Annotated in this window: 60 protein-coding genes (2 of these 60 cut by a window edge); 24 read left to right on the top strand and 36 right to left on the bottom strand. The window is 66.8% G+C overall.

Annotated elements, in window-relative coordinates:
• Together ACT53K_RS12200 and ACT53K_RS12205 are read right to left on the bottom strand one after the other, a co-directional pair.
• Positions 1 to 173 carry the 5' portion of a rod-binding protein gene (locus ACT53K_RS12200; RefSeq protein ID WP_476228927.1) on the bottom strand. Its footprint begins 142 nt before the window's first position, so the window shows 173 of its 315 coding nt (coding positions 1-173); it begins with the start codon at positions 171 to 173; its stop codon lies off the left edge, out of view.
• A complete protein-coding gene (locus ACT53K_RS12205) occupies positions 173 to 1,261 on the bottom strand; it encodes a flagellar basal body P-ring protein FlgI (protein ID WP_476228928.1) in 1,089 nt (362 codons plus the stop codon). The genes ACT53K_RS12200 and ACT53K_RS12205 overlap by 1 nt, the downstream gene beginning before the upstream one ends.
• A gap of 97 nt (positions 1,262 to 1,358) precedes the next feature.
• Between ACT53K_RS12205 and ACT53K_RS12210 the strand changes: the two genes are divergently transcribed.
• Positions 1,359 to 1,775, top strand: coding sequence for a flagellar assembly protein FliX (locus ACT53K_RS12210; RefSeq protein WP_476228929.1), 417 nt, complete (start codon positions 1,359 to 1,361; stop codon positions 1,773 to 1,775).
• Positions 1,776 to 1,790: 15 nt separating this feature from the next.
• Here the strand turns inward: ACT53K_RS12210 and ACT53K_RS12215 are convergent, their stop codons facing one another.
• The 9 genes from ACT53K_RS12215 to flgC form a co-directional block, all read right to left on the bottom strand.
• On the bottom strand, positions 1,791 to 2,105 hold the full coding sequence (locus ACT53K_RS12215) for a DUF3325 family protein (RefSeq protein ID WP_476228930.1): 315 nt from the start codon (positions 2,103 to 2,105) through the stop codon (positions 1,791 to 1,793).
• Positions 2,102 to 3,589, bottom strand: coding sequence for a PepSY-associated TM helix domain-containing protein (locus tag ACT53K_RS12220; RefSeq protein ID WP_476228931.1), 1,488 nt, complete (start codon positions 3,587 to 3,589; stop codon positions 2,102 to 2,104). Before ACT53K_RS12220 ends, ACT53K_RS12215 begins: the two co-directional genes overlap by 4 nt.
• The gene (locus tag ACT53K_RS12225; RefSeq protein WP_476228932.1) at positions 3,586 to 3,882 is read right to left on the bottom strand and encodes a ketohydroxyglutarate aldolase; all 297 of its coding nucleotides are present in this window, start codon (positions 3,880 to 3,882) and stop codon (positions 3,586 to 3,588) included. Before ACT53K_RS12225 ends, ACT53K_RS12220 begins: the two co-directional genes overlap by 4 nt.
• A gap of 9 nt (positions 3,883 to 3,891) precedes the next feature.
• On the bottom strand, positions 3,892 to 5,985 hold the full coding sequence (locus ACT53K_RS12230) for a TonB-dependent siderophore receptor (protein WP_476228933.1): 2,094 nt from the start codon (positions 5,983 to 5,985) through the stop codon (positions 3,892 to 3,894).
• A gap of 113 nt (positions 5,986 to 6,098) precedes the next feature.
• Positions 6,099 to 7,169 (bottom strand): flagellar biosynthesis protein FlhB, encoded by a 1,071-nt coding sequence (gene flhB, locus ACT53K_RS12235; RefSeq protein WP_476228934.1) that lies wholly within the window; start codon positions 7,167 to 7,169, stop codon positions 6,099 to 6,101.
• Positions 7,169 to 7,927, bottom strand: coding sequence for a flagellar biosynthetic protein FliR (gene fliR / locus ACT53K_RS12240; RefSeq protein WP_476228935.1), 759 nt, complete (start codon positions 7,925 to 7,927; stop codon positions 7,169 to 7,171). The genes flhB and fliR overlap by 1 nt, the downstream gene beginning before the upstream one ends.
• A complete protein-coding gene (locus ACT53K_RS12245) occupies positions 7,924 to 8,187 on the bottom strand; it encodes a flagellar biosynthetic protein FliQ (protein WP_476228936.1) in 264 nt (87 codons plus the stop codon). The genes fliR and ACT53K_RS12245 overlap by 4 nt, the downstream gene beginning before the upstream one ends.
• Positions 8,187 to 8,507, bottom strand: a complete 321-nt coding sequence (fliE, locus tag ACT53K_RS12250) for a flagellar hook-basal body complex protein FliE (RefSeq protein ID WP_476228937.1) — start codon at positions 8,505 to 8,507, stop codon at positions 8,187 to 8,189. The genes ACT53K_RS12245 and fliE overlap by 1 nt, the downstream gene beginning before the upstream one ends.
• Before the next feature lie 14 nt (positions 8,508 to 8,521).
• A complete protein-coding gene (gene flgC / locus ACT53K_RS12255) occupies positions 8,522 to 8,929 on the bottom strand; it encodes a flagellar basal body rod protein FlgC (protein ID WP_476228938.1) in 408 nt (135 codons plus the stop codon).
• Positions 8,930 to 9,043: 114 nt separating this feature from the next.
• Here flgC and ACT53K_RS12260 point away from each other — a divergent pair, with 114 nt between their 5' ends.
• The 3 genes from ACT53K_RS12260 to fliP are packed head-to-tail and all read left to right on the top strand — an operon-like array spanning position 9,044 to position 10,618.
• Entirely contained in the window at positions 9,044 to 9,280 is a 237-nt protein-coding gene (locus ACT53K_RS12260; protein WP_476228939.1) for a FliM/FliN family flagellar motor switch protein, read from the top strand.
• On the top strand, positions 9,280 to 9,879 hold the full coding sequence (locus ACT53K_RS12265) for a flagellar biosynthetic protein FliO (RefSeq protein ID WP_476228940.1): 600 nt from the start codon (positions 9,280 to 9,282) through the stop codon (positions 9,877 to 9,879). The genes ACT53K_RS12260 and ACT53K_RS12265 overlap by 1 nt, the downstream gene beginning before the upstream one ends.
• Positions 9,872 to 10,618 carry a flagellar type III secretion system pore protein FliP gene (gene fliP, locus ACT53K_RS12270; RefSeq protein ID WP_476228941.1) on the top strand — a complete coding sequence of 249 codons (747 nt, stop codon included), beginning with the start codon at positions 9,872 to 9,874 and terminating at the stop codon, positions 10,616 to 10,618. The genes ACT53K_RS12265 and fliP overlap by 8 nt, the downstream gene beginning before the upstream one ends.
• Before the next feature lie 375 nt (positions 10,619 to 10,993).
• Here the strand turns inward: fliP and ACT53K_RS12275 are convergent, their stop codons facing one another.
• The 15 genes from ACT53K_RS12275 to ACT53K_RS12345 form a co-directional block, all read right to left on the bottom strand.
• The gene (locus ACT53K_RS12275; protein WP_476228942.1) at positions 10,994 to 11,632 is read right to left on the bottom strand and encodes a PilZ domain-containing protein; all 639 of its coding nucleotides are present in this window, start codon (positions 11,630 to 11,632) and stop codon (positions 10,994 to 10,996) included.
• Positions 11,633 to 11,729: 97 nt separating this feature from the next.
• Positions 11,730 to 12,185: a hypothetical protein gene (locus ACT53K_RS12280; RefSeq protein WP_476228943.1), complete on the bottom strand. Its 456-nt coding sequence runs from the start codon at positions 12,183 to 12,185 to the stop codon at positions 11,730 to 11,732.
• A gap of 7 nt (positions 12,186 to 12,192) precedes the next feature.
• Complete coding sequence (locus tag ACT53K_RS12285; RefSeq protein WP_476228944.1) at positions 12,193 to 13,041, bottom strand: flagellar motor protein MotB; 849 nt, start codon at positions 13,039 to 13,041, stop codon at positions 12,193 to 12,195.
• Position 13,042: 1 nt separating this feature from the next.
• The gene (locus tag ACT53K_RS12290; RefSeq protein WP_476228945.1) at positions 13,043 to 13,378 is read right to left on the bottom strand and encodes a hypothetical protein; all 336 of its coding nucleotides are present in this window, start codon (positions 13,376 to 13,378) and stop codon (positions 13,043 to 13,045) included.
• Complete coding sequence (locus tag ACT53K_RS12295; protein WP_476228946.1) at positions 13,378 to 13,902, bottom strand: chemotaxis protein CheD; 525 nt, start codon at positions 13,900 to 13,902, stop codon at positions 13,378 to 13,380. The genes ACT53K_RS12290 and ACT53K_RS12295 overlap by 1 nt, the downstream gene beginning before the upstream one ends.
• Positions 13,902 to 14,291 (bottom strand): response regulator, encoded by a 390-nt coding sequence (locus ACT53K_RS12300; RefSeq protein ID WP_476228947.1) that lies wholly within the window; start codon positions 14,289 to 14,291, stop codon positions 13,902 to 13,904. The genes ACT53K_RS12295 and ACT53K_RS12300 overlap by 1 nt, the downstream gene beginning before the upstream one ends.
• Complete coding sequence (locus ACT53K_RS12305; protein ID WP_476228948.1) at positions 14,292 to 15,335, bottom strand: protein-glutamate methylesterase/protein-glutamine glutaminase; 1,044 nt, start codon at positions 15,333 to 15,335, stop codon at positions 14,292 to 14,294.
• Positions 15,335 to 16,222, bottom strand: a complete 888-nt coding sequence (locus ACT53K_RS12310) for a CheR family methyltransferase (protein ID WP_476228949.1) — start codon at positions 16,220 to 16,222, stop codon at positions 15,335 to 15,337. The genes ACT53K_RS12305 and ACT53K_RS12310 overlap by 1 nt, the downstream gene beginning before the upstream one ends.
• Positions 16,219 to 16,710, bottom strand: a complete 492-nt coding sequence (locus ACT53K_RS12315) for a chemotaxis protein CheW (RefSeq protein WP_476228950.1) — start codon at positions 16,708 to 16,710, stop codon at positions 16,219 to 16,221. Before ACT53K_RS12315 ends, ACT53K_RS12310 begins: the two co-directional genes overlap by 4 nt.
• On the bottom strand, positions 16,707 to 18,935 hold the full coding sequence (locus tag ACT53K_RS12320) for a chemotaxis protein CheA (protein WP_476228951.1): 2,229 nt from the start codon (positions 18,933 to 18,935) through the stop codon (positions 16,707 to 16,709). Before ACT53K_RS12320 ends, ACT53K_RS12315 begins: the two co-directional genes overlap by 4 nt.
• Positions 18,932 to 19,297: a response regulator gene (locus tag ACT53K_RS12325; RefSeq protein WP_476228952.1), complete on the bottom strand. Its 366-nt coding sequence runs from the start codon at positions 19,295 to 19,297 to the stop codon at positions 18,932 to 18,934. Before ACT53K_RS12325 ends, ACT53K_RS12320 begins: the two co-directional genes overlap by 4 nt.
• On the bottom strand, positions 19,294 to 19,614 hold the full coding sequence (locus tag ACT53K_RS12330) for an STAS domain-containing protein (RefSeq protein ID WP_476228953.1): 321 nt from the start codon (positions 19,612 to 19,614) through the stop codon (positions 19,294 to 19,296). Before ACT53K_RS12330 ends, ACT53K_RS12325 begins: the two co-directional genes overlap by 4 nt.
• Entirely contained in the window at positions 19,589 to 20,473 is an 885-nt protein-coding gene (gene motA, locus ACT53K_RS12335; protein WP_476228954.1) for a flagellar motor stator protein MotA, read from the bottom strand. Before motA ends, ACT53K_RS12330 begins: the two co-directional genes overlap by 26 nt.
• An 80-nt stretch (positions 20,474 to 20,553) precedes the next feature.
• Complete coding sequence (locus tag ACT53K_RS12340; protein WP_476228955.1) at positions 20,554 to 21,384, bottom strand: class I SAM-dependent methyltransferase; 831 nt, start codon at positions 21,382 to 21,384, stop codon at positions 20,554 to 20,556.
• Entirely contained in the window at positions 21,381 to 23,798 is a 2,418-nt protein-coding gene (locus ACT53K_RS12345) for an HAD family hydrolase (RefSeq protein ID WP_476228956.1), read from the bottom strand. The genes ACT53K_RS12340 and ACT53K_RS12345 overlap by 4 nt, the downstream gene beginning before the upstream one ends.
• A gap of 113 nt (positions 23,799 to 23,911) precedes the next feature.
• Here ACT53K_RS12345 and flaF point away from each other — a divergent pair, with 113 nt between their 5' ends.
• Positions 23,912 to 24,295, top strand: coding sequence for a flagellar biosynthesis regulator FlaF (flaF, locus tag ACT53K_RS12350; RefSeq protein ID WP_476228957.1), 384 nt, complete (start codon positions 23,912 to 23,914; stop codon positions 24,293 to 24,295).
• A gap of 180 nt (positions 24,296 to 24,475) precedes the next feature.
• Here flaF and ACT53K_RS12355 read toward each other — a convergent pair whose 3' ends face one another.
• A complete protein-coding gene (locus tag ACT53K_RS12355) occupies positions 24,476 to 26,344 on the bottom strand; it encodes a methyl-accepting chemotaxis protein (protein WP_476228958.1) in 1,869 nt (622 codons plus the stop codon).
• Between the two features lie 229 nt (positions 26,345 to 26,573).
• Here ACT53K_RS12355 and ACT53K_RS12360 point away from each other — a divergent pair, with 229 nt between their 5' ends.
• Complete coding sequence (locus tag ACT53K_RS12360) at positions 26,574 to 27,932, top strand: alginate export family protein (protein ID WP_476228959.1); 1,359 nt, start codon at positions 26,574 to 26,576, stop codon at positions 27,930 to 27,932.
• 131 nt (positions 27,933 to 28,063) lie between these two features.
• Positions 28,064 to 28,444 (top strand): hypothetical protein, encoded by a 381-nt coding sequence (locus ACT53K_RS12365; RefSeq protein WP_476228960.1) that lies wholly within the window; start codon positions 28,064 to 28,066, stop codon positions 28,442 to 28,444.
• Here ACT53K_RS12365 and ACT53K_RS12370 read toward each other — a convergent pair.
• Complete coding sequence (locus ACT53K_RS12370; protein ID WP_476228961.1) at positions 28,397 to 29,008, bottom strand: response regulator transcription factor; 612 nt, start codon at positions 29,006 to 29,008, stop codon at positions 28,397 to 28,399. The genes ACT53K_RS12365 and ACT53K_RS12370 overlap by 48 nt on opposite strands.
• Complete coding sequence (locus tag ACT53K_RS12375; RefSeq protein WP_476228962.1) at positions 29,005 to 31,716, bottom strand: PAS domain S-box protein; 2,712 nt, start codon at positions 31,714 to 31,716, stop codon at positions 29,005 to 29,007. Before ACT53K_RS12375 ends, ACT53K_RS12370 begins: the two co-directional genes overlap by 4 nt.
• Before the next feature lie 234 nt (positions 31,717 to 31,950).
• Between ACT53K_RS12375 and ACT53K_RS12380 the strand changes: the two genes are divergently transcribed.
• The 6 genes from ACT53K_RS12380 (at position 31,951) to ACT53K_RS12405 (ending at position 36,600) form a co-directional block, all read left to right on the top strand.
• Entirely contained in the window at positions 31,951 to 33,354 is a 1,404-nt protein-coding gene (locus ACT53K_RS12380) for an amidohydrolase (RefSeq protein WP_476229054.1), read from the top strand.
• Entirely contained in the window at positions 33,354 to 34,661 is a 1,308-nt protein-coding gene (locus tag ACT53K_RS12385) for an amidohydrolase family protein (protein WP_476228963.1), read from the top strand. The genes ACT53K_RS12380 and ACT53K_RS12385 overlap by 1 nt, the downstream gene beginning before the upstream one ends.
• 102 nt (positions 34,662 to 34,763) lie before the next feature.
• Positions 34,764 to 35,132: a hypothetical protein gene (locus ACT53K_RS12390; RefSeq protein WP_476228964.1), complete on the top strand. Its 369-nt coding sequence runs from the start codon at positions 34,764 to 34,766 to the stop codon at positions 35,130 to 35,132.
• Positions 35,133 to 35,222: 90 nt separating this feature from the next.
• Positions 35,223 to 35,738 (top strand): hypothetical protein, encoded by a 516-nt coding sequence (locus ACT53K_RS12395; protein WP_476228965.1) that lies wholly within the window; start codon positions 35,223 to 35,225, stop codon positions 35,736 to 35,738.
• Positions 35,735 to 36,199, top strand: coding sequence for a hypothetical protein (locus ACT53K_RS12400; RefSeq protein ID WP_476228966.1), 465 nt, complete (start codon positions 35,735 to 35,737; stop codon positions 36,197 to 36,199). Before ACT53K_RS12395 ends, ACT53K_RS12400 begins: the two co-directional genes overlap by 4 nt.
• Positions 36,196 to 36,600 carry a hypothetical protein gene (locus ACT53K_RS12405; RefSeq protein WP_476228967.1) on the top strand — a complete coding sequence of 135 codons (405 nt, stop codon included), beginning with the start codon at positions 36,196 to 36,198 and terminating at the stop codon, positions 36,598 to 36,600. Before ACT53K_RS12400 ends, ACT53K_RS12405 begins: the two co-directional genes overlap by 4 nt.
• On the opposite strand, the gene gspD is transcribed toward ACT53K_RS12405, so the two are convergent.
• From gspD to gspG, 5 genes are all read right to left on the bottom strand, one after another.
• Positions 36,594 to 38,657 (bottom strand): type II secretion system secretin GspD, encoded by a 2,064-nt coding sequence (gene gspD / locus ACT53K_RS12410; RefSeq protein ID WP_476228968.1) that lies wholly within the window; start codon positions 38,655 to 38,657, stop codon positions 36,594 to 36,596. The genes ACT53K_RS12405 and gspD overlap by 7 nt on opposite strands.
• Before the next feature lie 11 nt (positions 38,658 to 38,668).
• Positions 38,669 to 39,451 (bottom strand): type II secretion system protein N, encoded by a 783-nt coding sequence (locus tag ACT53K_RS12415; protein WP_476228969.1) that lies wholly within the window; start codon positions 39,449 to 39,451, stop codon positions 38,669 to 38,671.
• A complete protein-coding gene (gene gspI / locus ACT53K_RS12420) occupies positions 39,448 to 39,807 on the bottom strand; it encodes a type II secretion system minor pseudopilin GspI (RefSeq protein WP_476229055.1) in 360 nt (119 codons plus the stop codon). Before gspI ends, ACT53K_RS12415 begins: the two co-directional genes overlap by 4 nt.
• Before the next feature lie 230 nt (positions 39,808 to 40,037).
• Entirely contained in the window at positions 40,038 to 40,517 is a 480-nt protein-coding gene (locus ACT53K_RS12425) for a GspH/FimT family pseudopilin (protein WP_476228970.1), read from the bottom strand.
• Between the two features lie 5 nt (positions 40,518 to 40,522).
• Entirely contained in the window at positions 40,523 to 41,005 is a 483-nt protein-coding gene (gspG, locus tag ACT53K_RS12430) for a type II secretion system major pseudopilin GspG (protein WP_476228971.1), read from the bottom strand.
• A gap of 33 nt (positions 41,006 to 41,038) precedes the next feature.
• On the opposite strand from gspG, the gene gspL reads away from it, so the two are divergent.
• Genes gspL through ACT53K_RS12450 form a run of 4 tightly spaced genes read left to right on the top strand, consistent with a single transcriptional unit; the run spans position 41,039 to position 45,385 of the window.
• On the top strand, positions 41,039 to 42,154 hold the full coding sequence (gspL, locus tag ACT53K_RS12435) for a type II secretion system protein GspL (protein ID WP_476228972.1): 1,116 nt from the start codon (positions 41,039 to 41,041) through the stop codon (positions 42,152 to 42,154).
• A complete protein-coding gene (gspM, locus tag ACT53K_RS12440) occupies positions 42,151 to 42,651 on the top strand; it encodes a type II secretion system protein GspM (RefSeq protein WP_476228973.1) in 501 nt (166 codons plus the stop codon). Before gspL ends, gspM begins: the two co-directional genes overlap by 4 nt.
• Positions 42,648 to 44,117: a GspE/PulE family protein gene (locus tag ACT53K_RS12445; RefSeq protein WP_476228974.1), complete on the top strand. Its 1,470-nt coding sequence runs from the start codon at positions 42,648 to 42,650 to the stop codon at positions 44,115 to 44,117. Before gspM ends, ACT53K_RS12445 begins: the two co-directional genes overlap by 4 nt.
• A gap of 41 nt (positions 44,118 to 44,158) precedes the next feature.
• Positions 44,159 to 45,385, top strand: a complete 1,227-nt coding sequence (locus ACT53K_RS12450) for a type II secretion system F family protein (protein WP_476228975.1) — start codon at positions 44,159 to 44,161, stop codon at positions 45,383 to 45,385.
• 9 nt (positions 45,386 to 45,394) lie between these two features.
• On the opposite strand, the gene ACT53K_RS12455 is transcribed toward ACT53K_RS12450, so the two are convergent.
• Complete coding sequence (locus tag ACT53K_RS12455) at positions 45,395 to 46,027, bottom strand: hypothetical protein (protein ID WP_476228976.1); 633 nt, start codon at positions 46,025 to 46,027, stop codon at positions 45,395 to 45,397.
• Between the two features lie 83 nt (positions 46,028 to 46,110).
• Between ACT53K_RS12455 and ACT53K_RS12460 the strand changes: the two genes are divergently transcribed.
• The 5 genes from ACT53K_RS12460 (at position 46,111) to galA (ending at position 51,770) form a co-directional block, all read left to right on the top strand.
• Positions 46,111 to 47,151, top strand: a complete 1,041-nt coding sequence (locus ACT53K_RS12460; RefSeq protein ID WP_476228977.1) for a penicillin-binding protein activator — start codon at positions 46,111 to 46,113, stop codon at positions 47,149 to 47,151.
• The gene (locus ACT53K_RS12465; protein WP_476228978.1) at positions 47,148 to 47,699 is read left to right on the top strand and encodes a type II secretion system protein GspJ; all 552 of its coding nucleotides are present in this window, start codon (positions 47,148 to 47,150) and stop codon (positions 47,697 to 47,699) included. The genes ACT53K_RS12460 and ACT53K_RS12465 overlap by 4 nt, the downstream gene beginning before the upstream one ends.
• Complete coding sequence (locus tag ACT53K_RS12470; RefSeq protein WP_476228979.1) at positions 47,696 to 48,574, top strand: type II secretion system minor pseudopilin; 879 nt, start codon at positions 47,696 to 47,698, stop codon at positions 48,572 to 48,574. Before ACT53K_RS12465 ends, ACT53K_RS12470 begins: the two co-directional genes overlap by 4 nt.
• 60 nt (positions 48,575 to 48,634) lie before the next feature.
• A complete protein-coding gene (locus ACT53K_RS12475; RefSeq protein ID WP_476228980.1) occupies positions 48,635 to 49,231 on the top strand; it encodes a hypothetical protein in 597 nt (198 codons plus the stop codon).
• Between the two features lie 73 nt (positions 49,232 to 49,304).
• Positions 49,305 to 51,770: a beta-galactosidase GalA gene (galA, locus tag ACT53K_RS12480; protein WP_476228981.1), complete on the top strand. Its 2,466-nt coding sequence runs from the start codon at positions 49,305 to 49,307 to the stop codon at positions 51,768 to 51,770.
• A gap of 12 nt (positions 51,771 to 51,782) precedes the next feature.
• On the opposite strand, the gene ybaK is transcribed toward galA, so the two are convergent.
• Positions 51,783 to 52,259: a Cys-tRNA(Pro) deacylase gene (gene ybaK / locus ACT53K_RS12485; RefSeq protein WP_476228982.1), complete on the bottom strand. Its 477-nt coding sequence runs from the start codon at positions 52,257 to 52,259 to the stop codon at positions 51,783 to 51,785.
• 190 nt (positions 52,260 to 52,449) lie between these two features.
• Here ybaK and epsC point away from each other — a divergent pair, with 190 nt between their 5' ends.
• Together epsC and ACT53K_RS12495 are read left to right on the top strand one after the other, a co-directional pair.
• Complete coding sequence (epsC, locus tag ACT53K_RS12490) at positions 52,450 to 53,409, top strand: serine O-acetyltransferase EpsC (RefSeq protein WP_476228983.1); 960 nt, start codon at positions 52,450 to 52,452, stop codon at positions 53,407 to 53,409.
• Positions 53,410 to 53,524: 115 nt separating this feature from the next.
• Positions 53,525 to 54,177: the 5' portion of an MFS transporter gene (locus ACT53K_RS12495; RefSeq protein WP_476228984.1), read on the top strand. Its footprint extends 637 nt past the window's final position; only the first 653 of its 1,290 coding nucleotides appear in the window; the start codon lies at positions 53,525 to 53,527; its stop codon lies beyond the right edge, outside the window.

Raw genomic sequence — 54,177 nt, forward strand, 5'->3', positions numbered from 1 at the left:
TCGCCCGACTGCTCGACACCTTCGAGCATCAGCTGAGTCATCTGGGTGAGGAACACGGCTTCGAAATTCTGCGCGGTCTGGGCGTTTTTGGGGTCCACCTTGGGGACCGGCTTCGCAGTCGCAGCAGCGCCCGAGACGGCAGTGGCGGCGGGAAGGGGAGTGATGTCGGCCATCACTGCACCTCGATTTCCGCCTGGAGTGCGCCGGCCGACTTCACCGCCTGAAGGATGGTGATCAGATCGCGTGGCGACACGCCCAGCTTGTTGAGGCCGCTGACCAGCGACTGGAGCGACGCGCCGTTGACCATCGCCAGGCTGGCGCCGTTGCCGTCGTTCACCTGCACCTGGGTACGCGGCACCACCGTGGTCTGGCCGTTGGAAAGGGGAGCCGGTTGCGACACCTGCGGCGCTTCACTGACGGTGATGGTCAGCCCGCCCTGGGCAATCGCCACCGGGGTGATGCGCACGTCGTTGTTCATCACGACGGTTCCCGAGGCTTCGTTGATCACGACCTTGGCGACCTGATCGACCTTCACTTCCAGATCGCCTGCCTGGGTGATGAGGTCGATGACCGATCCGGCGAACTGCGGCGGGGCCTTTACCTGCACCGTGGCGGGATCGAGCATTTCGGCGGCGCCGGGAAACTTGCCGTTGATTGCCCGCGTGATGCGATCGGCAGTGGCAAAGTCGGGGTTCTTCAGCGCCAGCTTGAGGCTGGTTGCCGAGCGCAGCGCGAACGGCACTTCGCGTTCGATGATCGCGCCGCCGGCGATGCGGGCTGAGGTGGTGACGCCGCGGCTGACGCTGGCCGCCGCGCCCTGGCCCTTGAAGCCGGAAACGGCCACGGGTCCCTGCGCCACGGCATAGATTTCGCCGTCCAGCGCGCGCAGCGACGAGGCGATCAGCGTGCCGCCCTGCAGGCTGGAGGCGTCGCCCAGCGCCGAGACCTGCACGTCGATCCGCGAGCCCGAGCGCGCGAAGGGCGGCATCGTCGCGGTGATCGAGACGGCGGCGACATTCTGGGTGCGCATCTGGGTGCCGCGAATGTTCACGCCCATCCGCTCGAGCATCGACTGCATCGACTCTTCGGTGAAGGGCGCGTTGCGGATGCGGTCGCCGGTGCCCGCCAGACCCACCACCAGGCCATAGCCGACCAGCTGGTTCTCGCGGACATTTTCGACATCGACAATGTCCTTGATCCGCGTCTGCGCCATCGCCGGCGCGGCGGGCGCCAGTGCCAGCATCAGGGGTAGGAGGCGCATGGCCAGACGGTGCATAAAGCCTCGGAACAAGTGGAAAAACATCACTTCTCTTCTTATAGGATAATAAGGAGCAGCATGGTTCCTGAGGACTGAATTCGTGCGGATCGACAGCCTGACCCCGATGATGGCACGCAACCTGCTGGCGGCGTTGCCAAAGTCCGTGTCCGGCTTCCCGGTAATGGGCGAGGAACCGCCCGCGCCGGTGCCGCATCCGCTCGCCGGTCCGGGCACCACGCCGGTGCCGACCGTGCAGTTGCTGGTGGCGATCGCCGCGACCAATCCCGCCGTCGAGCGCCGCCGCAAGCTGGCGAAAGATGCCGAACGCGGTATCGACGCGCTCGACCGGCTGCACAAGGAACTGGTGGCCGGGGCGCCGAGCGTCGGGCGGCTGCAGGAAATCCTGGAATGGTCGCAGAGCTACGAAAAGCCGGACGATCCGGTGCTCGCCTCGATCCTCTCCGAAATCGACCTGCGCGTGCGGGTGGAACTGGCGAAGTTCGACGTCCAGGCCTGAGCGCCACCCAACCGCTCAGCGCAGGCCGGCAACCACCAGCAACAGGCCCAACACCGCCGCGGCGCGTGCGATCCGCACGTCATAGCTCAGGCCGATCAGCATCAACCCCGCCGCCAGCGGCAACATGCCGAACCAGCCGACCAGCGCCACCGGCCAGTCCGGCCGAAACAGCGCGGCCGCCAGCGATGCGGCGAGCATCCCGCCGCCAAGGTACGGCAAGTGGGCGCAGATGCCGGCGGACCGCCAGCGGCCGAGCAACGCCTTTGCATGGCGTTCCATACCGGCGGCGATCGCGAAGAAGCCGATCAGGGCAAGACCCGCCGCAATCATGCTGGCCGTGCCCGGGCGCGGCGGGGCGCGGAGGCGGGACGGCATTGCCGCCAGGCCAAGGCAGTAAAAGCCAGGCCGGCTGCCAACAGTACGAGGCTCACTCCCGCCTGTACCGCATCGGCGAACCGGCCCCCAATGCTGCCGGCCAGCAGGCAGGCGAGCGCCAGCACGCCGGTCAGCATCGGCCAGCTACGTCGCGGCGGCAGGGCAAGCCCGGCCAGGATCGCGATGCCCGCCGTCCAGCAGGCGAGCGACACTTCCGTCTCTGCCCGGTGCGCCACGCCCGGCGGCAACGCCAGATTGGCGAGCAGATAAGCGGCGCAGCCGATCGGCAGGCCGGTCAGCACGCCGGCATTGAGCCGCTCGACCAGCCGGTTACCCCAGTTCAGTGGTGCGCGTTCGCGTCGCTTCACGATCCAAAGCACCATGCCGCTCGCCACCGCCATGGTCAGCATGGCGCCGCCCAGGAAATAGAACCACCGCGTCAGCAGCGGGGCGAAGCGCGCAAGGTGCAGGCCATAGGCGACGGCATAGGTCTGCAGCGCCGGGCGCGTTTCACGCCATTCGGCCAGCAGCTTGCCGGTGGGGCCGTCGAAGCTGATTTCCGCCGGCGTATAGGCGATCTGGGCGGTGTCGGCGCGGAACAGGGTGACGACGGCGGCGGCATCGCCGGGGTGGGCGACCGTCACCCGCCCGACCGGCGCACCGCCCCAGCGGTGTTCGGCTTCGCGCAGCATCGGTGCCATCGGGGCGAGCGGGGCGGGGCGGCCGACGGCTGGGCGATTTACGACGCCCGGTGTGAACTCCTTGCCCATGCCGGCGAAATCGCTGCCGTAATTGGCGGCGATCGCCCAGGGCATGGCGAGCGAGGCAAGAGTCAGCAGCCCGGTGAAGCTTATCATCAGGTGAAAGGGCAGCGCGAGCACGCCCAGCGCGTTGTGACCATCGAGCCAGGAACGTTGTCCCTTTGCTGGGCGGAAGGTGAAGAAGTCCTTGAAAATACGGCGATGCGCGATGATCCCGGTGATGAGCCCCAGCAGCAGGATCATCGCCGCCATCGAGGCGAGCAGCCGCCCCCAAGGGAAGGGAAGCTGCAGTTCGAAATGTAGCCGGTAGAAGAATTCGCCGCCCAGCGTCTCCCGCGGGACGGGTGCGCCGGTGACGGGATCGAGCGCGCGATAGACGAAGCCGGTGCCGGGATCGTAGGTCGCCTCCACCGTGTTCATCCGCGCGTTGGGCAGGACCAGATACCAGCCTGCCGATCGCGGCGCCGCCTGCGACAGCCAGCGCCCGGCGGCGCCGAGCGCAGTTGCGCGATCGGTGGTGGCGGTCGATTCCGGGCGCATCCAGCGGCCGATCTCCGGCTTGAACACGCTGAGGGTGCCCCCAAGGCAGACGAGAAACAGCACCCAGCCCAGCAGCAGGCCGGTCCAGCCGTGCAACCACGCCATTACCTGCCGCGCGCCGTCGCGTACGGCGCTCATACCGGTGCCCCCGCAGCCCGGGCGATCAGTGCCAGCGCGCCGGCGGCGGCAACCACGCCGCCCAGCGCGCGCAACGGGCCGGGTGCAAGGAACGCCCAGATCGTCACGACCGGCGCCACGACCAGCGCCAGCATCGTCGCCGGCACGACCGCGTCGATACGGGCCATCGGCAGCGTGCGGGCCGCCGCTGCCGCGAAGCACGCGGCAACGAGATAGGCCCCAAGGCTGCCGGCCACCACGCGGATCGCGATGTTCGACCGATAGCGCCAGCCAGAACGACGCGGCGTGCCCATCGTTTCGCCTCAGTAGGTGAAGGTGAGACTGCCGAGCACGCTGCGCGGCGCGGCATAATAGGCTTGGCCCCACATGAGGCTGCCCAGATAGGTGCTGTCGGTCACGTTGCGGACGTTGATCGCGGCGCGGACGTGATCGACCAGGCGAATGCTGCCCATCAGGTCGAGCACGGCATAGTCATTCTGGGTCACGGTGAAGTCGGGGCTGTGGACCTTGTTCTGCCAGCGCAGCTGGGCGCCGAGTTTGAGGTCGCGCAGTTCGGGAACGGCATAGGTGGTGGCGAGCTTGAGGCTCTTGGTGGGCACGAATACGCGCGCGGCCTTGCCGGCGTTGTCCTCGATCTCGAGCCCGGTGTAGCCGCCGCTGATCGTCCAGTTGTCGGTCACCTTGCCGCCCAGCTCGATCTCGAAGCCGCGCGAGGTGGTGTCGAGGCCCCGATAATAGTTGGTGCCCTGCTGGCCCGGATCGCCCGGCCCAAACTGTCCTGCCACGGTTGCCAGGTTCTTCTGCCTGGCGCGGAACAGCGATGCGGTGGCATAGAGCCGGCCGCCGAACCACTCGCTCTTCAGCCCGCCTTCAATGCTGCTGCCGGTGATCGGATCGAGCCGGCGGCCGCGCACGTCCGATTCGTCCTGCGGATTGAAGATGCTGGTATAGCTTGCATAGAAGGAGAGGTTCGACGTGAGATCATAGGTGAAGCCGGCATAGGGGCTGACGTCGCCGTTCTTGCGGTACAGGTTCGCGCCGTAGGAGATTCCGGCAGCCTTGAGCCACGTCGCGCTGGCGCCGACCACCGCCTTCAATTCATCGGTGATGTTCAGATGCGCCGCGCCATAGACGCGGGTTACGTCGAGCCGGCTGTTCGCCTCGAGCGTGAGCGGCCCCGTTCCCGGATCGGCGATCACGCTGGCGCCGAGGTTTGGTACCGCCGGATAGACGACGAGTTTGTTACCCCGGCCCTGCCATTGGCGGTTGTCGAGCCGGCCGGTCGAAACGCCGAAGGCCAGCTGATGCTCGCGGCCGAACAGGTGGAGCGGCCCCGATGCGGTAAGGTCGCCGAGATACTGGTCGGTTTCGGACGGATAGGCGTCGACCTGGCCCGCGATGCCGAGCCCGGTTGCCTTGTTCGGTGCGCCGAAAGCGTAGAGCAGCCGCGCCTGCTGCTTGTTGTTGGCATAGGTGAAAACACCTTTGGCCTGCCAGCCCTTGCCGAGATCGTAGGCGAGTTCCCCGAAGGCGCGTTGGTCGGTCGTGTCCCAATAGGTCCACGGTGCCGAGGTGGTCGCCGAGCGCGCATAGGGGATGCGGCTGCCGTCGGCGTAGGTGAGCGGTAGCGCGCCCCATAGCACGCCGTCGGCGTCGTTGTCCTGGCGGCTGTAGCCGACCGTGGCGGAGAGCTGCGGCGTCACTTTCCATGTGGCGATAAGGCCGTACACGTTGCGGTTGACGTGGTTATAGTCGAGATGGCTGTCGCGGCTCTCATGCGCGTAGATTGCGCGGACGGCGAACGTGTCTGTCACCGGCACCGAAAGATCCGCCTCGCCGCGCCAGCGATTCCACGAGCCGGCCTGCGCCGTGGCGGTCGCTTGCAGCGTGTCGGTCGGGCGCTTGCGGACATAGTTGATCGTGGCCGACGGGTTGCCCACCCCGGTCATCAATGCATTGGCGCCGCGGATCGCCTCCACCCGCTCGAACAGCGCGGTGTCGAGGTCGCCATATTGGATGCCGTAGGGAAACGGCAGGCCAATTCCGTCGACCTGGAAGCTGGTGATGTCGAAGCCGCGGGAATTATAATAGGTGCGGTCCGTCTCCACGCGCTCGACATTGATGCCCACCGTCTGGTCGAGCAGGTCGTTGATGTTGGTAAGTGCGAAATCGCGGATGCGCTGCTGGTCGACTATCGTGATCGACTGCGGAGTCTCTCGCGGGCTCAGCGACAGTCCGGTTGCGCTCTTGGTCTGCTGCGCCGCAACGCCTGTTACCACCACTTCGGTTTGCTGCTGGTCGTCGCTCGAGCTGTCGTTACCCGGACCGGCCCAGGCCGGGCAGGGAAGGAGAAGGAGAGCGGTGGCGAGCAGCGCGGCGCGCGGCGACAGGTGCATGTCTGCGGTTTCCCTTTGCTTTTGCTTGTGGGGAGTGGCCGTAGACGAATGCGATATTGCGAGTCAATCTCATTATCACTTGTGGTGCCTTGCGGCGTCGCGCGCGGCGGTAATCAGCGGCGGTTGCGGGCGATGCGCAGGATGTAGCTGATGACCTCCGCGACCGCGGCATAATGTTCCACCGGGATCGGATGGTCGATTTCCGCGCTGGCATATAGCGCACGGGCGAGCGGCCGGTTTTCCACCAGCGGAATGTTGTTGGCGGTGGCGATCTCGCGGATCTTCAGCGCCAGCGCGTCGACGCCCTTGGCGACCACGACCGGTGCCGCCATGGCGCCATGGTCGTACTGAAGCGCGACGGCATAGTGGGTCGGGTTGGTGATGACGACGCTGGCCTTGGGCACATTGGCCATCATCCGGCTCTTCGCCCGCTGCATCTGCATGCTGCGGATCTTGCCCTTGATCTTGGGGTCGCCTTCGCTTTGCTTGTATTCGTCCTTCACTTCCTGAAGGCTCATCCGCATCTTCTGCATGAAGGCGCGGCGCTGCCAGACGAAGTCGAACAGCGCGAGCGCGCCGACCAGCGTGGCGATCGGGCGGAGCATGGCGTGAACGATCTCGCTCGTCGCGCCGCCGGTGGCGATCAGATCGGCGCCGACCAGCCGGTCGAGCCCCGCCATATGCGGCCAGGCGACCACCGCCGCGATCCAGCATACCGCGCACAGCTTGGCGAGCGTCTTGCCGAATTCGACCAGCGACTGTTTGCCGAACATCCGCTTGGCGCCGCTGACCGGATTGAGCTTCGACCATTTGGGCGCGATGCGGCTCCAGGCGATCATCGGCCGGCCCTGCAGCACGCCGCCGAGCAGCGCGAAGCCGAACAGCGCGCTCAGGATCGGCGCCAGCGCCAGCGCGGCAGCCTGCAGAAAGCCGGTGGCGAAATCCTGCCCGCCTTCGGGCGTCAGCCGGAAATCGTCGGCGCTGCCCCATAGCCGGACGAACAGCGTCGCCATCCGCTGGATGGTGTAGGTGCCGAGCCCGCCCATCACCACCAGCGCCGCGACAAACATCGCGGCGTGGCGCATTTCGGGGGCCATCGGCACTTCGCCACGTTCGCGGGCGTCCGAGAGTTTCTTCTCGGTCGGTTCCTGTGTCTTGTCTTCCTGATCGCCGCCGTCGGCCATTACCAGCTACTCTGCATCGCATCGCCCATCGACTGGGTGAAGACAGTGAGCATCGTGCCGATCGTCGCGGCCGCCAGGGCGATGCCGAGCAGCAGGTTGAGCGGCTGCGCGATGAAGAACACCTGGATCGCCGGCGAAATCCGCGCGGCTAGCCCCAGGGCGACGTTGAAGACGATGCCATAGACGAGGAACGGCGCGGCCAGGCTGATGCCGAGCGTCATCGATCGGCCCACGGCCGCAACCGCCAGCTGGGCGAAATCATGCATCGGCGGGAGCCCGCCGATCGGAAAGCTCTGATAGCTGTGGATGATCGCGCCGATCCAGAGATGATGGACCTGCATCGCCATACAGGCCAGCGCCGCGACGATGCCGACCAGCTTCGACAGCACCGGCGTCTGGCTGGCCTGCGAGGGGTCGAACATCACCGCGGAGGAAAGGCCGATCTGCATGCTGACGATCGATCCGGCCATGGAAATGGCGAAGAACAGGATCTTGACGATCATGCCGATCGCCAGCCCCGTCACCAGCTCGCTCAGAAGCACCGCGGGCAGGATCGCGCCGGCCTCTACAGCGGCACGTGCGGGAGTGCCGATCAGGCCATAGAGCGCCGCCGACATGGCAAAGGCGATCATCAGCCGGATACGGCCGGGGATCGCATCTTCGCCGAAAACCGGCAGCAGCATCAGCACGGCGCCCACCCGGGCGAACAGGATGAAGAACGCCGCGACGGTCAGCTCGAGATCGGGGGGAATGATCATCCGTGAATGATCAGGTCGCTGATCGTCGCCATGAACTTGCTCAGCGCCTGGCCGATCGTCGGCAGCATCAGCAGGAACACCAGCCCCATCGCAACCAGCTTCGGCACGAAGGTAAGGGTGGTTTCCTGGATCTGCGTCAGCGCCTGGAGCAGGCCGATGAACACGCCCACGACCAGCGAGGTCAGCAACAGCGGACCCACGATCGTGAGGATCAGCATCAGCGCTGCCTCGGTCAGGGTGATGAGCTCGCCGGCGCTCATCAGATCTGCATGCGCATAATGTCGGTATAGGCGCCGACCACGCGGTCGCGCACCGCCACCATGGTGTCGAGCGCGGTTTCGGCCGCGCCGATCGCGGTGACGACATCGATCAGGTCGCCCTTGCCGGCGACCTGCTTGGCAGACGCTGCCTCTGCGGTGCGCATCTGGTCGGCGGTGCTGGTTACGAGATTTTCGACCATCGCGCCGAACCCGCCGCCGCTTTCGCCGCTGCTGTCGGTTGCGCCGGTCTTGCCGATGCTGCCGCCGACGCGGGCGACCCGGCCATAGGCGGAAGTTGCGTCGAGAGCCCCGATGGACATGGCGTGCTATCCCCTTATTTGAGCAGGTCGATGGTGCGCATCGTCAGGCTCTTGGCCGCTTCGATGGCGTTGAGATTGGCTTCATAGCTGCGCTGCGCCGCCTTCATGTCGGCGGTTTCGATCAGCCCGTTGACATTGGGCTTCAGCAGATAACCCTGGGCGTCCGCCGCCGGATGACCCGGCTGATAGACGCGGACGAAATCGGACTTGTCGGTCTCGATCGACTTCACCTTCACACCGGTGCCGCCAGTGGCGCGGTCCAATTCTGCGGTGAAGCTGGCGACGCGGCGGCGATAGGGATTGCCGCCCGGCGTGTCCGACACCGAATCCTGGTTTGCCAGATTTTCCGCAATCACGCGCATGCGCAGCGACTGGGCGCGCAGGCCCGACGCCGAAACGCTCAGCGACGAATCCAAATCCATGCTGGTCCCTCCGCGGCCAACGCGGCCGTCTTTTCCCATTGTAGGCAATTTTTGCCGGGCCGGGCCGCGGGGGCGGAAAAAAGGTTCCTATAAGTCTTAAAGAAAGGGAGACCTATGTCGGTACTCGAGGGAATTACGATCGAGATGTCGGTGGTGCTCGGCTCTGCCGATCTGCCCATCCGGCAGATCCTGCAGATGAGCCGCGGCGCGATGATCCCGCTCGATTGCGGGCAGGACGATCCCAGCCTTGTCTATGTGAACGGCGAGCTCGTCGCCAAGGGCCGCATTCTGGTCGACGGCGAAGTGATGTCGCTCGAAATTTCTGAACTCGTAAAGAAGTCGCGTCACTGATGGACCTGCTGTCGATGCTGCGCACTTTGGGTGCGCTGGGCCTGGTGCTGGGTATGCTGGCGGGCGCGCTGTGGACGGTGCGCCGCTATGACCTGAAGCTGCCGGGCCGCGTTTCCGGCACCGGCCGCCGCCGTGTCGAGCTTGTCGAGCGGCTGGCGGTGGACGCCAAGCGTTCGGTCGCGCTGATCCGCCGCGACGGCTGTGAACATCTGATCCTGATCGGCCCCGAAGGCCATGCGACGCTGGAAACCGGCATCGCCGCGCCGGCTGCCCCGGAGCCCGAGGCTGCGCCGCCGGTGCCCGCCAAGGTCGAGGATGATTTCGCCGCGCTGAAGGCCGGCATGGGCAAGCTTGCCGGCAAGCTCGATTTCCGCGCGATGGTGGACCGCATCCGCCCCGAAAAGCCGGCCGAGCCCGAAGAGGCTGCGCCGGAAGCGGTGATCGTCGAGGCGGCGGCGCCCGCCTTTGCACTGGTCGCGGCGAACGACATTGATCCGATGCCGGCGCCCAAGCCGCGTGCGGAGGCCAAGCGCACCCGCGCGCCGCGCAATACCACGCGCTGGAACAAGCGTGCCCTGCGCGAGGCGCTCGATGCGTAAAGCGCTGGTTGCCGCTGCACTGCTGCTGGTGATGCTGCCGCTTGCGGCGCATGCCCAGGCAGCAGCGCCCGGCGGCACGACCATCAATCTGGGCGGCAACGGGCCGCTGTCGGCACGCGCGATCCAGCTGGTCGTGATGCTGACGGTGCTGAGCCTGGCGCCGGGCCTGTTGATGACGGTTACCAGCTTCACCCGCATGGTGGTGGCACTTTCGCTGCTGCGCACGGGCCTCGGTGCGCAGGGCGTGCCGCCCAACCCGGTGATCATCAGCCTCGCGATGTTCCTCAGCTTCTTCGTGATGGCGCCGACCTTCGAGAAGGCGTGGAACGAAGGCGTCGACCCTTACACCAAGGGCAAGCTGACCGAGGCGCAGGCGTTCGACCGCACGGCCGAGCCCTTCCGCCAGTTCATGCTGGGCCAGGTGCGCGACAGCGACCTGAAACTGTTCGCCGACATGGGCGGCAAGAAGATCGCGACGCGCGCCGAAACGCCGCTGGGCACGCTGGCGCCCGCGTTCATGATCTCCGAACTGCGCCGCGCCTTCGAGATCGGCTTCCTGCTGCTGCTGCCGTTCCTGGTGATCGACATGGCGGTCTCTGCGGTGCTGATGGCGATGGGCATGATGATGCTGCCGCCGGCATCGATATCGCTGCCGATGAAGATCATCTTCTTCGTGCTGGTCGATGGCTGGGCGCTGGTCGCGGGCTCGCTGGTGAAGAGCTTCGCGACGGGCGGGTAGGGGCCGCGCGGCCCTGCGGGGCGGGCTGGGTGTCGCGTTTGACGCCGCTCGCCGCCCGCAGTGCGGGCAATCGCATTTGGCGAATGAAGCCGCGAACGCATGGATTCCCCTCCCTGCAAGGGAGGGGGTAGGGGTGGGTCCGCCGCCGTCAGGCGGCGGGACTCGCGGTCAGCGAGGCGCAGAGTCTTTTGGCGCGCGCAGACGCGCGCACCCACCCCCGGCCCCTCCCTTTGCAGGGAGGGGAGCGAAGGCGGCAAATACGATAGCCCTGCTGAGAGCAGGGGGAACTGGAATTGCGAGGGAGCCGCCAAGCGCGGCTGCCCCTTCCTCGCGGGAAGCGACGCGCCAAGCCGGTCCTATGACCGGCCGCCGGTCCTAGTGTGCGACGCCCTGGCTGCCGAGCCAGGCGGCCAGTTCGGCATAGGGGATCATGTCGATAAAGGCGATGCCGGCGACATCGTCGCGGTGCCAGCGGATCGCGCAGGCGCGCGGCGGCAGGCCGGGGATGGTGACGGTCATCACCTGATCCAGATCGGGCTGGCCGGAAAGGCGCAGCCGCGCGCCGCTTTGCGAGATATTCTCGACCCGGGCCGCAATCGGCACGCCCTTGCAGGCCAGGCGTGCGGGGCAATCGACGGTGAAACGCGGCGCCCGCGGCACTGCCTTGTGCAGCCTTGCGCTGGGCGAGGAGCCTTTGGCGACGGCCAGCACTTCCTCCACGTCGATCGGCATTGCGAACTGCACGCCGGCGCGGCCATCGCTCGACCAGACGATGTTGCCCTGCAGGCGCTGGCCGTCGCGCAGCTCGACCGCCACCCATTGGCCGTAGCCCAGTGGATGCTGTGCCTCGATCATCATGCCAGAGGCGGACAAGTTGCGGACGCGGCACAGATATTCGCTGTTGCCATTGGCGGTCAGCTTGCCGACCAGCAGGGTCGTTACCGTTCGCGGCGCGCGTTCCGCCCAGTTGCCCGCAGGTGCGGAGAAGGACGTATCGGACTCTGCTGTACGCACGACAAGTCTCCCGGACGAATGGCGAGGCCTGTTGCCCCATTTATCTTTATAGAAAGATGCAGCGGCGCAGCGTGCGCCACCGTATTTATCCGGGTGATCAGGCGGGCGTTGCTGCCGTCACCGCGACCTTGTGCACGACATCCTTGCCGAAAGCTTCGGCCGCAGCGCCTTCTACCACGGTGCGGAAGGTATCGAGATTGGGGAGCATCCCGTCCGGACCGGCGGTCATCGGCGTGCGGTAGGTCCGCATGTTGATGGCGTGAAGCAGCAGCGGCATCCGGGCGCCGACGAAGTCGGCCTTGGACTCTTCCACCTGGAGCTGGATCTCGAAATTGGCATAGCCGGCCAGGTGCCCGTCCGGATAGACGAGCGGCGTCAGGATCTTGCCTGTTGGCACGAACTTCAGCGGCTTCTTGTCTTCGGCGTCCGCTTCGGTTTTCGCCTTGGCCGGGCCTGCGCCGATGCCGAGCAGCTGCATGGTCCCGAACGCGGCACCGCCGCCCAGGCCCAGGCCGAGCAGAAGGACGATGACGAGGAAGAGGATCTTCTTCACGACGCGCTCAGAACTTGAAGCTGGAATCGGTGGGCAGGGCCGACGTCTCGCCCTTCAGCACGATGCTGATGCGACGATTCTCCGGGCGACTTGGTTGGTCGGGATACACCGGCTTGGTGGCGCCCATCGCCACGACTTCGGCAAAGCGATCGGGCGTGACGCCACCGGCGATCAGTGCCGAACGGGCGGCAAGCGCGCGTTGCCCGGAAAGCAGCCAGTTGGCATCGCTCTGCCCGCCGGCGCCATCGGTATGGCCCTCGATCGCGATCTGCGCGCCGCTATGGGCGATCTTGCCGGCGACCCGCGCCAGCAGCGCACGCGCATAGGGATTCATTTCGGCGGTGCCCGATTTGAACATCGATTGCTGGTCGGTGTCCATCAGCGTGATGCGCAGGCCCTGGCGATCGGCCTGGATATCGGTGCTCTTCTTGCCCTGGCTCTGCGGCGTCGCGTCGAGCGCCACCTGCAGTTCGGAGGCGAGCACGCGCATCGTCGCCGGCACATCGGCGGTGCCGCCGCGCGCGCTGCCCGCCGTCGCCGCCTGAAAGGTCGGCTGGCCCTTGGCGGGGCTGGGATCGGCTTCGGAGCGGCGCGTGGGCCCGCCGGCGCCCGGCGCGGTATTGCTGACCGGGGTGGCGGGGGCGCTGTCTGCAATGGTCGGGGAGAAATATTTGGCCAGGCCCTTCAGCCGATCCTTGTCCGGATTGGCGATCAGCCACAGCAGCATGAAGAACGCCATCATCGCCGTCACGAAGTCGGCATAGGCGACCTTCCAGGCACCGCCATGGTGGCCGCCCGCGACCTTCTTGACCTTCTTGACGATGATCGGCCGGTGGTTGTTCCCCCCGCTTGCCATGTCAGGCGGTTCCCAGCGCCGAACGCAGGCGTTCCTGCACTGCGCCCAGGCGGACATGGCTGATCGCCGACAGCGAATCTTCGCCGTTCGCGATCCGCTCCAGCAGGTTCACGCATTCGTCCGAATGCTGGATCAGATAGTCGAACGACTGCAGCTGCTCGAGATAGGACGTGCAGAAATACTCGTCACCGACCAGCACTTCCGCCAGTCCCTCCAGCTTTTCGCGGATCTCGCGGATCTCGCGTGCCATCACGGCGTGGAGCACGGTCGAGAACGGATCGTAGCCGGGGACGGGCTGGGGGGCACCGGAACCGGAAGACAGCGGAAGGCACGACATCAGAACAGCTCCAACTCTCCGCCAGCGGCGGGCAGCGGCGGCGGTGCCACCGGACGTTCGGGCACGCGCTCGGCAACCTTGGTGCAGCGGCTCTTGCCCTCATGGGGCAGGAATTCCACCTTGCGGGCCAGCGTCCCGCCCAGGTCGCAATGCGCGATCGAGATACCTTCGGTCTCCATGAACCGGCGGGCAAAGGCAGCGTTGGACGAGCCGATCCCCCCCAGTCCCGAGATGATGTTGGCGCCACCGTACAGATGCGCCTGCAGCCGTGAGCGCGATGCGCCCTTGGCCATCATGCCGTTGATCAGCAGTTCCATCGCATGCACGCCGTAGCGGGCCATGTCCGAACCCGAGACCTTGTGGTCGGCACCGGGCTCGCCGAGCAGGAAATGGTTCATGCCGCCGACCTTGGCGACGGGGTCGTACAGGCACGCAGCCACGCAGCTTCCCAGCAGCGTCGAGACGACGACGTGCGGTTCGGCGATGACGGCATTTTCGCCCTGGACGATGGATACTCTGCGCATCAGGTGAGCTCACCGAAAACACGTTCGATCTTTTCCTTCAGCGCCGCCGGCGCGAAGGGTTTCACGACGTAATTGTTGACGCCCAGCGCCGCCGCTTTCTGCACGACCTCGCGGTCGGCCGATCCGGTGAGCATGATGAACACCGTCTTGCCGATCACCGGGTCCGCGCGCACCGCCTCCAGGAACTGCAGCCCGTCCATGTCGGGCATGTTGTAGTCGGAGATGATCAGATGCACGCGGTCGCTCTTGACCGAAGAAAGCGCCTCGACCGCACTCGGCTTGTCGCGCACATCCTTGAAGCCAAGATCCTGCAGTGCGCGTCGGATCATGGCGCGCATGCTGGTCTGATCGTCAACGACCATGACCTTGATCTGTGATGCAGCGGGCATTTAGACGCTCCCAACTTTACTCGTTTCGCGACACGCCTTCAGGATTGCCTCCGGCATCGCGGACAAACCGACTTCCTTCTCCACCGCACCGACCTCCTGTGCCGCGCGGGGCATGCCCCACACGACGCAGGTTTCGCGGCTCTGGCCCAGCGTGCGGGCACCGGCCTGGCGCATCGCCAGCAGCCCGTGTGCGCCGTCGCTGCCCATGCCGGTCAGGATCACGCCGACCCCCGATCGACCGAGTTTGGCCACCGAATGGAACAATACATCGACCGACGGGCGGTGGCCGGTTACCGGATCGCCCGGCAGCAGCCGGATGCGGCCGTTGGCCCCGCCTGACAGCTCCATGTGTCGCTCCCCTCCAGGAGCAATATAGACGGTTCCACGCTGCACCTGATCGCCATCGGTCGCTTCCACGACTTTCATGCGGCATTCGGAGTCGAGCCGGCTCGCAAAGCTGCGGGTGAAGGTCGCCGGCATGTGCTGGACGATTAGAACCGGGGGGCAATCCTCGGGCAGGGTCGGCAGCAGCGAGAACAGCGCCTCGACGCCGCCGGTCGACGATCCGATCGCGATGACCTGGCCACCCGCAGAACCGCCGCCGGTGCTGGGCTGGGCGGGCAGGCGCTGCGGCCCGGCGCGGGCCACCGATCTTGCGGCGGCCTTCACCTTGTCGCACAGCAGCTGGGCGTCGCGTTCAATATCTTCCGGCGTGCCGCTCGGCTTGGTGACATAATCGACCGCGCCGAGACGCAGCGCCTCGATCGTGACTTCGGCACCGCGCGCGGTGAGTGTCGAGCACATCACCACCGGCATCGGCCGCAGCCGCATGATCCGTTCGAGGAACGAAAGACCATCCATGCCCGGCATTTCCACGTCGAGCGTCAATACGTCGGGGTTGAGCGTCTTGATCATCTCGCGCGCGGCGAATGGCTCGGGCGCCATGCCGACGACTTCGATTTCGGGATCGGATGCAAGCATCCGCTTCAGCGTCGCGCGCATCGAGGCGCTGTCATCGACGATAAGGGTGCGTACTGGCTTCATCACCGGTTCTCCGGTTTCTGGTAGATGGTGTGGCCGCAGGAGCGCATTTGCGTGGCTGCCGGACCGATCAGTCGTTCCGAATGGCCGATATAGAGGTGGCCCCCCGGTGCGAGCTGTTCGACGAAGCGCTGTTCAAGCTCTTCCTTCGCCGGATCGCCGAAATAAATCATCACGTTGCGGCAGAAGATCACGTCATAGGCTGCCTTGAGCGGCCACGCTTCGAACAGGTTCAGCACGCGCGCCGTGACGAGCTGGCGTGCCTCGTCCGCGATCATGAACCCGCCTTCGGCCGGGCGCATCCAGGTGGAGCGATAGGGTTCGGGAACCCCGGCTGCCGCCTGATCGGCATAAAAGCCGCGCTGCACCGCTTCCACCACCGGCGGCGAAATGTCGGTGGCGAGCAGCCGCACGTCCGCATGGCGCACCCAGCTGGCCGAAGACCGGTCCGGCCCGAGCAGGCACATCGCGATCGTGTAGACTTCCTCCCCGGACGAGCAGCCGGCCGACCAGATGCGGATCGGACCCTGCTTGCGCTTCAGCACCGGCAGCACATGTTCACGAAAATGGTCGAAATGGTGCGGCTCGCGGAAGAAATGCGTGTGGTTGGTGGTCAGTGCGACCACCATCGCATGCCGTTCTTCCGGATCGCTGTGGACCAGATCGACATAGTCGCAGAACCGGGCGAGACCGAACTTGCGCAGCCGCCGCGCGAGCCGCGACTGGACGAGCGTGGTCTTCGCCTCGCTCAGCGCGATGCGTGCATCCTCGTGCATGATCGCGGCGATGGCGAGGAAGTCGCGGTGGGTAAGTTCCGCTGCCGCCTGCGTCGCCGCCGCTCCATTCGCGACGCCGGCGGGCGCCACGGCGGCGCCCCCGGCGGGGCTCATGCCGCGAGATCCAGATGTTTGGTCAGGCTCAGCGCATCCAGGTCGAGCAGCAGCACCATCGATCCCTTTTCGTCGCGCGTGCCGTCCTTGGCGCGCGTGGCGATGCGGACGAGCCCGGCGATCACGCTGGTTTCCAGCGTTTCCACTTCCGGCGCGGGCTGGATTTCACCGGCGTTGATGCCGACGATGTCATTGACTTCATCGACCAGGAAGCCGGCCTGCTTGCCCATGATGTTGACCACCAGGATGCACGAGCGGGCATGCAGCACGCTCGGTTCCCAGCCCAGGCGCTCGGCCAGGCCGACGACCGGGATCACGTTGCCGCGCAGGTTGGTGACGCCCTTGATGAAGCTGGGCACGTTCGGCAGCGGGGTCGGCTCGTCCCATTCGCGGATTTCGATGAGCGCGCTCATGTCGATCCCGAAAATCTGCTTTGCGAGCGAGAAAGTGACGATCTTGCGGTCACCCGCGGTTTCTACAGTACTCATGCGGCCAGTCCTTTCGGGGTGTAGCGGGAGGGTGAAGAAACGAGCGCGTCGATGTCGAGGATCAGCGCGATCGAGCCATCGCCAAGGATGGTCGCGCCGCCCAGCCCGCGGATCGGGTGCAGGTTCTGGTCGAGGCTCTTGATCACCACTTCGCGGCGATCATCGATGGTATCGACCACCAGCCCGACCTTGCCCGAGGTTTCGCTCTCGACGATCACCACCAGCGAGTCTTCGATTGCGCGATCGTCGTTCAGGCCGAAGATTTCGGTCGCACGCTTCACGGGCAGATATTCGCCGCGCATGTCGATTACTTCGGTGTCCGGCGAGGTACGCTTCACCTGGCCCGGCTCGGGCTGGATCGTCTCCAGCACATGAGTCAGCGGCAGCACGAAGCGCTGGCCGGCAAGCCGCACGATCATGCCGTCGAGGATCGCCAGCGTCAGCGGCAGGATCATGGTGAAGGTGGTGCCTTCGCCAGGAACCGAGTGGATCTCGACGCGGCCGCCCAGGGCTTCCACATTCGAGCGAACCACGTCCATGCCCACACCGCGGCCGGAGATGTTCGAGATCTTCTCGGCAGTCGAGAAGCCCGGCGCGCAGATCAGCTGGTCGATTTCCTCGTTGGTGAGCTGGGCATCCGGATGGATGATACCCTTTTCCACTGCCTTGGCGCGTACCCGCTCGCGGTTGATGCCGCGGCCGTCGTCCTGCACGCGCACCAGGATGCGCGCACCCTTCTGCTCGGCGGAAAGACGGATCGTACCTTCGGGCGACTTGCCGGCGGCAATGCGTTCCTCGGTGCTTTCCAGGCCATGGTCGGCAGCGTTGCGGATCATGTGCGTCAGCGGATCGCCGATCTTTTCGATCACGCCCTTGTCGACTTCGGTCGTCTCACCGCTGGTCTCCAGCAGGATCTGCTTGCCTGTCTCGACCGAGAGGTCGCGCAACATGCGCGGCACGCGGCTGAAGGCCTGCCGGATCGGCTGGGCACGCAGCGACATGACATTGTCCTGGATCTGCCGGGTGAGCCGCGCCAGTTCCGGCAACTCCACGCGCTGGCGATCGGCCGGCGAAAGCCGGTCGGCCAGAATGGAGTTGCGGATCACCAGCTCGCCGACCAGGTTGAGCAGCAGGTCCAGCTTGCCCAGATCGACACGGATCGTCTGTGCTGCTTCGCCACCTGGCTTGGCAGCGGGGACATTGCCGTCAGCGGGCTTGGGCGCCGCCGGGGCAGGGTCTGCCGCCGGTGTCGGGAAGGGGGCGACATTGGCTGCAGGCGCCGGTGCGGCGGGGGCCGCAGGTGTTTCGATGGCGAAGTCTTCGACCAGCGCCGTCACCGGCACGAAGGGGATTTCGTCCTCTTCGGCAGCGGGAGCGGGCGCCGCTGCTGCCTTTTCCTCGTTGCGCGTGACTTCGATCACCGAATCCGGTGCCACGAAGTCGAAGCAGTCATTGATGTCGCCCTGGGCAACTTCGCCCGGCATGCTCAGCACCCAGGTGAAATAGCTGTCCTCGGGATCGAGGTCGCGCAGCGCCGGCAGGTCCGCCCTTTCGACGGCCTCGACCACGGCGCCAAGACCTTCGAGCTCGCGGATGGTCAGCAGCGGCTCACCGGCATTCGCCAGCGCGGCGCGCGACGGCTTGAACCGGATGGTCCAGCTGCTTGCTGCGGGCGCGGCGGCCACGGGCTCGGCGACGGCTTCGACTTCGTCGAGCGACACCAGCACGGGGCGGAAGCCGAACTCGTCCTCTTCCTCGGCCGCGACCGGGGTAGCGGGGGCAGCCGGAGTGGCGGGAGCAGGCGCGGCCGCAGCGGGCGCCGCGTCGCCATCAGGCACGCCCTTGTTGGCGAGCACCTGTTCGAGCAGGTCGAGCGCGGCCTGGTCGTTCGGGCGCGGACAATTGCCTTTCGCGGCCTCGACATGGTCGGACAGCACGTCGAACGAGCTGAGCATGACGCGGATCACGCCCGGGGTGGGCACGATCTTACCGGCGCGCACTTCGTCGAGCACATTCTCGAACTTGTGCGCGAAGGCGGTCAGGTCCGAATGGCCGAATGCGCCCGCGCCGCCCTTGATCGAGTGGATCGCTCGGAACACGCCGGCGATGGTCTCGGCGGAAAGGTCGCCCGCTTGCATTGCGGAGAGACCTTCCTCAGCGGTCGTTAGGCCCTCGGCGCATTCTTCGAAGAAGATCGCCTGGATATCGTCGAAATCGTCGCTCACGGGCAGACGCGGCGGATCGCCGCCCCCAGTTTGACGGCTTCGAACGGCTTGGTGATCCAGCCGGTCGCGCCGGCTTCACGCGCACGCGCCTTTTTCTCGTCCGAAAATTCGGTCGAAAGCACCAGGATCGGCGTGCCCTTGAATTCGGGCACGGCGCGCACCGCTTCGATCAGCTCGAAACCGTCCATCTTCGGCATGTTGATGTCGGTGATGAGCAGGTCGGGTTTCACTTCGTGCATGCGCTCCAGCCCGTGCTGCCCGTCATTGGCGCTTTCGATGCGAAAGCCCTGCGAGGTCAGCGACGTCTTCAGGAGCATGCGCATGCTCGCGGAATCATCGACGGTAAGGATGAGCTTGGTCACTGAACGTCTCCGGTTTCGATCCCGATCGCGGCCGCAAGACGACAACTGGTCACGCGATGGGTGAAGGCAGTGCTGGGGGTGAGGATGGAAAAGGGCTTGCCGGCATGTTCGGCCTCGACGCGTGCAGCCACGAGCAGCTGCAGCACGGCCTGACCGACGCTCTCGACTTGCGAGGCATCGATTTCGATCGGATCATCGCCTTCGAGCGCCTGGACGAGCCGCGTGTGCAGCTCCGTCGCAGTGACGGTGGTGCCATGGGCGGGCAGCAAAAGCACGCCGTCCATTTCGGCCTCAGGCAGTGGCAGGGGTGAGTCCATTCTTCGCCTCGTCGAGAGCAGTTTCGAGTTGCTGGAAGGTCGGCGCGAACGCAGACGGCGTCATGCGGCGTGCGATCTCGATGGCTACCTGCACCGGCTGGTTCTGGGCGTAGGCAACAATCGCGGTCTTCACGATGCTGAAGGGCTGGGAATCGGCGTCGATCGTTTCCAGCAGCTTGGATGCGAGCGGCCCCACCACGCAGTAGGAGAGGAGCACGCCCAGAAAGGTGCCGACCAGCGCGCCGCCGATCATGGCACCCAGAATTTCGGTAGGCTGATCGATCGAGCCCATGGTCTTGATGACGCCCAGCACGGCGGCGACGATGCCGATGGCGGGAAGGCCGTCGGCCATCAGCTGCAGCGAATGCTGCGGATGCGCCTCTTCGTGGTGGTGCTTCTCGATATCGGCTTCCATTGCCGATTCCAGCTGATGCGGATCCTCGAAATTCACCGTCATCATCCGCAGATAGTCGCAGATGAACTCGATCAGGTGATGGTCCTTGAGCAGCCGGGGATAGGGCTGGAACAGCGTGCTTTCCTCCGGCTTGTCGAGATGCGGCTCGATGCCGGTGGCGCCGCCCTTCTTGAAGGTGGACAGCAGCGTGAACATCAGCGTCAGCAGGTCGGTATAGTCGCTGGCTTTCCAGCGCCCCCCCTTGAACGCGCGCATCAGCCCGCCGCCGGCCTTCTTCACCGTGGCCATCGAGTTGCCGACGATAAAGGCACCCACGGCTGCGCCGCCGATCGCCATCAGTTCGTGCGGCAGCGCTTCGGCAATGATGCCGAACTTGCCGCCCGACATGATGAAGCTGCCGAACACGCATCCAAGAATGATGATGAATCCAACGGCGTTCAGCATGACGGGCTCAAAGTCTTTCCCTGGGTCTTTCCAGAATTATAGGATGGTTTCGGAACCGGAGTGCGGTTCTGGGAAACTGCTTAGGCGGCGACGCGGTCGCGCTCGCGATCCTGCCACTCGATCACCGCCAGATAATTGCGCAGCCGGTTGAGCTCGAGCGTGCTGAGCAGCGCATTATTGTGCCAGGGAACGACGATATCGGCGACGCGACTGGCCCAGGGCGCGTTCGCGTCGAACAGCACGCCCATGCCGAACACCGCCGGCACATGTGCATAGGCCAGCTTGTCGCCTGCCTCGCGGCGCTGGTCGAGGAAATCCTCCACCGCGGTCAGAACGCCGTTTCTGGGGCCGCCCTCGTGCAGCGCGAAGGCGAAATGGCCCGCACCGCGAAAGCCGTGGCCGGGCGGCAGCATCCCCGGATTGCCCAGCGTGATGCCGGCATCGAAGCTGTGCGGATGGCGATGTTCCGCCGGAATCCGGTCCGGCGCATAATACATGTCGCGGCGGCCCGTGGGCCAGCTGACGTCGTGCAGAAAGGCGAGCAGCGGCCGCCCGTCCCGCACCGCCAGCGCGTGTGCCATCTGCAACTCGTTGAATACGGTGTAGTAATTATGGTCCCCGTCGATCACCCAGGCGTCGATGCCGCCCAGCGTCGGGATCGCTTCCAGGCTGGGCAGGGGGATGTGGCGCACCTCCGGCGTGTGCGCCGCCCAGTCGAGAAATTCCTGCTTCGGCGCAGGATCGATGCTGGTCAGCGATCCGCCGGTCACGCGCGCATAGGCCGCCAGATGCTGGCTGGTGCCGCCAAATTCGGCACCGACCTCGGCAATCGAACGGACTTCCGCTGCCTGCAGCGTGGCGAGAATGATGTCCCAGAATTCGGTCATCGAATGGATCAGCAAATTGGTCACGCTTTGACTCCCGGCGCATGGACAAGCTGCTGCGCGGGCGTCGGCGCGGCGGGCTGGCGAGCGGCGATGGGGCGGAACACCAGCGCGAGCATCATCGGCCGGTCGTCGACGCGCTTGGGCGGCGGCACCATCATGAAGGAAAATTCGTTCTCGCAGTGGAACAGGTGCGGGGCGATCTGCGCCATGCCTTCCAGCGTGGGCAGCGCCTCGCGCTCGTCCTTGCCCGGCCGCTGCTGCTCGCTCAGGAAATTCTCGACCGGCATGAAGATGGCGCTTTCCACCTGCACCCAGTCGAACAGCTGGCCGAACTGGACGCCGATCGAGAAGCGGCAATCGCCGATCGGGATCGGTGCCAGATAATAGCCGTCATGCGTCGGCGTCGCGGTCACGGTGCCGGTCGACACATTGGTGCCATCGGCGACGATCAGCGGCAGCGGGATAGAGCTGTCGACGAAATCGGCATATTTGAGCGGCAGGCCGAAACGCTTGTGCGACAGTAGCGACAATTTCAGCGCCAGCCCCTCGCCGTGCAGCTCGGCGGGCAGATACATCCGCTCCGAGCCCTTCATGTAGAACAGCCCGCGCTGGCGCAGCCCGCGTTTTGCGATCGCGGGATCGAACAGCGCGACGGTGTCGTCCACGCCCAGATTGATGTCGTGTTCGAAGTCCGACACCACGGCCAGTTCGTTCGGCAGCGGCAGGTACATCAGCCGGCCCATGACCGACGCGGCCATACGCCGCCACAAGGGCAGTTCATCGACCGTGCCGCCGCGCACGCGCACAGCGGCCTGTTCGTGCTCGAAGCGGACGCAGCCTTGCTGGATGCGGTCGCGGACCTCGCTCTGGCGCGCCTTGATGCTGTTGCCCTTGCGGATCGGCGAGCCGTCGGCCTTGTAGTCGACGGTCGAGCCCTGTGCTGCGGTACAGACCTGCTCGAACACCGCGACATTGGCGCACATCGCCTCCAGCGTGTGTGCGTCATACTCCTCGCCGTCGATCAGCCCCTTCTTGTCGAAGCCGCTGCGGAACTGTTCGCGCAGCAACAGGTAGCGGCCGGCGACATGAACGTTCAGCCGGGTGCTGAGCAGCGTGTCGACATCGTTCTGGACCGATCCGTTATAGCCCAGGTCGACGAGCATCAGCGTATCGCCCGGCGCCGGCTGCACCATGGTGCGGACATGGTTGACCAGCCGATCGGCGAAGCCCTTGCTCTTCTGGATAATCTGGCGGAGCCGCTGCGGCTTGTGGATCGCGCGCAGGAACGCGGCGCCGCGGCCCTTTTCCTTCGGCACATCCTTCAGCACCAGCGCCGCTTCGTTGGGCGGCAACAGGAGCTGGCGTGTCACTGCGCGGAGATCGCTGAACAGTTCGAACTGCAGGTAGCGATCGATCGCCGCCTCGCTGGTCAGCGACGATGCGGTGGCGGTGAAGCGGCTGATCTCCACCGGGTGGCCGGGGGCAGGGTGGCCGCTCGCCTGATGGACCAGCATCGGCAACTGGCCGTCGCGCATCATGAACAGCCAGTGGACCGTGCCGCCGCGCTCTGCCTGCAGCGCGGCCGCTTCGGCCTGCAGCCAGCGTTCGAAGGCATGCAGGATCGGGCCGAGAACCGAAAAGCCAAACGCTTCGGCATCGTCGGTGATGGCAGGCTCGACTGCGGCCAGCGCGGCGCGGTGCGGCTGTTGCGCGGCGATGATGCCCGGCGTGCGCGGGTGCAGGATCGCGCTGGTCGAGGATTCCAGACGCAGCCGCTGCTCGGTCGCTTCGCTGAACTGCTTCAGATGCAGCGTCTGCACGCCGAACGGCTTTACGCCGGTCACGTCGGCATGCGGATTGTCGCCTATGTGCAGGATCTGGAAGGGCTGGGCGTCCACTTCCTTCAGCACATATTCGTACAGGCCTTCGCCCTTCGACCGGCCATAGACGGAGGAACAGAACAGCCGGTCGATCAGCGCGGCGACATCGTCGCCGGCCGCACGCGCGATCAGGGTACGCAGCTGGGCTTCGTTCAGATAGGTATCGGACACGATGATGACGCCCAGGCCGCGTCGCTTCGCCTCGCGCATCAGGTCGATGGTGGGCACGAAGCCGAAGCAATGGCGCGCCTCCGCATCCAGCTCGGCCTGAATGGCCGCTTCGACGACGGCATCGTCGCCGTGCGGGAACAGTTGGCGATAGATTTCGCCGATCGACACCTCGTTCTGCCGGCTCCGTACGGCCTTGGCAGTGCGGGCGCGCTGCTCGGCCCATTGCCGCTGCGGACAGGTGATGCCCGGCAGCGCATCGAAAATGTCGCGCGGGGCGTGCGTGTCGCGCCACAGCAGCGTGTCGAAACAGTCGAGCGAGAGCAGCTTGAGCGGACCGCGCCCATCGAGCGCGGAAGGCATCGCCTGCGGAAGGATGAAATCGGCCAATGCTTTTGTCCCTGGAATGCGCCCGCATCGTGGGACGCATGAATCTTATAGGATGGGCGCAACCCAGGGCGGCAAAATCTTCCTAGAATGGTGGAAGAGCCAAAGGAGCCAGAATGACCATCAATGCCTATCAGGCGGCCCGAAGCCGGGCCGAAACGCCGCGGCAGGCGGAATTGCGGCTGATGCGTGAAATCACGGGCGAGATGATCGCCGCGCACGAAGCGGGCCTGAAAGGCGCGCTGCTGATGCCGGCGCTCTATCGCAATCGCGAAATGTGGTCTGCCTTCGTCACCGATTGCGGTGCGCAGGGCAACGGCCTGCCGATCGAACTGCGGGCGAAGATCATTTCGCTCGGCCTTTGGGTCGACCGCTTCACCAGCGACGTCGTTGCCGGGCGCGAGCCGATCACCGACCTGATCCAGGTGAACCGCACGATCATGGAAGGCCTGGGCATCTCCGATCGCGCCGCGCCTGCGGACACTGCCGCGGCAGCCTGATCTTTTCCTCCCCAATGCCGTAAAGGGGCGCTCCGCGATGGCGGGGCGCCCCTTTTCTGTGGCCTCGGCTCGGCCTGGGGGCGCCTGTCATGCCGAAGCCGCCGGCTGCCATAGACGAGACCAACAAAAAGGGCGCGCGCCGGGAATGCCGGCACGCGCCCGATAGGATACGCTCGGTCGTCAGAAAGAGGCCCAGTCTCCATCGGCGACGCTGGCCGTTGCGACGGGCAGCGGGCGGACCGGCGAGACATAGCCGCTGGCGGCCGGCTTGGCGGGCTTCGCCGACCTGGAGGGCGCGGGGCGCGTTGCCGGGCGGGAGGAACCGGCGTCCTGGATCGAAAAGCGGGTCGCCTTTTCCTCTAGCTGGGCGACCTCGTTGGTCAGATTGCGCGCGGCGGCCGATGTTTCCTCGACCATTGCCGCATTTTGCTGGGTCGACTGGTCCATGGTGCCGATCGTCTGCGAAATCTCGCTGATAGCGCTCGACTGGGCCTTGTTGTCGCCGGCAATGGCGCCCAGCAGCTGGTGCACCTCGCCAACATCGGTGGCAATATTCGCCAAGGCGGCATCCACCTTTTCCACCATGTCGACGGCGGCGACGATGTCGCTCTGCGTCGCGGTCAACTGGTCGCGGGCACGACCGGCCTCTTCCTCGGCGCGCATCGCCAGCGCGGAGACGAGGTCGGCCACCACCGCAAAGCCGCGGCCTGCCTCGCCGGCGCGACCGGCTTCGACGGCGGCGTTCATCGCCAGAACCCGGGTCTGGAACGCAATCTTGTCCAGGCCTTCGATCACGCCGTCGATACCCTTGGCGCTTTCGGCAACGCGCGTCATGGCCTGCATGGCGTCATCGGCAATCGCGCGACCGCCCGACACGGTCTGGATCGCACCGTCGGCGCGCTCCACGGTGCGGCCGGCGGCGGCCGCGGTTGCCTTCAGCCGCTGATCCATCTGCGTGGCAGCAGCGGCGGTCTGCTCCAGCGCGGCCGCGTTCGCTTCCGTCCGGCGGGCCAGATCCTCCGACGCTGCGGCAATCTCGCCGGAGCCGGTGCGGATCGCGCCGGTCGATTCGATGACTGCCCCGATCAGTTCGCGCAGGCTGGCCAGCGCATTGTTCAGATTGTTCTTGAGTTCGGCATAAGCGGGCGGGAAATCCGCCTGGACATCGGCCATCAGGTCGCCGCGCGATACGCGGGTCAGGCTTTCGCTGAGGGCCGAAGTCACGGCGCGCTGCTCGGCTGCCTGATGCGCATCGGCCTCGGCACGCTGGGCGGCCGCGAGGCGGAATTGCTCCACGGCATTGGCGATTTCGCCCAGTTCATCCTCGCGGTCGCGGCTCGGCACCATAGCGGTCCCGCCCTGCGCCAGCAGCTTGGTCGTATCCGCGAGCTGCGCCATCGGCCGCGCAACGGTGCGGTCGATCGCCAGCCACACGCCGACCAGACCGCCCACCGTAAGGATCGACAGTGCGATCGTCATCATCAGCGCAGTCCAGGCGCTGTCCATGCCGGCCGCATTGGCTGCCTGCGAGGTTTCGCGCGACAGTTTCAGCAGCTTTTCGGTCTGTTCGATGGCGTCGTGCGAACGCTCCTTGCCTTCGCCCTTGATCAGGGCGAGCCCTGCCTTCTTGTCGGTATCCGATGCCGCGAAGATGCGATCATTGGTCTGCTGCAGTCCGCTGGCGATGGCCGACAGCTTTGCGGTTTCACCGGCAAAGGCCGGCGGGGCGACCTTGGCGAAACCGGCAATGTCATCGCGCAGCGACACAGCCGCCTTGTCGATCCGCTCCCGCAGCTTGGCGGCATCCTTCGGATCGGTGGCATTGTAATAGCTGTAAACGATGATCCGCATTTCCTTGATGTCGCTGATCACGTCGGCGAGCTTCGACATGCCGGCAACGCTGCTTTCGACATGCTGGCGCGCGATGCCGCCCAGCGCGACATTGGACGCATAGCCGTTGATCGCCTGGGCAATCACCAGCACCGAGAGAAAACCGAACGAGATTAGAAGCTTCTTGGCGAGGCGCAGGTTATTCAAAATGGCGGACATTCGCAGTTCCATTTAATGCGCGGCCGTTTCAATTCCTGGAGCCGCGGGATTACGCTGTGTGCCGTCATTATAGAGTGAAACTTGTCCCGCATTCACGTGGTAAGACTTTGTTTCCGAAGTCGTTCGCCGGCGGTTGCGCAGTATTAATACGCATTAAAGTCCCGCAGCGGCGGGTTGGCCTCCATTCGCCTCTATAAATCGAACATTCGCCTCCCCTTCGGAGTAGCTCATGTTCGAATTTGTGCAGCGCCGCCCTGTCGCGCTGGTTTTGCCTGCTCTGCTAACCGCCGCGGTTCCGGCTGCTGCGCAGGATGTTCCGAAGGTCCATCTGGAGGCCAGCACCCGTGCCCGGGTCGAGGTGATCGACGGTCAGTTCCGGCCCGGCATCGAACCCAGCACGACCTTCGTTTCCTTCCGCACGACGGCAGGCGCGAAGATAGACATTGGCGATTTCCGGCTTGCCGGCGAGATCATCGATGCCCGCGGCTATGGGGAGGGCGATCACTCGTCGGTCAAGGCGACCGAAGTGAATGCGCTGGAGCCGGTCCAGGCCTATGCCGCCTATACGCTGCACGGCGTGGCCGGTCGCGGCGATGCGCTGACCGTTACCGGCGGGCGGTTCACGATGAATCTCGGGTCGAGCCGCCTTGTCGCGCGGACCGACTTTCCGAACACGGCGCAGAGCTATCTGGGCGTGATGACCGAGTATCGGACCCGCGCCAAGGCACAGCTCACGCTGTTCTGGACGCGCCCGTTCCAGGCGCTGCCGAGCGATCTGGCCGCGATTGAGGACAATCGCGTCGAGCTGGACCGCGCGGGTGGCAACACGACCTTCTGGGGCGTGCACGGCGCCACACCCAGCCTGATGCCGAAGATCAGCCTGGACGGCTATTTCTACCGCCTGACCGAGGAAGATCGCGGCGGCCGGCTGACGCGCAACCGGCGGATCAGCACCTTTGGCGTGCGGTTGCGCCAGGCACCGGCCAAGGCGCAGTTCGACTTCGAAATAGAAGCCGCATTGCAACGGGGCACGGCGCGGGCGACGTCGGCGATGAGCGATGTTCGCGATCTGCCGGTGCATGCCGGGTTCGTGCATGCCGAAGCCGGATGGACCCTGGCTGGAGGGTGGACGCCGCGCATTTCGGCGCTGTTCGATTATGCCTCGGGCACGTCGTCGGGCAGCAATTACGATCGGTTCGATTCGCTGTTCGGCGCGCGGCGTGCCGATTGTGGCCCGGTCGCGCTGTTCGGCCCGATCGGCCTGGCCAATCTTGTCTCGCCGGGCATCCGCATCGAAGCGAAGCCGTCGAAGCGGTTCGATGTGATGGGCGCAGTACGCGATCTCTGGCTTGCAGAAGCCGGCGACAGCTTCGCCTCCACCGGCGTCCGCGACAAGACCGGCGCCTCGGGCCGGCACGCCGGCGTGCAATTCGAACTGCGCGCCCGTCGCTGGCTGCTGCCGGAAAAGTGGCGGCTGGAGCTGGGCGCGGCCTATCTCGCCAAGGGTCAGTTTCTCCATCACGCGCCGGGCAGCCCGCAGGATGGCGACACGCGCTATGTCCATTTGGACACGAGCTGGAAATTCTGAGGCAGTTTCACCGGGAAAATCTGGTTGTCCACGTAGGTACAAACCCCGGCTGGTTACGTGCACGTCAACGCTATAGCTGAGAGCAATCAACAGAACAGTCGGGACTCCTTGTGGACGCGCACGAACTGCTCATGATCCTCGTGGTCGGCGAAAGTGGCTTGCGCAGCATGCTGTCCGCTCGACTGGCGCTGGCGGGTCTGGATGTCATCACGGCCAAGCATTTCGACGATCCGCGATTGCTACGAATGGGTAGTGCCCCGCGGGTGCTGGTCACGGACCAGGGAGCAACGGCGGACTATCCGGGCGGCGTCGAAACGCTTTCCCGGGATCCGCAATGGGCGCATGTTGTCGAAATCGGCGGCGATGTGCTCGTGGAGGATGATCGGCTGGTCCGCATCCCCCGTTCGGAACCCGCTGCCACCATTACCGCGCTGGCGCGGCAATGGGGCGGCGAACGGCGAGCCTTATTTGGGGAAGAGGCCGGCGGCGAAGGCGATCCGCAACGCTTCTGACAGGCTGCGCACTTCCAGCTTCTCCATCAGGTTCGCACGATAAATTTCTACCGTACGCGGGCTGATGTCGAGTTCATAGGCGATGATCTTGTTCGATCGCCCTTCGATCAGCCCCTTCAGCACATCGGTCTCGCGTGGCGACAGCTTGCTGATCTTGGCTTCGGCCTGCGACGTGCGGGCGGCGGCCTCGCTGTCTTCCTCCAGCCGCGAAAAGGCCTGGTCGATCACCTTCATCAGGAATTCGGCCTCATAGGGCTTTTCGATGAAGTCGAGTGCGCCCGCCTTCATCGCCTGCACTGCCAGCCCGACATTGCCCTGGCCGGTCAGCACGATAGGTACGAATTTCGGCGAGCGATTGAGCGTGTCGAGCACGTCGAGCCCGCTCGATCCGGGCATATGGAAATCGAGCAGGACGACGCCGTCATCCAGCTCGTGCCGCTGTTCGAGAAAGGCGTCGCCGGAGCGATAGCCGCGCACCACCAGATCCGGCCGCACCGAAAGCAGACTGTGGAGAGAGGCGCGGACGGCATCATCGTCATCGACGATGTAAATGGTACGGGTCATGCTTCTTCACCTTCTTCCATTGCAGGGAGAGTGAAGCGGAAAGACGCTCCCCCCGAAGGGTTGTTTTCTGCGGTCAAGGTGCCGCCATGCGCTTCGATGATACGCTTGCTGATCGAAAGGCCAATGCCCATTCCGCCCCCTCCGCTTTTCGTAGTCGTAAACCGCGTGAACAGACTTTCAATAATATGAGCAGGTATTCCCGGTCCAGAGTCTGTAACGATAATCGCAATCATCTGGTCTGGCAGGGGTTCTGACGTAATGCTGATCTGGCGATCTTCGCGTCCGCTGAGTTTCATTGCCTGTATGGCATTGCGGAGTAGGTTAACAAGTACCTGCTGGACCTGAATTCGGTCGGCCAGAATAAAGGGCGCTGCCGGATCCAGCTGCACATTGATGCGCAGATTGAAATGGCCGGTGCCGACCAGCACCAGATCGACGGCATCGCGCACGGTGCGCTCGACCGATTCGACCCGCATTTCCACTTCGCCGCGGGCAACGAAACTGCGCAGGCGGCGGATGATCTCGCCGGCGCGCTGGGTCTGTTCCGATCCCAGTCGAAGCAGGTCGGTCACGCGCTCACCGGATTCCCCGCGTTCCAGCAACATGCGGGCAGCGGCCAGGAAATTGGCCGTGGCGCTTAGCGGCTGGTTCAGTTCGTGCGCCAGATCGGCGGCCATCTCGCTCATCGCGCTCTGGCGGGAAACATGCGCGATTTCGGCGCTCAGGTCGCTCAGTCGCTGTTCGGTGGCGACGCGGTCGGAAAGATCGCGGGCAAACATCGTCAGCAGCACAAAGCCGTCGCTGCGTGCGGCGCCGATCCGCACCTCAACCGGAAAGCGCTTGCCGGTGGCGGATTCTGCGTTGCCCACAAGCACCCGCCCCACCAGGCCTTCGCCCGTTTCGATGAAATGGCGCAGCATGGCGCCGTTCTCTTCGCGGTCCTCCTGCGGTGACAATATCGCAGAATCCTGGCCGACGACTTCCTCGGCCCGGTATCCCCATAATGCTTCGGCAGCAGCGCTGAACTGCAGGATCGTGCCGTTGCCGTTGATCACGATCATCGCGTCCGGAACGGTTTCCAGCACCGTGCGCAACTGGGCCTCGCGGCGGCGCAGGGCTGCTTCGCGCTCCTCCCGCTCGGTAATGTCGAGGATCGCGCCGACAACGCGCACCATGTTGCCATCGCTGTCGTAAAAGGCGCGGGCGGAGCCTTCGACCGCGCGGGTGCTGCCGTCCGCGGCAATGATGCGGTACCGAAACGCGAATCGGTCGGCCCGCTCCGCAACCGTATTGGCCACGGTTTCGCTAACCGCCTGCTGGTCTTCCACCGGCACGCGGGTTCGCCAGGCGTCCAGGGTCGCCAACGCGCCTTGTTTCAGGCCCATGCGCTGCTCGGTGCCCGGCGACCAATCGATCCTGCCGCTGCCTATATCCCATTCGAAGATGCCGAGTTCATGCGCAGCGGTCGCTTCGGCGAGCCGTTCCTCGCTTGCCCGCAGCGCGCGCAGCGCCGAGACGCGCTCGCTGATGTCGGTGATGCTGTGGACGACCACGGGTTTCCGGCTGCTGCTGGTGACATGCATCAGCCGTTCGATGACGTGGATAGCGCGACCCCCGCGGGCCTGGGCGACCAGTTCCAGCGCCCCGTCCGCATCGGGCATGGCATAGGTGCCGCGCCAGTCGGGGCAATAGGCTCTCAGCAGGCCATAGACATTCTCGCCCAGCGCTTCCTGTTCGCTCCAGCCGAACAATTGCTGGCAGCCGAGCGACCAGTGCAGGATCTTGCCATCGGGGGCGGTGAGCACCACGGTGGCGCCGTCGAGCGCCTGGCTCATTTCCGCGCGCGCTGCCTGCTCGTTGCCGACGCGCGTCACCGCCCAGTACGCAACAATGCCGACCGTCAGGATGTTGAACAATATCAGCAAAACCTGGCCCTGACCCGGTACGAGCTTTCCGCTATGCACCACCGTCAGTTCAAAGAGTGCAGGCAGGGCAGGGACCACGATTGCCGCAGCAATCATCACGCTGGCGACGCTGGACCCGGAACGGGGCGCGCGATGGGGTTCGCTGGCGACGAAGGGGCGTTGCATCAGCAGCACGGCGGCGGCGAGCAAAATGCCGATAGCGGTGGACGGCAGCGAAATGTGCAGGATGATCGGGGTCGGACCGGGGGGGCGGGCGAGCAGCAGCACCAGCGCGGCCGAGCAGCCCAGCGCCAGCGGCACGGCCGCGATCAGGCTGCCGATGTCGCGCAGCGCCCGTATCCGACTGACCGGGGCATAGGCGGCCAAGGGCAAGACCAGGAAGTTGATGGCGGCGTTTACCCCCGGGCGGCCGGGGAAGTCATAGGGATAGGTTGCAAGAAGATCGTTGAACAGCAGCCGGTCCATGCCGGGCGCGATACCCGCCGCTACTTCGACAAGCGCCACGATCGCGAGCGTTACCGGCACCGCCCAGAGCGCGAAGGCAAGCCGTTCGCGACCGGACCAGTTCGCCAGCATGCCCGTGGCAAGGAAGACATAGCCGATCGCAGTCAGCGGCCAGACCGGATAGGGCGCGATGCCGAAGCTGCGCAGTGCGGGGATGTCGAGCACCCAGCCTGCCAGCGCGACAAGCCCGCATAGCAGGCCGATCACGACAAGCAGCCGCGCCATCCCGGCAATATTGTGCGATGAGTGCCCGCTCATCGCATCGGAAGGTTCGTACACACGCAATCCACCTGCCCCTGCACAGGTCGAAGCCGAGGCCGCGGCCACAAGCTTGGTTAGCATCTGCGATATCGATGTAAAAGGCCAGAGACTACCGTAGTTTTACCAGCCGTTCTGGTTGTTCCGGATTCCCGGCAGCCCATGCGACTGCTTGCCAAAGCAATGACTTCCCGCGATCACTTGCGCAACATGGGGTTTCCGGGGAAGGAGTCGCGCTTGAAACGAACGGTGGCAATGGTTGCCGTGTGCCTCGCATTGGTGGGGTGTGCAGGCGAAAATGGCGGCAAGGCGCAGACTGCCTCGAAAGGGTCCACCGCCAAGGGGCCGGGGGCGGGCAAGGGCTATAATCACGATCCCTATCCCTCCACCTATCGCCCCTATCCGGGCGTGCCGACGCTGCTCACCAATGTGACCGTGCTCGATGGCGAGGGCGGACGGATCGACAAGGGCGCGGTGCTGTTCCGCGACGGCAAGATCGTCGCTATCGGCCAGAACCTTGCCGCCGAGCCCGGCGTGACGGTGATCGACGGGCAGGGCAAATATGTCACCCCTGGCGTGATCGACATCCACAGCCATCTGGGCGACTATCCTTCGCCGGGCGTGGAGGCCAATTCGGACGGCAACGAGGCGACTTCGCCGGTCACGCCCGATGTCTGGGCCGAACATAGCGTTTGGCCGCAAGACCCTGGCTTCGGCCGCGCGCTGGCCAATGGCGGCGTCACCACGCTGCAGATCCTGCCGGGATCGGCCAATCTGTTCGGCGGCCGCTCGGTCGTGATCAAGAACGTCTATGCCCGCACCGTGCAGGGGATGAAGTTCCCCGGCGCGCCCTATGGCCTCAAGATGGCGTGTGGCGAAAATCCCAAGCGCGTCTATGGCGGCCGCGGCGGCAAGCCTTCGACCCGGATGGGCAATATCGCCGTCGATCGCGAAACCTGGGCCCGCGCGGTCGAGTATAAGCGCCGCTGGGACAAATATGAGAAGGAAGGCGGCGATCCGCCCGGCCGCGACATCGCGATGGACACGCTGCGCGGTGTGCTCGAAGGCGAAATTCTGGTGCAGAACCACTGCTACCGCGCCGATGAAATGGCCATCGTGATGGATATGGCCAAGGAGTTCGGCTACCACGTCTCTGCATTTCACCACGCGGTGGAAGCCTACAAGATCGCCGATCTGCTGAAGGCCAACCAGACCTGCGCCGCTGTCTGGGCCGACTGGTATGGCTTCAAGATGGAAGCCTATGACGCGGTGCCCGAAAATCTCGCGCTGCTGGAAAAGGCTGGCGCGTGCGGGATGATCCATTCCGATGACGAGAACGGCATCCAGCGGCTGAACCAGGAAGTCGCCAAGGCGCGTGCCGCGGGCCTGCGTTCTGGCATCGACATATCGGAGGCGACGGCCTGGAAATGGCTGTCGATCAACCCGGCAAAGGCGCTGGGCATCGCCGACAAGACCGGCAGCCTGAAGCCCGGCAAGATGGCGGATGTGGTGCTGTGGAACGGCAATCCGTTCAGCGTCTATACGCGGCCGGAAATGGTGTGGGTCGACGGGGCGCTGCTCTATGATGCCAAGGACCCCAAGCGCCGCCCGGTTTCCGATTTCGAGCTCGGCCAGCCGGGCGAGGGGGATGTGAAGTGATGAAGACCCTGCTTCTCGCTGCCGCGGCCTGCGCGGCGCTTGCAACCCCTGCGATGGCGCAGGACGTGGCGATTACCAATGCGAAGCTGGTGATCGGCGACGGCTCGGCCCCGGTCGAGGGTGGTACGGTAGTAGTGCGTGGCGGCAAGGTGGTCGCCGCCGGTCGCGGCGTCGCGGTGCCTGCGGGCCTGCCCGTGGTCGATGCCGGCGGGCGCTATGTCACGCCGGGAATCTTCGCCGGTTTCACCCGGCTGGGGATTGTCGAAGTCGATGGCGTCTCCCAGACCAATGACGCTTCGGCCGGCGGATCGCCGTTCAACGCCGCGCTCGACGTGGCGCCGTCGGTCAACCCGCGGACCAGCACGCTCGCGATCAACCGGTTCGAGGGCATCACCCGCGCCGTCGTCGCGCCCGAAGTCAGCAAGGGCTCGGTCTTTGCGGGGCAGGGCGCGGTGATCGATCTGGGCACCGACATGAACGGGGTCGCGCGGCCGCGCGCCTTCCAGTTCATGGAATATGGCGAAAATGGCGGTCAGGCCGCAGGCGGCAGTCGGTCGGCCGCCCATGCGCTGATCCGCAACGCCTTTGCCGAGGTCCGGGACTATATCCGCAACCCGGCCAGCTTCGCCGGGCGCGGCAAGGACGCGCTGCTCACCCGCGCCGATGCCGAGGCGCTGGCGCCGGTGGTGCAGGGCAAGGTGCCGCTGCTCGTTCATGTCGAGCGCGCGTCGGACATTCTGGTGCTGCTTCAGCTCAAGCGCGAGACGCCGGGGCTGAAGCTGGTGCTGGTCGGCGCGACCGAAGGCTGGACGGTGGCGAAGGACATCGCCGCCGCCGGGGTGCCGGTGATCGCCACCGCGCTCAACGATCTGCCCGCCTCGTTCGAGCAGCTCGCCGCCACCCAGTCGAATGTCGGCCGGATGCAGGCTGCGGGGGTTACGGTGGCGATCGGCACGATCAACCAGGACGATGCGCGTCAGGCGCGCTGGGAAAAGCAGTTCGCCGGCAATCTGGTCGCGCTCACCCGCGTACCGGGGGCGACCGGGCTCGACTGGAATGCGGCGTTTGCGGCGATCAGCGCGAAGCCGGCCGAAGTGCTGGGGATGGGCGATGCCTTTGGATCGCTGCGGCCGGGTCGCGCCGGCGACGTGGTAATCTGGGACGGCGATCCGCTGGAGGTCGGCACCGTGGCGGTGAAGCTGTTCATCGACGGCGTCGAACAGCCGCTGACCAGCCGCCAGTCGCGCCTGCGCGATCGCTATGCGCAGCCCGAGGAAGGGGCGCTGCCCAAGGCGTATCAGCGCTGAGCGGGCTTCGATACGGAACCTTCACGATGGCGCGGATTTGGGCGCCATGATGGGACGAACCCGGCGCGGCGGTGCCGCGCGGGCCATTCGGGAGAGCAAGACATGACGATGCGGATGATCCTTCCGGCGCTTGCCGTGCTGGCGCTGGCGGGGTGTAACGGGCAGCAGACGGCGTCTCCCGCCGGGAATGACGACAGCGCCGAAGCGAATGCGGTGGTCGACAATGGCGAGGCCGGCAACAACGTCGCGGCGCAGGTCGTGGCGATGAGCGAGCGGATGCGCAACGTCGTCTTCATCCGCGCGATCCGGGATGCCAATCTGCCCTGCGAGCATGTCGACAGCTCGGAGCGTCTGCCGGACCAGAACGGCCTTCCCCTGTGGCGCGCCAACTGCAAGCCAACCGGCAGCCACATGATCACCATCACGCCCGACGGCACCGCGAAGATCATCAGCCGCAGCGACGATCGCTAGGCTTGGGGGCGTCGAAGCCGCTTCCCGTCGCGGGGAGGGGCTTTGCCGTTGCCGTGCCTGCCGCTAAGCCTGCCCGCGATGGATGCCGGCATGCCCGATCGCGACCCCGCGGCTACCGCGCCGCGCCTCAGCCTGGCAGGCGCGCTGATGCGGGGGCTGCGTGCGCCGCCCGCTGGCATGGCGACGCGGCGCAGCGGGATCGCGCTCGCCTTGCTGATCCTCGCCGGGCCGTTGTTGACGCTGACCGGTGCGACGCTGCTGGCCATGCGGGCAGAGGATGATGCTGCCCGGCTGCGCGACCGGCTCGCCCCGGCGCGCTCGGCGCTTCAGGCGCAGGAAAGTGCGCGGGCAATGCTGGGCGCCGTGGCGGCGCGGGCGACCCTGGGCGCTACGCTGGAGGCACTGGCCGGCGTCTTGCCGCCCGGCGCCAGCCTGACCCGTGCCGAACGCGATGGGCGCGGCCGGCTGGCCCTGGATATTCTGACGAACGATCCCGACGCCCTGCGCGCCGCGCTGCGCCGTTCGGAGCAACTTGCGGCACTCCGCGATGTGGCCGAGCGGCAGGGCGACAGCGGCATGCTGGTAACGCTGCGCGAGGGGCAATGATTGCGCGCCGACCCTTGCTTGCCGGGCTCGGCCTGGGGCTGCTTGCCGCTGGGCCGCTGCTCCCGCTGATGTTTTCCGCGCTCGACCGGCTGGCGGCGGCGCGCGCCACGCGCGACGCGCTGGCAGCCTCGGTGGCGAGCCCGGCAAGGGCAACGCCGCTGGTTGCGGGCGCGGCGCGGATCGATGCGCCTGATGCGGCGCGTGCGCAGGCACAGCTTCTCGCGCGGGTGCAGCAGCTTGCCCGGCGCGGCGGCGTGCTGGTGGAACGTGCGACGCCGGTTGTCGCGCCGGAGGGGCTGGCGGTGCTGCGCATTCGCCTGTCCGGCCCCGAAAAGGCCGTGGTGGCGCTGGCCGATACGCTGGAGCGCGAGGCGCCGCTGCTGCGCTTCCTGCGCTGGCGGATCGAGCCGGTGGCGGGAGGCGTGCGGCTGAGCGGCGATCTGGCGGGGGCGTGGCGATGAGGGCCGCACGCCTGGCGCTGGTCGCGGCCGGGGTGGCGGCAATCGGCATGCCGTTGCTGCTGCTCCTGCCGCATCAAGTGAATCGCCGTGCGGTGACTTCGGCGCGCCCGGTACCGATCGCGCCGGTCGCCCCGGCGCCGCTAGCGCGCGTCTGGGAACGGCCGCTGTTCGCTGCTTCCCAAGGGGAGGCGCTGCCTGCCGACGCCCCGCAATTGCTCGGCATCGCCGGACGGCTGGGCAGCGACGCGGTGGCGCTGGTCCGCACCGGCGATGGCCGGACGCGCAGCATCGCGGTGGGCGACAGTGTCGATGGCTGGCGGCTGGAATCGCTCGCCATCGATGCGGCGCTCTTCACCCGCGGCGGCCAGCGCGCGCGGGTGCCGTTGCCGGCCGATCAGTAGATCCCGTCGATTTCCACCTTCAGCCGCGCCGGGGGCGGAGCCAGCAACAGGCTGTTGCGCCGGTTATTCTCCGCCTCATCGGCGCGCAGCCGCGCATAGCGATCCTTCGCCGCCGCGCTCGCGTCGGCGCCGTCGCGCAGGATGGTCGGCTTCAGGAAGATGAAGAGCGTGCGCTTCTGATGCTGTTCGCGCCGGCTCTTGAACAATTCCCCGACGATCGGAATGCTGCCCAGCACCGGCACCTGCTGGCGCGTGTCCGTATAGTCGTCGCTGGTGAGGCCGCCGAGGACGATGGTGTCGCCATTATCGGCCAGCACGGTGGTGTTGATCGCGCGCTTGTTGGTGATGATGTCCGACGCCTGCGACACCGTGGTGCTGGCGATGGAGGATGCCTCCTGGTTCACCTGCAGGCGGATGGTGTCGCCGGCGTTGACCCGCGGCAGCACGCGCAGGGTGATGCCCACGTCCTTGCGCTCGATGGTGGTATAGGGCGTGGTCGAGCTGGAGCTGGTCAGGATCGAGCCGGTGACGAACGGCACATTCTGGCCTGCGATGAATTCGCCCGGCACATTGTCCAGCACCGTGATCTGCGGCGTGGACAGTAGATTGGCCTTGCTGGAGGTGCCGAGCGCCTGCACCAGAATCGAGAAATTGTCGCCGATCTTGAAGTTGCCGGTGGCGCCGGTGGCGCCCGTGCCGAGCAGCGCGCCGGCGGGTACGCCCAGCGTCGACAGGATCGCGCCCAGCGAGGTGCCGCCGGCATTGAACGACGTGGCGGCGCCCGTCACCTTGTTCAGCACCGCCCCGCTGGTGCCGAGCTGTACCGCCAGCGCTTCGGCATCGTCGCCGGTGATTTCGGCGATGGCGGCTTCGATCAGCACCTGCGGGCGGCGCACGTCGAGATCGGTGATCAGCGGCTCGATAGAGGCGATTGCCTTGGGCGCGCCGCGCACGACGATGGCGTTCAGCTCGGGCGCTGGCTGTACCGTCAGATCGGGCGTGGAAAAGCCCTTGGGCGTCGGCGCTGTCATCGACTGCATCACCGGCGTGGTCGCGCTGGTGGCGGCCTGAACCCCGCTACTCTGCAGCTGGGGCGTGCCGGTCGTGCCTGAGGCGCTGCTTTGCGAGGCGAGCCGGGCAAAGGGATTGACGGTGCTGGGCGCCAGGCTCTTCGCCACGGGATTGTCGGTGCTTTCGCCCAGCCCCAGCACGCCGCGCAGCACATCGGTGACGGTTTCGGCATCGGCATAGTTCAGCCGGAACATGCGCGTGATCGGCGTCGCGCCGCCCGGCTGGTCGAGCGAGGCGATGATGCGCCGGGCATCGGCAACCGATGCGGGGGTGCCGCGCACGATCACCGTGTTGCTGCGTTCGTCTGCGGCGACGCGGGTGCCGCCGCCGCTCTGGTCGGCCAGCACATTCTGCAACGCCTGGGCGACATCGGCGGCATTGCCGTTCTTCAGCGTGACCGTGGCGAAGCTGGCGCCGCCGCCGCTGTCGAGCTGGCGGACGATCGCCTCCACCCGGCGGACATTGTCGGCATAGTCGGTGATGACGACGGCATTGGGGCTGGTGAGCGGTTCGACGCTGCCGAAGCTGGCCACCAGCGGGCGGGCGACGCGCGCGGCATCGGCAGAGGGCACGTTGGCCAGCCGCACCATCCGCGTCACCAGTTCCTGCCCGGCGGCACCCCGGCTCGGCACGCCGCCGTCGCGCACCGCATTGGCGGCGGGCACGATCCGCCACGCCCGGCCGGACCGCACCGCGGCAAAGCCGTTGGCGCGCAGCACCGACTGGAACAGCTCCCACACGCCCGCCGGCGTCAGCGGGCTGGACGAGGTAACCGTCACCACACCCTTCACGGCAGGGTCGAGGATCAGCGTGCGGCCGGTGATGCGCGAAATCTGGTCGGCGACATCGGCAATATCGACGCCGCGCATGTTGATGACGATGTCGGCGGCATCCTGCGTCGGGGCAGCCGTCTGGGCGGCGACCAGCGCGGGTTCCAGCACCATCGGCGCCAACGCGAAACAGGCCAGGGCGGAGCGAATCGTCACGATGTTTCTCTCTAGCGGAGCGGCACGGTAAGCGTCATCGGCTTGCCGTTGCGAAGGATCTGAAGCTGCACGCTGCCGCTCTGTTGGGCGGCGGCGAAGGCGGCATTGGCGGCCTGGCTGTCGGTGGTCGGCACGCCGTTGATGGTCGTGATCAGGTCGCCGGGTTGCATGCCCGGCGGCCCGCCATTGCCGATGCGCAGGCCATCGCCGGTCTGCACCGCGCCGATCTTTTCCAGCACCGCCGCCGTGTTGCCCGGCAGCGCAGCCGGGCGCGGCGCGGGGCCGGGGGCCATCGGGCCGGCATTGGGTTGCGCGGCGGCGGCCTGGCGCTGCTCGGGCGTCAGGCGGGGGTCGGGAAAGGCGAGGAATTCGCTGCGGCCGCCGTTCAGCAGCAGCACGCGATCGTGCTGGACCGACTGGACGGTCGCGCCATTCACCGCGTCGCCGACATGAAAGGGTTTGGCCGGCTGCCCCCCCACCGCAATGAACGCCGTGGAAAGCGTCGGCGGCACCGCGGCCACCACGCCCTTCAGCTCCAGCGGCAGCGCGGTCGGCTGTGGTGCGTCTGTCTGCACGGACTTGCCGAACGGCGCGAGTGCGATCACCGGCGCCATGTCCGGCGCGGCGGTGGCGCCATTGTGGCGGCCGGGGACGACGATCGCGCCGGTGCCGGCATGGCCGGCAATCCGCCAGGTCAGTCCGGCCAGCGCGACGGCAACCGAAATCACCACCGCGCCCGTCAACAGATCGAGCACCGTACGGGTCTGGCGGGGGGAGAGGCGCAGTCCGGTCATCCCTTGCGTCCGTCCACGAACCCGTCGAGCGATGCAAGCGGTGTCTTCTCGCCCGCCGCAAAGACATCGATCCGGATTCGTTCTATTTCCGGGTCGTCAGTGCCCCGGCGACTGACCGAGACGCGCCATGCCTGGCCCATCATCTCCACCGTTTCGGCAGGGGGGATGCCGCTTTCCAGCTCGGCGAGCCGGTTCTCCGCCACCCACATCGCCGCCGCGCGCCGCTCGAGCCCGCGGGTGGAATCGATATGTGCCTCGACCGTGCGCATCAGCCCCACGGTCGCAATGGCGAGCACCGCCAGCGCCACCAGCGCTTCGATGAGCGAGAAACCCTCGCTGGCGGGGGAGGGGGGTATGGTTCTTTCGCCCCCCTCCCTGCTTGCAGGGAGGGGCCGGGGGTGGGTGCGAGGGCGCAGCCCGAGCGTTGCGGCCTGCCACAAAGGCATCGGCCGGGGCATCGAGCCCCGCCCGATGCCGGACACACCCCTAACCCCTCCCTTGCAGGGAGGGGAACCGATGGGGCCAGGCAATGTCTGGTCAATTGCTATCGTCTGGCTTGCACCCACGCGACTCAACCGATCCGCCCTCATGACCGTGGCATCGGCGCGGCGCTGGCGGTCATGCCGTCATAGGTGACGCGCCAGCGCTGGCTGCCGGATTCGAGGATGGCGGCAAGCGGCTTGCCGGCGCCATCGACGCCCAGCACCACCGGCGGTTGGGTATCGATCGTCATCGCCATCGCGTCGGGCAGGCGGTGATAGCCGAATACGCGATCATCTGCTGCCAGCGGCGCGCCGGTGCCGGGCACGGTGGCAAAGCTATAGCCATGCTTGTCCACCAGAAAGGCGATCCGCCGGTCCCCCAGCATCGCCGCGTCGGCCGCTGCCTGCAGCCGACTGGCTAGGCGGCGCGCCTCGGTTTCGGCGCTGGGCCGGCGCGTGGCGGCGCCGATCCCCAGCGTAACGGCGCCCGCCGTAACGCCGATGATCGCCAGCACCACCAGCATCTCGATCAGTGTCAGCCCGGTTTCGGAGGACCGGCGCGCAGTGCGGACGGGCCCCCCCATGGCGATCATCCCTTGCCGTCGATATCGGCGTTCACGCCCTCGCCGCCGGGCTTGCCGTCCTTGCCGAGCGAGCGGATGGTGAAGCTGGTGCCGTCCGACTGATATTCATAGGGCTTGCCCCAGGCATCAAGCGGCGGCGCCGAGAGATAGCCGCCCTGTGCCCAGTTGGTCGGCACCGGCGGGGTGGCCGGCTTTTCGACCAGCGCCTTCAGCCCCTGGTCGGTGGTGGGATACTGGCCATTGTCGAGCCGGTACATTTTCAGCGCGCCCTGGATGCTGGAAATATTTCCCTTGGTCGTCGTGGCGCGGGCCTCGTCCGGCCGGTTGATGACGTTCACGGTGATCAGCGTTGCAACCACGCCGATGATCACCAGCACGATCAGCATTTCGATCAGCGTCAGCCCGGTTTCCTGCTCGCCGACGGGGCGGAGCTTGCGCACGGGGCGCTGCGGTGCGATGTCACTAAACTGTTCCAAAACTATGCGCATCCCCGCCCCATGCGTCCGACCCATGAAGCTACCATGACAAGCGGTGCCCCAGTACCAAAGCTACCGCAGCCGCACGCCGGGGGTGTGTGGACGCTGGCGGGCGACCGCCTGATCATAGCCGACGCAGAGGGGGCCGCAACCATCCTCGTGCCGACCGAGCGGGTGCGGATGCTGGCAATGGATTTGCCGCTGCCCAATCGCGCGCGGCGGCTGGCGGCCTTGCCCTTCGCCGTCGAAGACCATGTCGCCGAGCCGCTGGAAATGCTGCATCTCGCGCTCGGTGCGTCCGTCGCGGCCAGCGGCCATCCGCATCGCTATCTGGCCGGCATCGTCCAGCAATCGGTGATGGCGCAGTGGGTAGCGCTGGCGGAGGCGCAGGGACTGCATGGCGCGGCGATGGTGCCCGACGCCCTGCTGTTGCCCCGCCCGGTGGAGGGCTGGACGGTTTCGGTGCGCGATGGGCGGGCGCTGGTGCTCGCTGCCGACGGTACCGGCTTTGCCGTGCCGGCTGCCGTGCTGCGTGCCGCATGGGAAGCGGCCGGGCGGCCGTCTGTCCAGAACCAGGGCGAGCCGCTGCCCGAAGAGATGCAGGCCGTGCCGGTCGTGCCCGATTCCGTCTCCGCAGCGGCCCGCGCGGCAATGGCGGCGGACCTGCTCGATCTGCGTCAGGGCGCTTTCGCGCCGCCGCGCGCGACGATCGGCAAGAACTGGAACCGTTTCGGTTGGATCGTCGGAATCGGCGTTGCTGCGCATGTGCTGATTGCCGGCGCCGATCTGGTGGCGCTGCGCGTGATTGCCGATCGCCGCGCACAGGAGGTACGCACGCTGGCTGCTACGGCGGCGCCGGGGGCGGATGTGTCCGGTGATCTGCGTGGGACGCTTGCCGATCTGTTGCCCGCCGGCGGCGGCGGCGCGCCCGACCGCTTCCTGCCGCTGCTCGCGCGCGTTTCGGCTGCGCTGGGGCCGCTCGGCTCGGGCATTGCCGTGCGGACCCTGGGCTATGAAGGCAGCGTGCTCACGCTCGATCTGGCGCCCGGCGAGCCCGGCCTTGCCGGCAAGATCGACGCCGCCCTGCGTGCCGCCCGCGTGCGCGGACGCGCCGTTGTCGCGCCCGACGGCGCGATCCGTGTTACGGCGAGTGCGGTATGAGGAACGTGATCCGCAACCAGTTGCCGACGCTTGATGCCGGCCTGACGCACCTTGGCACATGGTGGCAGGGCCGTCCGCCGCGCGAGCGGACGCTGCTGGCGGTGCTCGCGCTGCTGCTCGGCGGCGTGCTGCTCGTCTATGCTGTCGTGAAGCCGATCCAGGATGCGCGTGCCGCCGCGCTGGCGGATATTCGCAGCTATGAGGTGCTCGCCGCGCGCATCCGCGCCGCCGGTCCTTTGGGTGCGGCACGGTCGCCGCGTCGCGCCGGGCCGCCGGCGGTACAGGCCAGCCAGTCTGCCGCCGCGATGGGCCTTGGCATCACCACCGCACCGCTGCCGGGCGGGGTGCGCGCGACGGTGGCGGATGCCAGCTATGACACGATCGTCGCCTGGCTGGCGGACGTGACGCGCAGCAGCGATTTGCGCGTGCAGCGTGTCACCTTGCAGCGACTTGGTGTGCCCGGCCATGTCTCGGCGGTGGTGGAGCTGGTGCAGTGATCGACCTCGATACGCCCGCGCTTCCTTATGGCTTTGCCCGTCGCCACGGCGTGCTGCTGCGCGGCACGCCCGAGGGCGTCGAGTGCCTCCATCGTGCCGATGCCGGGCTGGACGGCCTGCTCGAAGTGCAGAGGCTGGCGCCGGGCGCGCGGTTCGTGCGGCTGGACGGCGCCGCTTTCGACAGCGCGCTGGGCGAAGCCTATGGCGGGGCAGGCGGCGCTGCTGCAGACATCGACCTGGGCGGCATGGATCTGGCGGCGCTGGCCGACAGCGCGGCGAGCGTCGACGATCTGCTCGATACCCGCGACGATGCGCCGGTCATTCGCCTGATCAACGCGCTGCTGCTGGAAGCGGTGAAGGAAGGCGCGTCGGACGTGCATGTCGAGACGCAGGAAAAGCGGCTGGTCGTGCGGTTCCGCATCGATGGCGTGCTGCGCGACATGCTGGAGCCGCCGCGCGCGCTGGCGCCGCTGCTGGTCAGCCGCATCAAGGTGATGGCGAAGCTGGACATCGCCGAACGCCGCGTGCCGCAGGACGGGCGGGTGACGCTGCGGATCGGCGGGCACGATGTCGATGCCCGCGTCTCCACCATCCCCACCCAGCATGGCGAGCGGGTGGTGCTCCGCCTGCTGGAGAAGGGATCGCTGAAGCTCGACCTGTCGGGCCTGGGCATGAGCGCGCGCGACGAGGAAGTGTTCGGCCGGCTGCTCGAACGGCCGCACGGCATATTGCTCGTCACCGGGCCGACCGGCTCGGGCAAGACGACGACGCTCTATACCGCGCTCACCCGGCTCAACGACCGCAAGCGCAACGTGATGACGGTCGAAGACCCGATCGAATATGAGCTGCCGGGCGTGGCGCAAACCCAGGTCAACCCGCGCACCGATATGACCTTCGCGCGCGGGCTGCGGGCGATCCTGCGCCAGGATCCCGACGTCATCATGGTCGGCGAGATCCGCGACCAGGAGACAGCGCAGGTGGCGGTGCGCTCGGCGATGACCGGGCATTTCGTGCTGTCGACGCTGCACACCAACAGTGCGGTCGGCTCTGTCACGCGGCTGATCGACATGGGGGTGGAGCGGTATCTGCTGGCGCCCATGGTGGTCGGGCTGTGCGCCCAGCGGCTGGTGCGTCGCCTGTGCACGCATTGCCGGCGCGAGGATGTGGCGACCGACGCGGATTCGGCGCTGCTCGGCGGGGCGATCAAGCCGGGCAAGAAGCTGTGGCGCGCGGTCGGCTGTGACCAGTGCCATGGCGAAGGCTATCGCGGGCGCGCGGCGCTGTACGAAGTGGTGGCAGTCGACGACGCCATGCAGAAGCTGATCCACGACGGCGCGAGCGAGGCTGAGCTGGAACGCCACGCCCGCAAGCAGAATCCCAGCCTGCTCGACGACGGCCTTGCGAAGCTGAAGGCAGGGTTGACGACCGTGGAGGAAATCGCCCGGGTCGTGAGGGACGAGGCGTGAGGGGGAGCGCAGGCTGCAGCGTTTGGCAGGGAGGCATCTGAATGCCCGCCTATGCCTATCGCGCGGCAGACCGCACCGGCGCCGCCCGGCGGGGCGTGCTCGAAGCGTCCAGCCCCGCCGCCGCCCGCGCGCTGCTGCGCGAGCAGGCGCTGCTGCCGCTGTCGGTCGAGCCTGCAGCGGAGCGGGGGCGGCGCTTCGGCGCGATCACGCTGCCGCGCATCGGCAAGGGCGGAATAAGCGCCCGCGCGCTGGCGACCCTGACCCGGCAGATCGCCACTCTCGTCGGCTCCGACATCGCGGTTGAAGAGGCGCTGCGGCTGGTCGCCACCCAGTCCGAGCAGGCGGCGGTCAGTTCGTTGCTGCTCGATGTGCGCGGCGCGATTCTCGACGGGCGCAGCTTCGCCGCCGCATTGGCCCAGCACCCGCGCGCCTTCCCCGAATTCTACCGCGCGTCCGTCGCTGCCGGTGAGGCGTCCGGCAAGCTGCCGGATGTGCTCGGCCACCTCGCCGATTTCGTCGAGAACCGCCAGGCCAATGGCCAGAAGCTGCAGCTTGCCTTGCTCTATCCGGCGCTGCTCGCGGTGGTGTCGTTCGGCATGATGGTCATGCTGATGGTCTATGTCGTGCCGGATATCGTGAAGGTGTTCGTGTCGCGCGGCGCCGATCTGCCGCTGCTGACGCGCGCGCTGATCGCGCTCAGTGCCTTTCTGCAATATTTCGGTCTCTATCTGCTGATCGCGATCGGCCTGGGGCTGGTGGGGTTCGGGCGCTGGCTGCGCGTGCCTGCCAACCGGCTGCGCGTGCACCGTTTCTTTGCCGAACGCCGCCCGTTCCGCCGCTTCAGCCGGCAGATGAATGCCGCGCGTTTCGCCGGCAGCCTCGCGACCTTGGTGGGCAGCGCGGTGCCGCTGGTCGAGGCGCTGCACGCTGCGGCGGCTGTCACGCCCAACCTCTATGTCCGCGAAAAGGCGCTGTCGGTGGCCGCGCGCGTCCGCGAGGGCATCAGCCTCCGCGCCGCGATGCAGGAGGCGGAGGTGTTCCCCTCGATGCTGGTGGCGATCGTCGCTTCCGGCGAAAGCTCGGGCCGGCTGGCACCTGCGCTGGGCCGCGCCTCGGGCGAATTGCAACGTGAACTCGATGCGCTGGTCGCCACGCTCGTCGCGCTGGTCGAGCCGTTGGTGCTGCTGGTGATGGGCGGTCTGGTGCTGTTGATGGTGCTGGCGATCCTGCTGCCGATCATCAACCTCAACAACCTGGTGGGGATTTAGGCCTTCGCCTCACATCTTCCCCTGAAACCGCGCGCCGCCGGGCAGGCCGATAAACGGCAGCGCAGTGGCGCCGTCCCGCGTGACGCCCAGGTCGAGCAGACCATCTTCGCTGAGCGTCGCATCGAGCAGCACCTGCCGCCGCTGCGTCGCCGGGACTAGCCGGAAGGCGGTGCGCGCGCCGACATGCTCGGCGGTCAGCAGCAGCGCCGGCACCGCCACCGCCGGCCCGGCGGGTTTGGTCTGGCAACTGCCGGGATCGGTCGTCACCTTGCCGTCCAGCATCTCGCTGCCGCCGCCGATCGCGATTCGTGGCATTTCCACCTGCATCGCGAAGCTGCAGGTGAAGGGCAGGTTCGGCTGAATCGCCTGCAACAGGCTGGAATCGGCGGCGCCGCTCACATGGTCGAGCACCATGCGGCCACCGGCATGCAGCAGCGCCTGCCCGCCCAGATTGGTATCGGGGCCGGTTGCCTTCCAGTCGGTAGCCAGGCCCAGGCTGGTCAGCGATCGCAGCGGCGCCACCTGCCATTCCAGCGTGCTGCCGCCGGCCAGCCCGACCTGACCGTGCCACAGCGTGCCTGCCACGCCGGTGCGCCACGGCGCCTCACGCACCAGCACGCTTGCCGGCAGCATCGCCAGCATCGCCAGCGCATAGGCCCCTATGCCCAGCAGGACGAAGACGATAAGACGCCGGCGTGCCCCATTCGCTGAATCCGGAGTTGGCCATGGATCGCCGGTCGCTGTTGCGGTTGCTGCAGTCGGGCCTGGTCGCGTCCGCGGCATCGGTCTCGCTTCCCTCGTTCGCATGGGCGGGCGCCAAAAAGGACAAGCGCCCTGTCGCTCTCTTGCTTCCGCTCACCGGTGCGCGAGCGGAACTGGGGCGTAGCATGCGGCAGGCCGCGTTGCTCGCGGAAAACGCAGAGTTCGTGCTGAGTTTCGATACCGCCGGCAGTGCCGATGGCGCCGCCCGCGCTGCCGGCGAGGCGCTGCGTCACCACCCGGCGATGATCCTGGGGCCGCTGAGCGCCACCGAAGTGCCGGCAGTGGGCAGCAGCGTCGCAGGGCGTGTGCCGGTGATCGCGTTCAGCAATGATTCGGTGCTGCGCCAGCCGGGTGTCTGGATTTTCGGCATCACTGCCGGGCAGGTGACGAGTGCGATCCTGCGTTATGCTCGCACGCGCGGGGTAAAGTCCGTGGTGATGGTCGACGACGGATCGCCCTGGAGCGCCGCCGCCAGCCTGGCTGCGGGCCGGATGGAAAGCGAACTCGGCCTGCGGCTGCGCGTGTTGCAGGTGAAGCAGGGCCAGCCGGTGCCCGATGCGGGCGAGGCGCCCGATGCCGTGCTGTTGCCGGGCAGCGGCGAAGGGGTGCTGGCCGCGGCGCGCGCGCTGAAAGACAGCGGCGTGCAGTTGCTGGGCACCGTGCAGGGTCTGGACCACCGCCCCGAAGCGCTGGAGGCACTGGACGGCGCCTGGCTCGCCAGCCCCGATCCGGCCGCGTTCGACCAGTTCGCCAGCGCCTATTCGGCGCGCAACGGCGGCGATCCCGGCACGATCACCGCGCTGGCCTATGATGCGGCCGGAATCGTCAACACGCTGCGCGGTGCGGATGCGCTGAACATGCAGGGTCTGCTCGATGCGCGCGGGTTCCATGGCGTCACCGGCCCGGTGCGGTTCCGTACCGACGGATCGGTCGCGCGGGACTTCGCAATCCTGCGCGCCAGCCGGAGCGGCTATGAAGCCGTGGCGGTGAGTTCGGGATCGTGAAGCGGGCGGGCGGGGCCGGCGAGTCCGGCTTCACGCTGATCGAACTGATGATTTCGCTTGGGCTGTTCGCGCTGATCGCCGTGGCGGGGCTGGCGCTGGTCGACGGCATTCTGAACGTCAACCGCCGCACCGAAGGCCGGCTCGATCGGCTCGCCACGCTGCAGCGGACGATGTTCGTGCTGGCGAGCGATCTCGATCAGATCGCCGGCGGCGCCGTGGAGGGCAAGGGTGACCGGCTGCGCTTTTCGCGGGCGATGCCGGGGGTAGGCGGCAAGGCGATACCGGTCGAATATCGGGTCGCTGGTGGCATGCTGGTCCGGGCTGCTCCTGCCCCGCAACTGCTGTTGCCGGGGGTGGTGCAGGCGCGCTGGCGCTTCTGGGACAATGGCTGGGCGGATCACTGGCCGCTCGACGCCAGCGACGCCAACAAGAATCGCTGGCCCCGCGCCGTCGAAGTCGAGCTGGCCGCGCAAGGGCCGGGCGGCGCGCCGGTGGTGCTCCGCCGCGTCGTCGCGCTGCCGGCGCGGCCGCTGGAGAAGCAGCCATGAACCGCGCGCCCGACGGCGAGCAGGGCATGATTCTGGTGAACGTCCTGCTGTTCGTGGCGATTGCCGCCGGGGTCGTGCTGCTGATGATCGACCGCGAGGAAGTGGCGCTCGACCGCAGCCTCAGGATGCGCGAGGCGGCGCGCGCGCAGGCGGTGGTGCGTGGCGGTGAGCTGTCGGCACTGGTGGCGCTGCGGCGGGATGCGGAACTGGCGCCGGAAGTCGACCATCGCGGCGAGGCCTGGGCAAAGCTGGAAGCGCATGGCGCGCCGATCGAAGGCGGCCATTTCGATCTGGCGATCGCGGACGCCGAAGGCCGCTTCAACATCAACAATCTGCGCAATGGTGAGGCGGGCGCCGTTATCCTGTTCCAGCAGATTGCCGATCAGGTGGGGATGCGGCCCGAACAGTTGCTCGCGGCCATTGAATATGTCCGCGCCGAAGGGCCGCTGACCGATCTCAGCCCGCTGCGCCTGGCGGGGCTGGAGCCGCGCGTTGCCTACCAGCTCGAGCGGCTGGTGACGGCGCTGCCCGGCGCCACCTCGATCAACCTCAACGCCGCCGATCCGGCGCTTCTGGGCATATTGTTCCACGATCCGCTGGTGGGACAGCGGCTGGCGGCGGTGCGCGCGCGCCAGAATTTCCTGACGCTCAAGGATCTGTCGGACCAGAATGTCAGCCTTCCCTGGGGCACCAGCTTTCGTTCGACGAGCTTCTGGGTACGGACCCGTGCGACGATCGGCGGCACCAGCCAGCAGGAAGCGACCCTGATCCAGCGCCGCCGGACCGCGCAGGGGGCGGTCGAAGTGGTTCCGGTCGAACGCTGGTGGAATGCGGCGGTGCCTCCGGGCGCGCCGCCCTTGCCCAAGGCATCATAATTTGCTTGGCTGGCCCGTGGCGGAACCCGGTGCCATCATCCCGATCTGGAGAGCAAGTCCTTGGGCCTATTGAGCCTTTTCGGCGGTGGCGCGATCGGTCAGTGGCGCGATGCGCATCTTCGGCTGGCCCGGTCGGTCATGGAACAGGCCGCAGCGGACCTTATCGAAACGCTCGACAGCACATTGGCCGAGGCGGACTGGCGGGACGGCCTGATCGACCAGAGCCGCTTCATCGCCACGCGCATCGCCCCCATGGTGCGGAACGTCGCCGAGCCGCTGGCCCGCCGGGTGCTCGAAGAGGCTGAGCATAGGCTGGGTGAGATCGTGCCCCATCCCGTGCCGATCCGCTGGCGCCCGCGTCCCCCTGAAGGCGATGGCTGGCAGGATATGGTGGCCGAGGTGCAGGACTGGGCCGTCGCCGGCGGCACCGCGCTGTTCGGCATGGTGCGCGCGGCGGCGACGGCGCTGCCGGCCGCGCCGGGCGGGGCATTTGCCGCGCGCGACTGGATGCGGCTGCGCGCCGAGCAGCGGCTGCGCGCGCGGGTCCATGGCTATGTTGTGGCGGTGGTGCTGAAAGGTCCAAAGGGGCGCCCGGCGATCCTCGAAATGCTCGCCCAGATATTGGGCGACGCAGCCCGCGAGGCGCGGCGCCTGTAGGCGTAGAACCACGCTTGCCACCTGTTGCTGGTTGCGGGATACGGTATACGAATCAACGAGGCGGGGGGGCAGGATGCGACGCAGGACGCTGTTGGGGTACGGTGCCGGGGCTGGGCTGGCGGCGATGGTTCCGTTTGCGGCGGAAGCGCGCGCGGCGCTCGACACCGCCGCGGCCGGTGGCCCGCGCACCCGCGAACTGCTCGATCACGGTTGGCGCTTCCATCTCGGCCATGCCAGCGACATGGCGCGCGACTTCAATTTCGGTCTGGACCAGGAAACCTTCGCCAAGGCGGGCAGCAGCGCAGATGCCGCCGCGCCCGATTTCGACGATCATGGCTGGCAGCCGGTGCAGCTGCCGCACGATTGGGCCGTCGATCTGCCCTTTGCGCTGCCGCCGGGCGTTGCCGCCGAAAAGGCGAGCGAGGATGTGTCGTCGCACGGCTTCAAGGCGATCGGCCGCGCCTTTCCGGAAAACAGCATCGGCTGGTATCGCCGCGCGCTCGATGTCGGCCCGCAGGACGCCGGCAAGCGGATCTGGCTGGAATTCGATGGCGTGTTCCGCGCCAGCCTCGTGTTCATCAACGGCTATGTCGTCGGCCGCAACGACAGCGGCTATGTGCCCTTCCAGGTCGATGCCACCGATTTTCTCAACTATGACGGCAAGCCCAATGTCGTCACCGTGCGTGCCGATGCCTCGCTCGGCGAAGGCTGGTTCTATGAGGGCGCCGGCATCTATCGGCTGGTATGGCTGGTGAAGGCGGCGCCGGTCCATGTGCCGCAATGGGGGAGCTTCGTTCGCAGCACCGTGGCACCCGAGGGCGCGCGCGTCACCGCGACGATCGAGGTGCGCAACACCAGCGAGAAGCCGGCGGACCTGGTGCTGCGCCAGCATATCGTCGATCCTGACGGCGCCGTGGTCGCGCAGTTCGACGATGCCGCCCTGGCGCCGGCGCCCGACACGGTGATCGCGCACGAAGCGAGCGTGATGGTCACGGCGCCACGCCTTTGGTCGATCGAGCGGCCGAGCCTCTACCGGCTGGTGAGTGAGCTGGTCGCCGAAGGGCAGGTGATCGACCGCTATGAAACCCGCTTCGGCATCCGCACGATCCGGTTCGACGGCGAAAAGGGCTTTTTCCTCAACGATCAGCCGGTCAAGCTGCTGGGTGTCTGCAACCATCAGGACCATGCCGGCGTAGGCACCGCGATCCCGCCCGCGCTCGATGCCTGGCGCATCGCCCAGACCAGGACGATGGGCGCCAATGCCTGGCGCAGCGCGCATAATCCGCCGTCGGAAGTGCTGCTCGACCTGTGCGACCGGATGGGCATGTTGATGATCGACGAGGCGCGGCTCAACAGCACCGATCCCGAGGCCTATGATCAGCTAGAACGGATCGTGCGGCGCGACCGTAACCATCCGAGCATCATCCTCTGGTCGGTCGGGAACGAGGAACCGCACCAGATCGAGGCGCGCGGCGGCCGGATCAGCCGCAAGATGGTGCGCCATATCCGCCAGCTCGACCCGACCCGGCTGACCACCCAGGCGTTCGATCGCGGCCATTACGATCCCGCCGCGCAGGAAGTGGACGTCGTCGGCTTCAATTACCACACCGAAACCGTGGCGGCCTTCCACAACAAGTTTCCGGCCAAGCCGGTGATCGGCACAGAAACCGCCAGCACCGTTTCGACGCGCGGCGAATATTTCAACGATGCCGCCCGCCAGATCGTCCGCGCCTATGACACCGAATTTCCCCGCTGGGCCTCCACCGCCGAACATTGGTGGCGGATCGCCGATGCCAGCCCCAATCTGGCCGGCGGGTTCATCTGGACCGGCTTCGACTATCGCGGCGAACCGACGCCCTATCAGCGCTGGCCGGCGGTCTCGAGCTATTTCGGGGTGATGGACCTGTGCGGCTTTCCCAAGGACAATTACTGGTATTACCGCGCCTGGTGGCGGCCCGAACCGCTGGTCCATCTGCTGCCGCACTGGAACTGGCAGGGGCGTGAAGGGCAGGAGATCGAAGTCTGGGCCTATAGCAATTGCGATGCGGTCGAGCTGCTGCGCAACGGGCGCAGCCTGGGCCAGCGGACCATGCCGCGCGCCGGGCATGTCGAGTGGCGGGTGCCCTATGCGCCGGGACGGATCGAGGCGCGCGGCTATCGCGGCGGGCGCCTTGTCGCGACCACGCGGCAGGAAACGACTGGTCCCGCGGCAGCAGTGCGGCTGAGCGCCGACCGGCGGCAGATTGCTGGCGACGGCCGCGACCTTGCGGTGCTGACCGCAACGCTGGTCGACGCAAAGGGGCGGCCGGTGCCGAACGCGAACGCGCCGCTACGCTTTACGGTACAGGGGCCGGCGGCGCTGATCGGTGTCGGCAATGGCGATCCCACCAGCCATGAATCGGACAAGGGGCCGGATCGCCGCGCTTTTAACGGGCTCGCCCAGGCACTGGTGCGTAGCACCGGTGGCGTGGGTGCGATCAAGGTAATGGCAGAGGGGTCGGGGCTGGCGAGCGGAATCGTTGCGCTGCTCGCCGGGTGAGGGCGGCGCGGGTCACTTGCTGGTGATAGCGGCGACGTTGGCGTTCAGCAGCCGCGCCGCATCGCCGGGCGCCAGCCGCACCTGCAATCCGCGCTGGCCGCCATTGATATAGACGAGCGGCTCGGTCATCGCCGCCGCCTCGATCACCACCGGCAGGCGCCGCGTCTGGCCGAACGGGCTGATCCCGCCGACCTTGTAGCCGGAAATGCGCTCGGCATCGGCGGGCTTCATCATCTCCGCCGCCTTGCCGCCCAGCGCCGCGGCCAGCCTCTTCATCGCCACCTGATGGTCGGACGGCAGGATCACCAGCGCCGGCTTGCCGTCGACCAGCGCCATCAGCGTCTTGAGTACGCGCGCGGGATCTTCGCCCAGCGCTTCGGCGGCCTGCATCCCGATCCGGTCGGCATCGGGATCATAGGCATAGCTGTGGACGGTGAAGGCGATCTTCGCGGCTTCCAGCATCCGCGTCGCGCGGGTTTCCTTCGACATCGGGTCAGTCCGGCGTGGCCGCAGGCCGGGGAAGGGCGGGGATAGACATTTGGGGGTGTTCGCACAGCCGCCGGGGCACCGCAACGCTGGCCCGCCGCCCAAGTGGCTGGCGCAGGGCGGAAAAGCATTTGTTTATTTTCCCATCAAACAGGTAGGATTATGCCTGCTGCAACATAAGGAACGATGCAGCATGACCAGACCGGCCATCCCCTCGGCCTTCTCGCTCGAAATAGCCGATGCGGTCTCGGCACTGAACACAGTCCGTTCCGCATGGCGCGAGCGCCGGGCGGAGCATCAGGGGCTGTCCCGCTTCCCGGCACCGGCGGCGCTGGCCCGGTTCGTCGAGCATGTCTCGGCAGCGCTGTTTCCCACCCGGCTCGGCGGCTTTCGCGGCGGCATCGCGCGCGAGGATGATTTCGTCGCCGATCAGCTGGGGCAGGGCCTCGCGATATTGCGCGAACAGGTGGCGAGCGAGCTGGATTACTGGCAGCTGCACAACCGCGCCCGGTTCGACGCAGACCAGCCCGACACGATCGTTCGCCTGTTCGCCGCAGCCTTGCCGGAAATACGTGCGCTGCTCGACGAAGATGTGGATGCGGCCTTTGTCGGCGATCCGGCGGCGAGCAGCGTCGACGAGATACTGATCAGCTACCCCGGCGCGCTGGCGATCCTCCATTATCGCATTGCCCATCAGCTCCATGCGCTGGGCGCCGTCATCGTTGCGCGCGTGATTTCGGAGCTGGCCAACGCCCGTACCGGCATCGACATCCACCCCGCCGCGACGATCGGTCCCAGCTTCTTCATCGACCACGGCACCGGCGTGGTGATCGGCGAGACGGCGATCATCGGGCGCAATGTCCGCCTCTACCAGCATGTCACGCTCGGCGCGCGCAGCCCGCTGGGGTTGGCACCGGCCGGACCGCGCACGCGCTATGCCCGCCACCCGATCATCGAAGACGATGTGATCATCTATGCCGGCGCCACGATTCTCGGCCGGGTGAAGATCGGCCGGGGCAGCACGATCGGCGGCAATGTCTGGCTGCTCGACGATGTGCCGCCCTATAGCGTGCTGGTTCAGCCGGCGGCGGTGCGCCTGCATGGCGATGCGCAGAGCAACCTGACTGCACGGCTGGCGGAGCATGATCGCTGACGATCGGTGAAAAGGCGTTTTCATTCGCAAATGATCCCGCTAACCATCGCTCCCCTTGGGGCGGGACAAAGTTGATCCCGTCCGCGTGCCGATCCGGCACCGAAAGAGAGGGTGAATGGTGGGAGTGGGGCAGACCGCGGTTTCGCACGCGGTCGCGCGGTCCGGTCGTAGGCGCTGGATAATCGTCGCGCTGCTGTTTGCGGCGACGATCATCAACTATGTCGATCGCCAGATGATCGGCGTGCTGAAGCCGACGCTGATGGCGGACCTGCACTGGACCGAGCAGGACTTTGCCGGCGTCATCATCTGGTTCCAGTTCGCCTATGCCGTCGGCTATATCATCTTCGGCAAGGTGGTGGATCAGGTCGGCGCGCGGATCGGCTACACCATCGCCTTCATCATCTGGCAGGTTGCGCATATTCTGCACGGCGCTGCGCACAGCCTGACCCAGTTCGCCATGGCCCGGTTCGCGCTGGGTATCGGCGAATCGGGCAACTTCCCCGCCGGCATCAAGGCCGTGACCGAATGGTTTCCGGCCAAGGAGCGCGCCTTCGCCATCGGCGTGTTCAATGCCGGCGCGAACATCGGTGCGGTGCTGACGCCGCTGGTGATCCCGTACATGGTGCTGGCCTGGGGCTGGCGGTCGGCCTTTGTCATCACCGGCCTGGTCAGTTTCGTGTGGCTCATCGCCTGGTGGACGCTGTACCGCAGCCCGCGCGAACACCCTAAGGTCACCGCCGGCGAGCTCGCCTGGATCGAGCAGGATCC

It is taken from the genome of Sphingomonas sp. DMC8, from assembly GCF_056314185.1.

Excerpts from the sequence above, each read along its gene's own strand:
- ACT53K_RS12205 (WP_476228928.1), bottom strand. The coding sequence starts at position 1,261 with ATGCGCCTCCTACCCCTGATGCTGGCACTGGCGCCCGCCGCGCCGGCG.
- ACT53K_RS12215 (WP_476228930.1), bottom strand. The coding sequence starts at position 2,105 with ATGATTGCGGCGGGTCTTGCCCTGATCGGCTTCTTCGCGATCGCCGCC.
- ACT53K_RS12220 (WP_476228931.1), bottom strand. The coding sequence starts at position 3,589 with ATGAGCGCCGTACGCGACGGCGCGCGGCAGGTAATGGCGTGGTTGCAC.
- ACT53K_RS12225 (WP_476228932.1), bottom strand. The coding sequence starts at position 3,882 with ATGGGCACGCCGCGTCGTTCTGGCTGGCGCTATCGGTCGAACATCGCG.
- ACT53K_RS12230 (WP_476228933.1), bottom strand. The coding sequence starts at position 5,985 with ATGCACCTGTCGCCGCGCGCCGCGCTGCTCGCCACCGCTCTCCTTCTC.
- flhB (WP_476228934.1), bottom strand. The coding sequence starts at position 7,169 with ATGGCCGACGGCGGCGATCAGGAAGACAAGACACAGGAACCGACCGAG.
- fliR (WP_476228935.1), bottom strand. The coding sequence starts at position 7,927 with ATGATCATTCCCCCCGATCTCGAGCTGACCGTCGCGGCGTTCTTCATC.
- ACT53K_RS12245 (WP_476228936.1), bottom strand. The coding sequence starts at position 8,187 with ATGAGCGCCGGCGAGCTCATCACCCTGACCGAGGCAGCGCTGATGCTG.
- fliE (WP_476228937.1), bottom strand. The coding sequence starts at position 8,507 with ATGTCCATCGGGGCTCTCGACGCAACTTCCGCCTATGGCCGGGTCGCC.
- flgC (WP_476228938.1), bottom strand. The coding sequence starts at position 8,929 with ATGGATTTGGATTCGTCGCTGAGCGTTTCGGCGTCGGGCCTGCGCGCC.
- ACT53K_RS12260 (WP_476228939.1), top strand. The coding sequence starts at position 9,044 with ATGTCGGTACTCGAGGGAATTACGATCGAGATGTCGGTGGTGCTCGGC.
- ACT53K_RS12265 (WP_476228940.1), top strand. The coding sequence starts at position 9,280 with ATGGACCTGCTGTCGATGCTGCGCACTTTGGGTGCGCTGGGCCTGGTG.
- fliP (WP_476228941.1), top strand. The coding sequence starts at position 9,872 with ATGCGTAAAGCGCTGGTTGCCGCTGCACTGCTGCTGGTGATGCTGCCG.
- ACT53K_RS12285 (WP_476228944.1), bottom strand. The coding sequence starts at position 13,041 with ATGGCAAGCGGGGGGAACAACCACCGGCCGATCATCGTCAAGAAGGTC.
- ACT53K_RS12290 (WP_476228945.1), bottom strand. The coding sequence starts at position 13,378 with ATGTCGTGCCTTCCGCTGTCTTCCGGTTCCGGTGCCCCCCAGCCCGTC.
- ACT53K_RS12295 (WP_476228946.1), bottom strand. The coding sequence starts at position 13,902 with ATGCGCAGAGTATCCATCGTCCAGGGCGAAAATGCCGTCATCGCCGAA.
- ACT53K_RS12300 (WP_476228947.1), bottom strand. The coding sequence starts at position 14,291 with ATGCCCGCTGCATCACAGATCAAGGTCATGGTCGTTGACGATCAGACC.
- ACT53K_RS12305 (WP_476228948.1), bottom strand. The coding sequence starts at position 15,335 with ATGAAGCCAGTACGCACCCTTATCGTCGATGACAGCGCCTCGATGCGC.
- ACT53K_RS12310 (WP_476228949.1), bottom strand. The coding sequence starts at position 16,222 with ATGAGCCCCGCCGGGGGCGCCGCCGTGGCGCCCGCCGGCGTCGCGAAT.
- ACT53K_RS12315 (WP_476228950.1), bottom strand. The coding sequence starts at position 16,710 with ATGAGTACTGTAGAAACCGCGGGTGACCGCAAGATCGTCACTTTCTCG.
- ACT53K_RS12330 (WP_476228953.1), bottom strand. The coding sequence starts at position 19,614 with ATGGACTCACCCCTGCCACTGCCTGAGGCCGAAATGGACGGCGTGCTT.
- motA (WP_476228954.1), bottom strand. The coding sequence starts at position 20,473 with ATGCTGAACGCCGTTGGATTCATCATCATTCTTGGATGCGTGTTCGGC.
- flaF (WP_476228957.1), top strand. The coding sequence starts at position 23,912 with ATGACCATCAATGCCTATCAGGCGGCCCGAAGCCGGGCCGAAACGCCG.
- ACT53K_RS12355 (WP_476228958.1), bottom strand. The coding sequence starts at position 26,344 with ATGTCCGCCATTTTGAATAACCTGCGCCTCGCCAAGAAGCTTCTAATC.
- ACT53K_RS12360 (WP_476228959.1), top strand. The coding sequence starts at position 26,574 with ATGTTCGAATTTGTGCAGCGCCGCCCTGTCGCGCTGGTTTTGCCTGCT.
- ACT53K_RS12365 (WP_476228960.1), top strand. The coding sequence starts at position 28,064 with ATGATCCTCGTGGTCGGCGAAAGTGGCTTGCGCAGCATGCTGTCCGCT.
- ACT53K_RS12370 (WP_476228961.1), bottom strand. The coding sequence starts at position 29,008 with ATGACCCGTACCATTTACATCGTCGATGACGATGATGCCGTCCGCGCC.
- ACT53K_RS12380 (WP_476229054.1), top strand. The coding sequence starts at position 31,951 with ATGGTTGCCGTGTGCCTCGCATTGGTGGGGTGTGCAGGCGAAAATGGC.
- ACT53K_RS12385 (WP_476228963.1), top strand. The coding sequence starts at position 33,354 with ATGAAGACCCTGCTTCTCGCTGCCGCGGCCTGCGCGGCGCTTGCAACC.
- ACT53K_RS12390 (WP_476228964.1), top strand. The coding sequence starts at position 34,764 with ATGACGATGCGGATGATCCTTCCGGCGCTTGCCGTGCTGGCGCTGGCG.
- ACT53K_RS12395 (WP_476228965.1), top strand. The coding sequence starts at position 35,223 with ATGCCCGATCGCGACCCCGCGGCTACCGCGCCGCGCCTCAGCCTGGCA.
- ACT53K_RS12400 (WP_476228966.1), top strand. The coding sequence starts at position 35,735 with ATGATTGCGCGCCGACCCTTGCTTGCCGGGCTCGGCCTGGGGCTGCTT.
- ACT53K_RS12405 (WP_476228967.1), top strand. The coding sequence starts at position 36,196 with ATGAGGGCCGCACGCCTGGCGCTGGTCGCGGCCGGGGTGGCGGCAATC.
- ACT53K_RS12415 (WP_476228969.1), bottom strand. The coding sequence starts at position 39,451 with ATGACCGGACTGCGCCTCTCCCCCCGCCAGACCCGTACGGTGCTCGAT.
- ACT53K_RS12425 (WP_476228970.1), bottom strand. The coding sequence starts at position 40,517 with ATGGGGGGGCCCGTCCGCACTGCGCGCCGGTCCTCCGAAACCGGGCTG.
- gspG (WP_476228971.1), bottom strand. The coding sequence starts at position 41,005 with ATGCGCATAGTTTTGGAACAGTTTAGTGACATCGCACCGCAGCGCCCC.
- gspL (WP_476228972.1), top strand. The coding sequence starts at position 41,039 with ATGACAAGCGGTGCCCCAGTACCAAAGCTACCGCAGCCGCACGCCGGG.
- gspM (WP_476228973.1), top strand. The coding sequence starts at position 42,151 with ATGAGGAACGTGATCCGCAACCAGTTGCCGACGCTTGATGCCGGCCTG.
- ACT53K_RS12450 (WP_476228975.1), top strand. The coding sequence starts at position 44,159 with ATGCCCGCCTATGCCTATCGCGCGGCAGACCGCACCGGCGCCGCCCGG.
- ACT53K_RS12455 (WP_476228976.1), bottom strand. The coding sequence starts at position 46,027 with ATGCTGGCGATGCTGCCGGCAAGCGTGCTGGTGCGTGAGGCGCCGTGG.
- ACT53K_RS12460 (WP_476228977.1), top strand. The coding sequence starts at position 46,111 with ATGGATCGCCGGTCGCTGTTGCGGTTGCTGCAGTCGGGCCTGGTCGCG.
- ACT53K_RS12470 (WP_476228979.1), top strand. The coding sequence starts at position 47,696 with ATGAACCGCGCGCCCGACGGCGAGCAGGGCATGATTCTGGTGAACGTC.
- galA (WP_476228981.1), top strand. The coding sequence starts at position 49,305 with ATGCGACGCAGGACGCTGTTGGGGTACGGTGCCGGGGCTGGGCTGGCG.
- ybaK (WP_476228982.1), bottom strand. The coding sequence starts at position 52,259 with ATGTCGAAGGAAACCCGCGCGACGCGGATGCTGGAAGCCGCGAAGATC.
- epsC (WP_476228983.1), top strand. The coding sequence starts at position 52,450 with ATGACCAGACCGGCCATCCCCTCGGCCTTCTCGCTCGAAATAGCCGAT.